Source organism: Pseudomonas sp. LPB0260, assembly GCF_013388395.1.
Window position 1 is genome coordinate 6267922 of record NZ_CP058247.1, and the last position, 54809, is coordinate 6322730.

The following is a 54809-nucleotide window of genomic DNA, read 5'->3' on the forward strand; positions in this document are numbered from 1 at the left end:
TGGAGATGTGCTGGGCTTCGTCGTAGAGGATCTTGTCGTAGATCTCGTCGGAGAACAGCACCAGGTTGTGCTGGCGCGCCAGCTCGACGATGTCTTCCAGTACTTCCTTGGAGTACACCGCGCCGGTGGGGTTGTTCGGGTTGATCAGCACCAGGGCCTTGGTGTTCGGGGTGATCTTGGCGCGCATGTCGGCCACGTCGGGGAACCAGCCGGCCTGCTCATCGCACAGGTAGTGCACCGGCTTGCCGCCGGACAGCGCCACCGCGGCGGTCCACAGCGGGTAGTCCGGGGCCGGAATCAGCACCTCGTCGCCATTGTTGAGCAGCGCCTGCATGGCCATGACGATGAGCTCGGAGACTCCGTTACCCAGGTAGATGTCTTCGATGCCGACGCCTTCCACCTGCTTCTGCTGGTAGTACTGCATCACCGCCTTGCGCGCACTGAACAGGCCCTTGGAGTCGCTGTAGCCCTGGGCTGTCGGCAGGTTGCGGATAACGTCCTGGAGGATTTCCTCGGGGGCTTCGAAACCGAACGGTGCCGGGTTGCCGATGTTCAGCTTGAGGATGCGGTGGCCTTCCTCTTCCAGGCGTTTGGCGTGCTTGAGCACCGGCCCGCGGATGTCGTAGCAGACGTTGGCGAGCTTGTTCGATTTGCTGACCTGCATGTGGATGATCCCGAATAGAAGGAACGCCGCGCAAAAACGCCGTAACAGACTCGAACGGGCGAGCCTTGGCAGCTTGTAACGCGGGTGACAGACTGGGGTCGAATCATACGTGGCGGCCCGATCTTGGCAAAGTGATTGGTCGGGCTTTTTGCAAGTTGAGGAGACCTGCCGTGGACAAGCTCGAAAAACCCCTGGAAGCCTGGCGCGAAGAGCTGTCGGAGGAGCAATACCATGTCTGCCGCTTGGGAGGCACCGAGCGCGCTTTTACCGGTCAGTACCATGACAGCAAGACCCCCGGCACCTATCACTGCGCCTGCTGCGGCACGGCGCTGTTCGACTCCGATGCCAAGTACGACTCCGGCAGCGGCTGGCCAAGCTACTTCCAGCCGGTGAGCCAGGAGGCGATCGCCAGCCGGGATGACTTCAGCCATGGCATGCACCGCATCGAGGTCAAATGCTCGAAGTGCGACGCCCACCTCGGTCATGTATTCCCCGATGGCCCCAAGCCGACCGGGTTGCGTTACTGCATTAATTCGGTGTCGCTCAAACTGGTGCCGCGCGAATAGGGGGGGCGGTGTTGCTCATGCGACGGCGCAAGCCGCCGTCGCGGCTGTGATCGGGTATCAGCGGCGCTTATTTTTGCTCATTTAGATTGTGTGCAATTTAATTGCTTGCTATTCATGGGTCATTCCATCCAAGCCAAGGACCGCCAACATGAGCAATGAGCTATTCGACATCCCCTGCACCACCATCAAGGGTGAGCAGAAGACCCTCGCCGACTTCGGTGGCAAGGCCGTACTGGTGGTCAACACCGCCAGCAAGTGTGGCTTCACCCCGCAGTACAAGGGGCTGGAGAGCCTGTGGCAGCAGTACAAGGACAAGGGGCTGGTGGTGCTGGGTTTTCCCTGCAACCAGTTCGGCAAGCAGGAACCGGGTAACGAGGGGGCGATTTCCGAATTCTGCGAGCTGAACTTCGGCGTGAGTTTCCCGCTGTTCAAGAAGGTCGAGGTCAACGGCGCCGGCGCCCACCCGCTGTATGTGCAGTTGAAGAAGCGCGCCCCGGGCCTGCTCGGCAGTCAGGGCATCAAGTGGAACTTCACCAAGTTCCTGCTCAGCGGCGACGGCCAACTGGTCAAGCGTTTCTCGCCCGCCACCAAGCCGGAAGACCTGAGCGCCGAGATCGAAGCGCTGCTCAAATGAGGCCAGGGGCAATGGCGCCCGACGACCCGCTGCAGCTGGACAACCAGCTGTGCTTCAAGCTGTACGCGGCGTCCCGGGCGGTGATTCGCGCCTATCGGCCGATGCTCGAGCAGCTGCACCTGACCTACCCGCAGTACCTGGCGATGCTGGTGCTGTGGGAGTGGCAGGCCAGTCCGCCGGCACAACCCACCGTCAAGGCGCTGGGCGAGCGCCTGCTGCTCGACTCCGGAACCCTGACGCCCCTGCTCAAGCGCCTGGAGCAGCTAGAGCTGCTGGTGCGTCGGCGCTCGCCCACAGACGAGCGCGAGGTGCACCTGGCGCTGACCGACGCCGGCAACGCCCTGCGCGAGCAGGCGCTGTCACTCAAGCAGCGGCTGCTCTGCGAGCGGGGGATGGACCTCGATGCGCTGGCCGATCTGCGTGAGCGGGTGGGACAGTTGCTCGAGCGGGTCAGCCCGCAGCGCTGACCGCCAGCCACTGGTCGAGCAGGGCGGCCAGTTCATCACGGCGGAACGGCTTGGCCAGGTAGTCATTCATGCCGGCCGCTTGGCAGCGTTCGCGTTCGTCGGGCAGGGCGTTGGCGGTCAGGGCGATGATCGGCAGCGACTGGGTGGCCTCGTCCTGGCGGATCCGGCGACTGGCCTCGTAGCCATCCATCACCGGCATGTTGCAGTCCATCAGCACCAGGTCGACGGCATGCTGTTGCAGCTGTTGCAGCTGTTGCAGCTGTTGCAGCGCCTCGGCGCCATGATTGGCCAGCAGCACCTCGCAGCCGAGCTTGATCAGCATGCCTTTGGCCACCAGCTGGTTGACCGGGTTGTCCTCGACCAGCAGGACCCGCGCCTGGCGCTCTATTTCGGGTGTGGGCGCCGAGGCTGTCGGCGCCTCTTGCGGTGCCTGATCGAGGCCGCGGCTGATGGCCTGGAGCAGGGCATGGCGCGACAAGGGACGAGCGATCTGCTCGATGGGCGCCAGGGCCTTGGCTTGGGCGTCGGCGAGGAAGCTGCCATAGGCCCTGACCAGCAGCAGCGGCGCGGTACATGTCGGGCGCAGGTCGGACAGGCACTCCAGGCGGTCGCTGATCAGCAGGTCGGCGGAGCGTGCAGCCGGACTGGCATTGCTCTCCAGGCATTGGTAGTCCAGCCCCCAGCTGGGCAGGAGCATGGCGAGCTGCTCGTTCAGGCCGGAGTCGGCCGCACACAGGGCTACCACCTGTCCGCTCAGGCTCGGCATGGTCGCGGCGGGGGCGTGGCACGGCAGTGGCAGGCTGGCGCAGAAGCGACTGCCGTTACCCTCGCTGGACTCCAGCTTGAGATGGCCGTGCATGGCTTCGCACAGGTGGCGGGCCAGCGCCAGGCCGAGGCCAGTGCCGCCGAACTGGCGGGTAATCCCCGCGCCGGCCTGGGCGAACGGCTGGAAGATGCGTGCCTGGGCTTCTTCGGAGATGCCGATGCCGGTATCGCGGACACTGATCCGGACGCCGTCCAGGTTGCCCTCGACGCGCACATCGACGCGGCCCGAGCGGGTGAACTTGAGGGCGTTGGACAGCAGGTTGCTAACGATCTGGCGCACGCGGGTTGGATCGCCCAGCACCTGGGCGGGCAGCCGCGGGTCGATCAGGCAGGTCAGCTCGACGTTCGGCAGCGCATTCTGCGAGAGCAGGCTGACGGTATTCTCCACCAGGCCTCCCAGGTCGAAGGGGATGAACTCCAGCTCCAGCTGGCCGGCCTCGAACTTCGACAGGTCGAGGATGTCGTTGAGCAACTCGACCAGCACCTTGCCGGAGTCGTGGGCAATCGACAGTTGCTGGCGCTGCTCCTGGCTCAGCGGGCCGTCGAGGGAGAGGCCGAGCATGCCCAGCAGGCCGTTCAGCGGGGTGCGAATCTCGTGGCTCATGTTGGCCAGAAACGTCGAGCGCGCCTGGGCCATTTCCAGCGCGCTATGCCGCGCCTGCTCCAGCTCCTGGTTGGACTGCAGCAGTCGGGCGTTGGCCGCCTTCAGCTCGGCGGTGCGCGCCGAAACGATGTTCTCCAGTTCGCCCAGGTACTGGGTCAGGCGATCCTCGGCTTCACGGCGCTGCTCGATCTCCGAGGCGATGCTGGAAAACTGCTGGTTGGTGACCTTGATCAGGGTGCCGATCTCGTCGCGTTCATGGCCGGGCGGGCAGGGCAGTTTCTTGCGGTTCGGGGTGCCCGGGTCGCGCTCGCTGAGGGCGTGGATGGTCTCCACCAGCGGCTTGGTCAGGGTGAAGTAGAACAGCACCAGGAGTATCAGGGCGAGCAGTAGGCTGCGGGCGAAGCCGGTCAGCAGGGTGAGCACGGCGCGCCGCAGAAAGTGATTGCCGAAGGCGTAGGTGTCGACTTCCAGGCGCAGCACGCCGAGGGCTTCGCCCGGGGCATGGCTGACGAACAGGGGGGTCTCGAAGTGGCGTCGGGCGCCGAACAGGAAGTCGCTGAATACCCGGTAGCCGCTCTTGCTGGCGGGGCGGCTGACACTGGCGAGGACCAGGCTGCTGTTGTCGATGATCTGCGCACTGATCACCGCCGGCGAGCGCAGCAGACCGAACACCAGTTCCTGGGCCAGTTCGGCGTCGATGTTGTAGGCGATGCGCGCCGCCGGATTGTGGCTGATCTCCATGAGCGCGCGAATCTCGCGATTGATGGAGGCGTCTTCGCTGGCATAATCGACGCCCACCTGAACGACGCTGAGGACGGTGCCCAGGATGAACGCCACCAACACGGTCAGGCCGGCCTGTTTGAACGACAGGCGTTGGGTGAGCGGTATGTCCATGGGGGCCGGCAGTCTCGTATCCATTCGCCAGCCAAGCATAGCCCATCTGCTTCCTGAGTCGGCAGAGGGAGTTGGCAGGATTTACCTATCAAGGAGTGCGCCGTGGATTCCCGGTTGAACAGCTTTCTGCAGCGGGCCGAGGCCGTGCTCGCCCGTCTCGAGCCCTATCTGCCGGCCCAGCGGGCGGCCATCGACTGGCAGCAGAGCCTGGCTGCCCGCTGGCATCGCGAGGGGCGCGGTGGCTACCTGCAGCCGCTGCAAATCAGCCTCGATCTCGATCTGGGCGACCTGATCGGCGTGGATGCCCAGCGCGAGCAGTTGGCGCGCAATACCCGCCAGTTCGTCCAGGGGCTGCCGGCCAACCATGCATTGCTCTGGGGTGCCCGCGGCACCGGCAAGTCCTCCCTGGTGCGGGCGCTGTTGGCCGAGCATGCCGCGGGTGGTCTGCGACTGATCGAGATCGAACGCGATCACCTGGCGGACCTGCCGCGGTTGGTCGAGCAACTGGCCAACCTGCCCCAGCGTTTCGTGCTGTTCTGCGACGACCTGTCCTTCGAGGCGGGTGAGGGTGACTACCGGGTGCTGAAGAGCGTGCTGGATGGCTCGTTGGAGCGCGCGCCGGAGAACGTGCTGCTGTACGCCACCTCCAATCGTCGCCACCTGCTGCCGGAGAAGCACAGTGACAATCAGGCCTCGCAGATGGTCGACGGCGAGCTGCATCCCAGCGAGGCGGTGGAGGACAAGATCGCCCTGTCCGACCGCTTCGGCCTGTGGCTGTCCTTCTACCCTTTCACCCAGGAGCACTTTCTCGCGGTGGTGCGGCACTGGATCGAGGTCCAGGCCGCGGCGGTCGGGTTGGCCTGGCAGTGGAGCGAGGACCTGGAAAAGGCGGCGATCCGCTGGGCGCTGGGGCGTGGTAACCGCAACGGCCGCTGCGCCTACCAGTTCGCCCGGCACTGGGTAGGACTCAAGTTGTTGGAGGCGCAGGCATGACCGATCTGCAAGCGAGCGGCGCTGGACTCGAAGGTTATTCGCTGCTGCAGGCGCAGCTGGAAGCGCTGCTGGCCGATGAACGCGACTTCATCGCCAATGCCGCGCAATTCTCCGCCTTCCTGTTTCAGGAACTGGCCGACCTCAACTGGGCCGGTTTCTACCTGGCCCGTGGCGAGGAGCTGGTGCTGGGGCCGTTCCAGGGCAAGGTGGCCTGTGTGCGGATCCCCTTCGGTCGCGGCGTGTGCGGCGTGGCGGCGGCCAGTCGGCAGACGCAGCGGGTCGAGGACGTGCATGCCTTCGCCGGACACATCGCCTGTGACAGTGCGTCCAGCAGCGAGCTGGTGGTGCCGCTGGTGAAGGAGGGGCGACTGATCGGCGTGCTGGACCTGGACAGCCCCGTTCTGGCGCGTTTCAGTGCGCAGGACCAGGCTGGTATCGAGCGCCTGGCCGAGGTGTTCCTCCGCCTCAGCGACTGCTGAATCCGCACCCCCGGCCAGCCCGCACTGGCGGACGGGGCGGGGGCGCGCCGACTCAGGCCCTGGCGCTCATCTTGGCGAGCATTTTCTGCTCGCCGGGGAGAATCGATTGCACCGAGGGGCGCGCCTTGATTCGCGCGTAGTGCGCGGCCAGGTTGGGCCAGCGCCGTTCATCGAGCTGCTCGCCGCCATGTTCCATGTTGATCAGCTGGCTGCAGACCGCCAGGTCGGCCAGGGTCAGGCGCTCGCCGACCAGGTAGTCGGCACCCTCCAGGCGCTTTTCCAGGTAGTCGAAATGCGGCGGCAGTTTCTCCTCCAGCGCGGCCCGCACGGCAGCCTCATCGCATGGCTGGCCCATGCTCGGCTTGAGTGCTCGGTTGCGGAACACGGCGAAGGTGCACAGGGGCGCCAGCTCATAGTCGGCGTATTTCTCCAGCCAGCTCACCCGCGCCCGCTGCTCGGCACCCGTGCCGGTCAATTCGGCGCCTTCGGGGTACTTGTCGCTCAGGTAGTGGCAGATGACGCCGGAGTCGGCGAGGCTGAAGTCGCCGTCCTTGAGCGCGGGAATGCGGCCCAGCGGATTGAGGTCGTAGTACCAGGCCGGCTGGCCGAAAGGCAGGACGATCTCCAGTTGATAGTCCAGGCCGCTTTCCAGCAGATACAGGCGGACTTTGCGTACGAATGGCGAGAGTGGCGCGCCATAGACAGTCAGGCTCATCGGTTGTGCCTATCGGGTGGGGGAGGGAAGGCGTGGCGACTGCTTAGTCGTAGATGTTCTTCTTCTTCCAGTCATCGTCCAGCTCCTCGAGGCCCTGGGTCAGCTCGCTGGTTTCATCGCTGGCCGGCTTGACGGTTTCCAGCACCATGGCATTGGCGCGGGCGAGCTGGTTTTCCAGCTGCTTCAGCTGGGCCTGGTAGCGGCCGGGGTCCGTTTGTTTGCGCAGATACTGCACGCCGCGCTCGAAGGCCAGGCGTGCCTGACCGGGATGGTTCTGCTGCAGGGCCTGCTGGCCCAGATTGTTGAAGAATTCGATATGCAGCTGGGCGAGCATGTGGCGGACTTCGTTCAACCAGTGCTTGCCTTCGTTGCTATTGAGAACACCTTCCTTGGCGCAGCGGGTGATTTGCCCATGCAGGTTTTCCAGCTGAAAGCGGACTTCCTTGGCCTTGGCCTCGTTGAGCACCGGCTGCGGTGGGTTGCGCACCGTGATCGACTCGCCCAGGGCGACCAGCTGGCGCAGTTCGTCGACACGGGTCCTGCTGGCGGCGCTCTTGTCCAGTGCCAGCAGGTGCTCGCTGAAATGCAACTGCAGGCGGCTGAGCAGCAGCTTCAGTTGGGGGTCATCAACTGCCCCGGCATGGATTCCGACAGGTCGGCGCAGCGCCGCAAGCGGTCATTGAGGTCGGCCTTGAGGCGCGCCTTCTTGAGCTTGCTCTGCTCGACCATGTGATTGATGTAGGCAATGGCGATCAAAATGAAGATGCCGCCGACAATCAGCAAGGTAATCACCAGGGGGGACATAGTTTCTATCTCTCGGCGGCCTGAAATTCGCCCGAGTGTAGTGCCTTGGCCGTCAAGCTCATAGACGTTCATCAGCTTCTGGACTGAAGTCGTTGATTTTAAAAAAAAATTACAGAGTGGTTGACGATCCCCGAAAGGCTCCCTAGAATGCGCGCCACTTCCAGGGCAATGCCGATAGGCAGGGCCAGGAAGCCGGAAAGTCTGTTGTAGGTTCCGGTCTGGGTCCCCTTCGTCTAGTGGCCTAGGACACCGCCCTTTCACGGCGGTAACAGGGGTTCGAGTCCCCTAGGGGACGCCACTTTCCCAGTGGAAGTGCGTTGCAGTAATGCGGGAATAGCTCAGTTGGTAGAGCACGACCTTGCCAAGGTCGGGGTCGCGAGTTCGAGTCTCGTTTCCCGCTCCAAATTTCAACGAATATCGCTCGTAGGGCGCTGTTCGGGTCGGGCGACTGGCAACGCCGCGACAGGTAGAGTTCCAGGTCCCCTTCGTCTAGTGGCCTAGGACACCGCCCTTTCACGGCGGTAACAGGGGTTCGAGTCCCCTAGGGGACGCCAATTTGTTGTAGCAAATGCGGGAATAGCTCAGTTGGTAGAGCACGACCTTGCCAAGGTCGGGGTCGCGAGTTCGAGTCTCGTTTCCCGCTCCAAATACACGAAAACGCCGCTCATCGAGCGGCGTTTTCGTTTGCGCCGTGCTGGCGCTCATGAAAAAGCCCGCCGGTGATGCCGAGCGGGCTTTTTTCGTTTCTGGCGTCCCTTGGGTGACTCGCGCTCAGTGCTTGCTGCTCTGCGGCGGCAGGGCCAGTAGCTGCTTTTCCTGGTTCCAGTCGAAGGGTTCGTCGTTCTGCTCGGCTTCGAAGCGGCGCTCGTCGAGGCGCTGAAACAGTTCGATCTCCTCGTCCGGCATGAAGTGCAGGCAGTCGCCGCCGAAGAACCACAGCAGGTCGCGCGGCACCAGGTGGGCGATCTGCGGGTAGCGGTGGAAGATCTGACTGATCAGGTCCTGGCCGAGGTAGAGGCTGGCTTCCGGGTCTTGCGGCAGTTCCCTGAGCAGTTCATCGAAGCGTTCGAGGAACAGTGCATGGCTGTCGTCGAGAATCTGCTCGGCCTCGCCCAGGGCGACCAGGATGCCGCGCAGGTGTGCGAGCAGGGCGAGATGGTGATCGAGGTAGGCGCTGGCCATCAGGTGGGTCCTATCAGTGAAACGGGCGCGGGAGTATAGAGCTCCCGGCGCCCGCTGTCCCGTCAGCGCACCTTGCCGCGGCTGAGCTTCAGTTCGTCCGCGGCGAAGTCGTCGACATCGATCACCGCCCGCCGCGCGGCTTGCGCCTGTTCCAGTTGCCGCGCCTCCTCGTCGCTCAGCAGGTCGGCACTGCGCGCCGCATCGAACAGGTTCTGTCCGGGGGCCTCGCGCAGCTGTCCGGACTTGAGCGCCCGGTCCAGTTTTTCCTGGGCCGCTCGAGTGCTGTCGCGCAGGTCCATGGCGTGTTGCAGGGCGGCCACCGGGTCCTTCTCGCCCCGCGGCCGGTAGCAGCCTTCGAGCAGCTCCTCCAGGGCCGCATCACCGCTGTTGCGACCGATGATTGCCGCCACCTGCGCATCCAGCTCGTCGCTCGGTCCCTTGTGGCGGCGACCGAAGGGCAGCACCAGGGCGCGCAGGGCATAGCCGAGCAGGCGATTGGGGAAGTTGCCAAGCAGCTCCTCCAGCGCCTGCTCTGCCTGTGCCAGGCATTCCTCCTGGGCCCAGCTCAGCAGGGCGCGCGAGTGTTCCGGGCAGCCCAGGTCGTGGTAGCGCTTGAGCGCCGCCGAGGCCAGGTAGAGGTAGCTGAGCACATCGCCCAGGCGCGCCGAGAGGCGCTCGCGGCGTTTCAATTCGCCGCCCAGCAGCATCATGCTCAGGTCGGCGAGCAGGGCGAAGGCGGCGGCCAGGCGGTTCAAAGCGCGGAAGTACGGCTGGCTGAGGCTGTCGCCGGGCACCTGGCCGAACAGGCCTAGGCTCAGGCTCAGCAGCAGGCTGCTGGCGGCATTGCTGACGGCGAAGCCGATGTGCTGCAGCAGCAACCCATCGAACTCCTCGAGCGCCTCCTCGCTGTCTTCGCGGGTGGCCAGGGCCATTTCCTTGAGCACGTAAGGATGGCAGCGGATCGCCCCCTGGCCGAAGATCATCAGGTTGCGCGAGAGGATGTTGGCGCCTTCCACGGTGATGAAGATCGGCGCGCCTTGCCAGGAGCGCGCCAGGTAGTTGTTCGGCCCCATGATGATGCCCTTGCCGCCGTGGACGTCCATGGCGTGGCGGATGCACTCGCGGCCGCGCTCGGTCAGGTGGTACTTGAGCACCGCCGAGAGCACCGAGGGCTTCTCGCCCAGGTCCACCGCGTTGGCGGTGAGAATGCGGGCGCTGTCCATCAGCCAGGCGTTGCCGGCGATGCGCGCCAGGACCTCCTCGATGCCCTCGAATGCGGCCAGGGGCACGCCGAACTGCTCGCGCAGCTGGCTGTACTGGCCGCTGGTGAGGCTGGTGAACTTGGCCGCGCCGGTACCGACCGCTGGCAGGGAAATGGAGCGGCCCACCGACAGGCAGTTCATCAGCATCATCCAGCCCTTGCCGAGCATTTCCTGGCCGCCGATCAGGTAATCCAGCGGGATGAACACGTCCTTGCCGGAGTTCGGGCCGTTCATGAAGGCGGCGCCGAGGGGCAGGTGGCGGCGGCCGATCTCCACCCCGGGGGTGTCGGTGGGCACCAGGGCCAGGCTGATGCCCAGGTCCTCCTCCTCGCCGAGCAGGTGGTCGGGGTCATAGGCCTTGAAAGCCAGGCCGAGCAGGGTGGCCACCGGCCCCAGGGTGATATAGCGCTTCTCCCAGGTCAGGCGCAGGCCGAGCACCTCCTCGCCGTTCCACTGACCCTTGCAGACGATGCCGCTGTCCGGCATGGCGCCGGCGTCGGAGCCGGCCAGGGGGCCGGTGAGGGCGAAGCAGGGAATGTCCTCGCCGCGGGCCAGGCGCGGCAGGTAGTGCTGGCGCTGTTCGTCGGTGCCGTAGTGCAACAGCAGTTCGGCCGGGCCGAGGGAGTTGGGCACCATGACCGTGGAGGCTAGGTCGCCGCTGCGGGTCGCCAGCTTCATCGCCACCTGGGAGTGGGCATAGGCGGAGAAACCCTTGCCGCCATACTCCTTGGGAATGATCAGGGCGAAGAATCCGTGCTGTTTGATGTGCTCCCAGGCCTTGGGCGGCAGGTCCATCTGCTGGCCGATCTCCCAGTCGCTGACCATGGCGCACAGCTCCTCGGTGGGGCCGTCGAGGAAGGCCTGCTCTTCCTCGCTGAGCCTGGCCTTGGGGTAGTCGAGCAGCTTGTTCCAGTCCGGGCGGCCGCTGAACAGCTCGCCGTCCCACCAGACGCTGCCGGCCTCGATGGCCTCGCGCTCGGTGTCCGACATGGGCGGCAATACCCGCTGGAACCAGGCGAACAGCGGCGCGCTGAGCCACTGGCGGCGTTGCTCCGCGAACAGCAGCGGCAGCAGGATGGCCAGCCACAGCAGCCAGAACAGCGCCAGCAGCCAGCCTGGCGTGCGGCTGAAGGCGCCCATGGCGAGCAGGTAGCCGGCCGCAATGGCCAGCGCGGGGAGAGGCGCGGTGCGGCGGTGGGCCAGATAGGCCACGCCGAACACCAGTACGAGCAACCAGACGACGAGCATGCAGAATCCTCCATGACCAGGGGGCGGGATTGATAGGGTGAGCTTAGCCGGCATCGGCGCGGGCGGTGACTGGGCTGGCGCGCTCGAGGGAGTCACAGGCCTGGCGCCAGCCGCGCACTGGCTATCATCGATGAGAGACCGGCAGCGCGGCCACGAGTTCGCCCGGAGGCGGGCAATCCATAAAGCGGATTGATAGCTAACATCAGAAATCGTGTCTTTCTTATTGATTTCAGGGTGGTAGGGTGCAGGGCTCGCGGCTTGCGCGGACCCTGGTTCGTAGTCGAGCCCGTGCAGTTCATCGCCTGCGTGTGGGCGCTCGATCGACCTTTTCGGTGCCGCGATGGCCTGGGCAACCTCGGCCGGGTGGTTGCAAATGCCCGCGTTAACCCCTATCTAAGCAATCCTCTTCATTGTGTGCGTGCCCCTCATGACTACTGCTCTGTCCATCCGGCAGCTGACCAAGACCTACGGCAATGGCTTCCAGGCCCTGCATGGCATCGACCTGGATGTGGCCGAAGGCGACTTCTTCGCCTTGCTCGGCCCCAATGGCGCCGGCAAGTCCACCACCATTGGCATCCTCTCGACCCTGGTCAACAAGAGCGGCGGTACGGTGAACGTGTTCGGCCATGACCTGGACCAGCAGCCGGCGGCGCTCAAGCGCTGCCTCGGCGTGGTGCCCCAGGAGTTCAACTTCAACCAGTTCGAGAAGGTCTTCGACATCGTCGTCACCCAGGCGGGCTACTACGGCATCCCGGCGAAGATCGCCAAGGAACGCGCCGAGCAGTACCTCAAGCAGCTGGGCCTGTGGGACAAGCGCAACGTCGCCTCGCGCGAGCTGTCCGGCGGCATGAAGCGCCGCCTGATGATCGCCCGCGCCCTGGTCCATCAGCCGCGCCTGCTGATCCTCGACGAGCCGACCGCCGGGGTGGACATCGAGTTGCGCCGTTCGATGTGGAACTTCCTCACCGAACTCAACCGCCAGGGCATCACCATCATCCTCACCACCCACTACCTGGAGGAGGCCGAGCAGCTGTGCCGCAACATCGGCATCATCGATCACGGCCGCATCGTCGAGAACACCAGCATGAAGGACCTGCTGAAGAAGCTGCACGTGGAGACCTTCCTGCTCGACCTCAAGGAGTCCCAGCTGGTGCCGCCGCAGCTGGTGGGCTATCCGGCGCAGCTGGTCGACCATCACACCCTGGAGGTGCAGGTGGACAAGAGTCAGGGGGTAACCGAGCTGTTCCGCCAGCTGGCCCAGCAGCGTATCGAGGTGCTCAGCCTGCGCAACAAGACCAATCGCCTGGAGGAGCTGTTCGTCTCCCTGGTGGAGAAGAACCTGGCCAAGGAGCCGGCGCTATGAACACCGCTTACCTCAACAGCGAGCTGGCCGCCAACCTGGTGGCCCTGCGCACCATCGTCTACCGCGAGATCCGCCGCTTCACCCGCATCTGGCCGCAGACCCTGCTGCCGCCGGCGATCACCATGGTCCTGTACTTCGTCATCTTCGGTAACCTGATCGGCCGGCAGATCGGCGACATGGGCGGCTTCAGCTACATGGAGTACATCGTGCCGGGGCTGATCATGATGTCGGTGATCACCAACTCCTACGGCAACGTGGTGTCGAGCTTCTTCGGCAGCAAGTTCCAGCGCAACATCGAGGAATTGCTGGTGTCGCCGGTGTCGCCGCACATCATCCTCATCGGCTTCGTGGTCGGCGGCGTGCTGCGCGGCCTGCTGGTCGGCCTGATCGTCACCCTGCTGTCGCTGTTCTTCACCAAGCTTTCGGTGCATCACCTGGGGCTGACGGTGCTGGTGGTGCTGATGACCGCGACCATCTTTTCCATGGGCGGCTTCGTCAACGCCGTGTTCGCCCGCAGCTTCGACGACATCTCGATCATCCCGACCTTCGTGCTGACGCCGCTGACCTACCTGGGCGGGGTGTTCTACTCGATCGCCCTGTTGCCGCCGTTCTGGCAGACGGTGTCGCTGGCCAACCCGATCCTGCACATGGTCAACGCCTTCCGCTACGGCATTCTCGGTGTCTCGGACATCGGCATCGGCGTGGCCATCGGCTTCATGCTGCTGGCCACGGTGGTGCTCTATACGGTGTGCATCCGTCTGCTGGTTGGCGGTCGCGGCATGCGTCAGTAGGCGCTAGATTCACCTCGGCGCGGCGTAACGCTGGCGCGCCAGGCGGGCGGCTAGACTTAGCTCTTCAGGAGTCAGGGGGCCGCCATGCCAGCCCATGTGCGTCGCTACGCCGTTGCCATCGCCCTGTCGCTGGTCGGCGCGTTCAGTCAGGCCGACGAAGGCCAGGGCCCCCTGGTCGAGGTGGTGCGCCCCGAGCGCACCCTGGTGCGCGACGAACTGGTCACCTTCGGCAGCCTGCGCTCCGACGAGTCGGTGATGATCCGCCCGGAGATCGAAGGGCGTCTGGCCCGCCTGCATTTTGCCGAGGGCCAGGCGGTGGCGGCCGGCGACCTGCTGGTCAGCCTGGACGATGCCATCGCCCGCGCCGAACTGGCCCTGGCCCGGGCCAATCTGGACCTGGCGGAGAAGAGCTTTCGGCGCCTCCAGCAGCTGTTCCAGCGCGGTGCCAGCAATGCCCAGGCCCGCGACGAGGCGCAGGCACGCCAGCAGGCGGCGCGGGCCGGCCTGGCCCTGGCCCAGGCGCGCCTGCACAAGACCCGGCTTCGCGCGCCCTACGATGGCGTTCTCGGCCTGCGCCAGGTCAGCCCCGGTGACTACCTCGAAGCCGGCCAGGACATCGTCAACCTGGAGGTGCTCGACCCGCTCAAACTGGATTTTCGCGTGCCGCAGAAGGCGGTCGGCAAGATCCATCCCGGCCAGGCGGTGGAGATCCGCCTCGATGCCTTCGCCGACGAGCTGTTCCACGGCACGATCAGCGCCATCAATCCGCAGCTGGACGAGGCCGGGCGCAGCCAGGCGATCCGCGCGCGCCTGAGCAACCCCGGGCTGCGCCTCAAGCCCGGGCAGTTCGTGCGGGTCACGGTGATCCTCGCCGAACGCCCGCAGGCCCTGGTGATTCCGGAGGAGGCGGTGATGCCCCTGGGCGAGCGGCTGCTGGTCAACCTGGTGGTGGACGGCAAGGTCGAGCAGCGCGAAATCAGGCTCGGGCGGCGCCTGGGCGGGCGCGTCGAGGTGCGCGAGGGGCTGAATGGCGATGAAACCCTGATCAGCGCCGGCTGGCACAAGGTCAGGCCGGGCATGGCGGTGCGCACCCGCGTCGCCGGGGAGGGCGCGTGAGCCTCCCGGAGCTGTGCATCCGCCGTCCGGTGCTGGCCTGCGTGCTGTCCCTGGTGCTGGTGCTGCTCGGGCTGATGGGCTATCAGCGCCTGACGGTGCGCGAGTACCCGAACATCGACGTGCCGATCGTCACCGTCAGCGTCGGCTATCCGGGGGCCAGCCCGCAGATCATGGAGTCCCAGGTGGCGCAGCCGATCGAGGATGTGCTGTCGGGCATCGAGGGGCTGGACTTCGTCAGCTCGGTCAGCCGCACGGAAAACACCCAGATCACCGCGCGGTTCCGCCTCGGTAGCGACGCCGACGTGGCGGCCAATGACGTGCGCGACCGCCTCGGCCGGGTGCGCGGGCTGCTGCCGGACGAGATCGACGAACCGGTGGTGCAGAAGGTCGAGGCCGATGCGCAGCCGGTGATGTTCCTGGCCTTCTACAGCGAGCGCCATTCGCCGATGGCCATCACCGACCTGCTCGAACGCCTGGTCAAGGATCGCCTGCAGGTCATTCCCGGGGTCTCCGAGGTGCAGATCCGCGGCGCACGCAGCCCGGCCATGCGCATCTGGCTGGACCCGGAGCGCCTGGCCGCCCATGGCCTGACGGTGCAGGACGTGGAGGATGCCCTGCGCCGGCAGAACGTGGAGATTCCCGCCGGGCGCATCGAGTCGCGCCAGCGCGAGTTCAACCTGCTGTCGGAGACCGACCTGCGCAGCGCCGAGGCGTTCGAGCAGCTGATCCTCGACGATTCGCGCGGCTACCTGCTGCGCCTGGCCGACGTCGGTCGCGCCGAGATCGGTCCGGCCAGTACCCGCAGCGTGGTGCGCTTCAACGGCCAGCCGGCGGTGGTGATCGGCATGGTCAAGCAGGCCACGGCCAATCCGCTGGACATCTCCGACGGGGTCCAGGCGGCGCTGGCGGACGTGCGCGCGCTGCTGCCCGAGGGCATGCAGATGGCGGTGGCCCACGACAGCTCGCTGTTCATCCGCGAGTCGATCGACAACGTCTACACCACCATCTGGGAAGCGGTGGCGCTGGTCATCCTGATCATCTTCCTGTTCCTCCGCTCGCTGCGCGCCACCCTGATCCCGCTGGTGACCATCCCGGTGTCGCTGATCGGCGCCTTCGCCCTGATGGCGCTGATGGGCTTTTCCATCAACACCTTGACCCTGTTGGCCATGGTCCTGGCCATCGGCCTGGTGGTGGACGACGCCATCGTCATGCTGGAGAACATCCATCGCCACCTGGAACGAGGGCTGTCGCCGCTGCAGGCAGCCTTCAAGGGCAGCCGCGAGATCGCCTTCGCGGTCATCGCCATGACCCTGACCCTGGCCGCGGTCTATGCGCCGATCGGCTTCATGCCCGGCACCACCGGCAAGCTGTTCACCGAGTTCGCCTGGACCCTGGCCGGCGCGGTGATCGTCTCCGGCTTCGTCGCCCTCAGCCTGTCGCCGATGATGTGCGCGCGCCTGCTGCCGCCGCATCGGCCGAACGCACGGCATAACCGTGCCTACAACCTGATCGAGGACGGGCTGCATGGGCTGAGCCTGGGTTACCAGCGCCTGCTGGCGCACGCGCTGGAGCGCTGGTGGCTGGTCCTGGCGCTGCTCGCGGCGGTGCTGCTGACCTGTTTCTGGCTGTTCGCCGGGCTCAGGTCGGAGCTGGCGCCGACCGAGGACACCGGCACCATCATCGGGGTATTCAGCGCCCCGGAAGGCGCCACCATCGACTACACCAGCCGCTATGCGCGGCAGATCGAGGCGGTGTACGACGGCATCGCCGAGACCAATCGCTACGTGGTGATCACCGGCTTTCCCACCGTGACCCAGGGCATCTCCTTCATGAAACTGGAGGACTGGGACCAGCGCCAGCGCAGCCAGTTCGCCATTCGCCAGGAGTTGCTGCCCAGGCTGCAGGAGATTCCCGGCATCCGCGCCTTTCCGGTCAATCGTCCGCCGCTGGGGCAGAGCGTGCGCAGCCAGCCGGTCAATCTGGTGATCCGCTCGTCCCTGGAGTTCGCCGAGCTGGAGGGCTACGTCGAGGCGCTGCTGGAGCGGCTGCGCGACTACCCGGGGCTGGAGAGCCTGGATAGCGACCTCAAGCTCAACACGCCGCAGCTCAAGGTGTCGGTCAACCGCGAGCAGGCGGTGGCGGTGGGCAGCGATGTGGCGACCATCGGCCGCAGCCTGGAGAGCCTGTTCGGCAGCCGCCAGGTGACCCGCTTCAAGCGCCTCGGCGAGCAGTACGAGGTGCTGGTGCAACTGGCCGATGTCGACCGCAGCAATCCCGCCGACCTCGACCGCGTCTACGTGCGTGGGCGCGACGGCGGCATGGTGCAGCTGTCCAACCTGATCGAGGTGCGCGAGAGCGTGGCGCCGCGCGAACTCAACCACTTCAACCAGCTGCGCGCGGCGACCCTGAGCGCCAACGTCGGTGCCGGGAATACCCTCGGCGAGGCCCTCGAACACCTGGAGGGCGAGGCCCGCGAGCTGTTCCCGGACGGCACCCTGTTCGACTACGCCGGCACCTCGCGCGAATTCAAGGAGGCCAGCGCCGGCATCGGGTTGATCTTCGCCCTGGCCCTGGCGTTCATCTACCTGGTGCTGGCGGCGCAGTTCGAGAGCTTCATCGACCCGCTGATCATCCTGTTCAGCGTGCCGCTGTCGATGGCCGGCGCCCTGCTGGCCCTGTACCTGTTCGGCGGCACCCTGAACATCTACTCCCAGGTCGGCCTGGTGACCCTGGTCGGCCTGATCACCAAGCACGGCATCCTCATCGTCGAGTTCGCCAACCAGTTGCTGCGCCGCGGCGAGGTGCTGCGCGAGGCGGTGCTGCACGCCGCACAGCAACGCCTGCGGCCGATCCTGATGACCACCGGGGCGATGGTCCTCGGCTCGCTGCCCCTGGCCCTGGCCGGCGGCGCCGGCGCCGAGAGCCGCCAGCAGATCGGCCTGGTGATAGTCGGCGGGCTGCTGCTCGGCACCTTCTTCACCCTGCTGGTGATTCCTACCCTGTATCTGCTGCTGCGGCGCTGGCGGCCGCTCATGCAGGACGCGGCGGAGTCGGCCTGAGCGGCCGCTGTCTGCATCCATCGCCTGGATAGGGCGGCAACCGCTGTCTTGATAGTGCTGCCGCCGGGTGCGTCTCTCTGACTAGACTCGAGCCTGACTTTTCCGTCTCGTGAGGACACACAGATGAGCTTGAGCTTTTCCGGCCAGGTTGCCCTGGTCACCGGCGCCGCCGCCGGCATAGGTCGCGCCACCGCCCTGGCATTCGCCAGCGAGGGCCTCAAGGTGGTGGTTTCCGACGTCGATGTGGCGGGCGGCGAGGGCACCGTCGAGCTGATCCGCGCGTCCGGCGGCGACGCCAGCTTCAGCCGCTGCGACGTGACCCGCGACGCCGAGGTGCAGGCGCTGATGGCCTTCACCCTGGAGACCTACGGGCGCCTGGACTACGCCTTCAACAACGCCGGCATCGAGATCGAGAAGGGCAAGCTGGCCGATGGCAGCGAAGCCGAGTTCGACGCCATCATGGGGGTCAACGTCAAGGGCGTGTGGCTGTGCATGAAACACCAGATCCCGCTGCTGCTGGCTCAGGGCGGCGGGGCCATCGTCAACACCGCCTCGGTCGCCGGCCTCGGCGCGGCGCCGAAGATGAGCATCTACTCGGCGTCCAAGCATGCGGTGATCGGCCTGAGCAAGTCGGCGGCGATCGAGTACGCGCGCAAGAACATCCGGGTCAACGCGGTGTGTCCGGCGGTGATCGACACCGACATGTTCCGCCGCGCCTACGAGGCCGATCCGAAGAAGGGCGAGTTCGCCGCCGCCATGCATCCGGTCGGGCGTATCGGCCGGGTCGAGGAGGTGGCCTGTGCGGTGCTCTACCTGTGCAGCGATCATGCGGCCTTCACCACCGGCCAGGCGCTGGCGGTGGATGGTGGTGCCACGGCGATCTGAGTCCTGCCTGGCTGGCTCGCTAAAAGGCGCCGGAGCCGGCGCCTTTTCCCTCGTTGCGATAGCTGGCCGCTGCTTTGGCCGGTAAAGTCACTGCGCAACACGGCGCTGTCTGGCCAGAATCGCCCATCGAGTTTCCACTCCAGGAAGAGTACCCATGACTGCAGACCCCTTATTGACGCTGTTCCTGCCTGTTGCCCTGGGCATCATCATGCTCGGCCTGGGCCTGTCGCTGAGCGTCGCCGATTTCGCCCGGGTGGTGAAATTTCCCAAGCCGGTGCTGATCGGCCTGGGCTGCCAGCTGCTGGTGCTGCCGCTGCTGTGCTTCGGCCTGACCAAGCTCTTCGGCCTGGCGCCGGCGCTGGCGGTGGGCCTGATGCTGCTGGCCGCCTCGCCCGGTGGCACCACGGCCAACCTCTACAGCCATCTGGCCCACGGCGATGTGGCGCTGAACATCACCCTGACCGCGGTCAACTCGGTGATCGCCATCCTGACCATGCCGCTGATCGTCAATCTGGCGCTGCTGCACTTCATGGCCGCCGACCAGGCCATTCCCTTGCAGTTCGGCAAGGTGTTGCAGGTGTTCGTCATCGTCCTCGGCCCGGTGGCCATCGGCATGTGGCTGCGCAGCCGCTTCGCCGGTTTCGCCGAGCGCATGCAGAAGCCGGTGAAGATCGCCTCGGCGCTGTTCCTGTTGCTGATCATCCTCCTGGCCCTGGTCAAGGACTGGCAGACCTTCGTCGACTACGCGCCACTGGTGGGCGGTGCGGCGCTGGCCTTCAACCTGCTTAGCCTGGCGGTCGGCTACTGGGTGCCGCGCCTGTTCAAGCTGAGCCTGCCCCAGGCCATCGCCATCGGCATGGAGATCGGCATCCACAACGGCACCCTGGCCATCGCCCTGGCCCTGAGCCCGGTGCTGCTGAACAACTCGACCATGGCCATGCCGGCGGCGATCTACAGCATCATCATGTTCTTCACTGCGGCGCTGTTCGGTTGGTGGGTCAGCCGGGTCCATGGCCGGGAACTGACTGCCGAAGCCGCCTGAGCGGACACGCAGGAAAAAGGCGCCGGGAGGCGCCTTCTTTTTTGTCGCTCAGGCCTTGCGCCAGTTGAGGATGAACAGGCATAGCAGGCCGGCGACTATGCCCCAGAAGGCCGAGCCGATGGACAGTAGGGTCATGCCCGAGGCGGTGACCAGGAAGGTGATCAGCGCCGCTTCGCGCTCCTTGGGTTCGCTCATGGCCTGGGTCAGGCCGCCGATGATCGAGGCGAACAGTGCCAGGGCGGCGACCGACAGGATCAGCGCCTTGGGCAGGGCGCTGAACAGCGCCGCCAGGGTGGCGCCGAAGATTCCGGCGATGACGTAGAACACCCCGCACCAGACCGCCGCGGTGTAGCGCTTGGCCGGATCCTCGTGGGCCTCCGGGCCGGCGCAGATGGCCGCGCTGAGCGCCGCCAGGTGGATGCCGTGGGAGCCGAACGGCGCCAGCAGGATCGAGGTCAGGCCGGTGACGTTCAGCAGCGAGGAGGCCGGCACCTGGTGGTAGCCGTTGGCCCGCAGCACGGCCATGCCGGGCAGGTTCTGCGAGGCCATGGCGACGATGAACAGCGGGATGCCGATGCTGATGGCCGCCTCCCAGGAAAAGGCGGGGCTGGTCCATTCGGGCGTGGCCACCTGCAGTTCGAAGTCGGAAAAATCCAGCAGGCCGGACCAGCCGGCTAGCGCGCAGCCGACCAGCAGCGCGGCCAGCACCGCGTAGCGCGGCAGCAGGCGCTTGCCCATCAGGTAGGCCAGCAGCATGGCGATTACCAGGATGGGCTGCTGCTCGGCGGCGCCGCCGATTTCCAGGCCGATCTTGAACAACACTCCGGCCAGCAGGGCGGCGGCGATGGAGGCGGGAATGCGGCGCATGATGCGATCGAAACTGCCGGTCAGGCCAATCAGCACGATGAGCGCCGAGGCGAGGATATAGGCGCCGATCGCCTCGCCGTAGGCTACTCCCGGCAGGCTGCTGATCAGCAGCGCCGCGCCGGGGGTCGACCAGGCGATCATCACCGGCGCACGGTAGCGCAGCGACAGGCCGATGCAGCACAGGCCCATACCCACCGACAGGGCCCAGATCCACGAGGAAATCTGCCCGTCGGACAGCCCGGCGGCCTGGCCGGCCTGGAACATCAGCACCAGGGAACTGGTGTAGCCGGTGAGCATGGCGATGAAGCCGGCGACCACCGCCGAGGTTGAGCTGTCGGCCAGGGGGCGCAGGCGCGCCTGGGTTGCCTCGCTCATCACAGGGCTCCCTTGGCGTCGAGCAGGATAGGGTAGAGCGAGGCGACCAGCAGCAGGGCCATGCCGATATTGAAGCGGCGGAGCACGCGCGGGTCGTTCAGCCAGTTGCGCAGCAGGCTACCGGTCACCGTCCACAGGCCGACGCTGGGGCAGTTGACCAGGGCGAACAGGGCGGCGATCAGCACCACGTTGACCAGGAAGTCCTCCTGCGGGGTGTAGGTGGTGATGGCGCCGATGGCCATCACCCAGGCCTTGGGGTTGACCCACTGGAAGGCCGCTGCCTGGAGGAAGCTGAACGGCTTGGCGCTGCGAGCTCCCTCGCTGTCCGGCGCGCCGGCCTGGGCGATTTTCCAGGCCAGATACAGCAGGTAGGCCGCACCGGCATAGCGCAGGATGCCGTACAGCGCCGGCACCTGCTCGAACAGCTGGCCCAGGCCCAGGCCGACCGCCAGCACCAGGACCATGAAGCCCAGGCTGATGCCGAGCATGTGCGGCACGCTGCGGCGCAGGCCGAAGTTCACCCCGGAGGCCAGCAACATCATGTTGTTCGGCCCGGGGGTAATCGAGGTGACGAAGGCGAAGAGAACGAAGGCGAGCAGCAGTTCGGCGGTCATGGCGGGTACTCGTGGGCAATGACTGCAAGCCTATGCCTCGCCACCCAGGGCGTCGCGGTACAGCAAGCGCTGCGTTGACCGATACAGCTATGGGCTTTCTTGCTCTGGATCGGAACTGACCTGCCGATTGCCGCTCAAGGCCAGGTTGACCCCCAGCCAGCCCCTGACCGCCTCTTCGCCGGCCTCGGCGAAGGCGCGCTGCAGCAGCTTGGCCTGCTCGCGGCGCAGGGCCTGCTCCAGCTTGGCCCCCTCGGCGGTGATGCCGAGCAGGCGCTTGCGCTTGTCGTCCACGGCGGTGACGCTGCTGACCAGGTGCATCTCCTGCAACTGGCGCAGCGGCGTGCTCAGGGCCTGCTTGCTCACGCCCAGATAGCTGAGCAGTTGCTTGACGCTCAGACCCGGGTATTTGGCGATGAAGAACAGGATGCGCTGGTGCACCCTGGAGAGCCCGCGGCGCGCCAGCATCTCGTCGGCCTTGGCGGTGAACGCCTGGTAGCCGAAGAAGAAGGCCTCCATGGCGGCCTGCTGAGTGGTTGGGTTTTTAAGGTCAAGCATATTGACGTATATGTGCGGGGCGTCGTAGTTTCGGTCAAGCAGTTTGACCCAAATTCCTCGACTTAGCACCCCGGTGACACCCATGGCCTTCTCCGAACGCGTTGCCCGCCTGAAAAGCTCCCTGATCCGTGAAATCCTCGCCGCGGCGCAGCGTCCCGAAGTCATGTCGTTCGCCGGCGGCCTGCCCGCCGAGCCCATGCTGCCAAAGGTCGAGTGGGCGGACATGCCGGCGAGCATGGGCCAGTACGGCATGAGCGAGGGCGAGCCGGCCCTGCGCGAGATCATCGCTGCCGAGGCCCGCGCCCTAGGGGTGCCCTGCGAGGCCAGCCAGGTGCTGATCGTCAGCGGCTCGCAGCAGACCCTGGACCTGGCCAGCAAGCTGTTTATCGACCCGGGTACCGAGGTGCTGCTCGAGGCGCCCACCTACCTGGCGGCGCTACAGGCCTTCCAGCTGTTCGGCGCCGACTGCATCGGCGTGCCCCAGGAGGCCGACGGCCCGGAGTTAAGCGCCTTGCGCCAGCGTCTGGAACAGCACAAGCCGGCCTTCGCCTACCTGATCCCGACCTTCCAGAATCCGTCCGGCACGCGCTACAGCGAGGCCAAGCGCGAAGCGGTGGCGGCGCTGCTGGACGAGTTCGGCGTGACCCTGATCGAGGACGAGCCGTATCGCGAGCTGGTGTTCGACGAGGGCCAGGCCAGCCCGATCGTCAGCCGCCTGCAGAAGGCCAGCTGGATCTATACCGGCACCGTATCCAAGACCCTGTTGCCGGGCCTGCGGGTCGGTTACCTGATCGCCACCCCCGACCTGTTCCCCTATCTGCTGCGCCTGAAGCAGTCGGCCGACCTGCACACCAACCGCATCGGCCAGTGGCAGGCCCTGCAGTGGCTGGGCAGCGAGCAGTATCGCGGCCACCTGGCCGAGCTGCGCGATTTCTACCGGATTCGCCGCGACGCCATGCAGGCCTCCTTGCTCGAGCATTTCGCCGATCTGGCCGACTGGGAGATCCCCCAGGGCGGCCTGTTCTTCTGGCTGACCCTCAAGCAGCCGCTGGATACCCGCAGCTTGCTGGGGCCGGCGCTGGAGCAGAATGTCGCCTTCATGCCGGGCGAGCCGTTCTTCATCGAGCCGGACCAGCATCCGGGGCACCTGCGCTTGAACTTCAGTCACGTGGCGCCCGAGCGCCTGGGCGAAGGGCTCAAGCGCCTGGCGGGGGTGATCCGCCAGGCCCTGGCTGACCGGAAAGCCTGATCGCGAGCGGCCGCCCACCTGGCCATCCGGGCCTGGCTGCAGCGAGTTGGCAGTCATCCGTGGCCCGTCACCATGCTTGTCTGGGCTGCGGTTCGTTCAGCCGAGTCTGCCTATGCCCGGGGCGGTCGAGCCTAGAACCAAGTGGCCGCGGTTGAGGTCAACCCTATTAGGCGTCATGCCTTCCGGGCGAGGGGCTGTCAATCGACTGTGCTGTGGCCAGGCACTCTTGTTACCCAGCCCGCCGCCTCATGGCCTTCAGCCATGTACAGGGCCGCCCGTCTGGATGCGCGAAACCTGCGTAACAAACAGCAGGGTCGCTTATCCAATGACTGGGGATCGGGGGAAGAAGAGGATGGCATCATGAAAACCACAATCAGTACCCTGGCGGTAGGCGGTACGATGCTGGTACTCGCCGCTGCTATATCCGGGCAAGCAGTCAGCGCCCCTATGCCGCAGGTCGAAGCGCAGGCTGCCATGTTGTTAGCAGAGAACGGTAGTGCGCGTCTGCTGCAATACCACAGTCAGCGACTCGACGGATTGCAGGGCATGGAAGACGAAAGCGAGCGCTTCGTGCAGATGCTCGAGCGTAAACCTACCGCTGCAGGCCCTGAGTTCGAGAGCGAAGATCGTCAATCCATTACGCAACCCAAGAAGCAATATCGCTCACCCATTCAGCGAGATAGGGATGAGTACGGGTGGCACTAAGTGAAAGCGTTTGCCGTTCCGGGTGCATCAGGGCAATCCTGAGCCCCCGGGAACGGGCATAAAGCTGTCGTTTCGTTCCCGCGAGAAAGCCGTCCCCGTAGCGATCGGGGGCGCGCACTTGTGCGTTTAATAACCAAACAATCTTGATGGAGACTCTGCCGAGACGTTAGTCTGGATTGGCGGGTGGTTTCACCGTGCCTGGGGTGGGTGGTGCGTGAGCGCTGCCAGTCGCCAATGCCGCTTGAGCAGGATTAGCCGCTCGAGCCTTATCCAGTACCTCAACGGAATGATCTACTCGACTGAACCCGGCTTCTGCTGGGTTCGCGGAGATCTAACGTGTTGCTCAGACAGTTTCTGAAATCCAAGTGCGCCAGCGCCGTATGCCGAGGGATGGCGATCACCACCTTCAGCGCGGGCATGGTGTTCGGTGCGTCCGAGGCCAAGGCCAGCTGGAGCTTCGATCAGATCATGCGCAAGGCGGAAAAACGTTACGGCCGCCAGGGGCCGGCGAAAGACCGTCTGCTGTCCTGGAACCAACTGATCGAGGACAGCCGCTATCTTCCCGAGCGACAGAAGCTTGCCGCGGTGAATCAGTATTTCAACCGTGAGCTGCGCTTTATCGACGATGTGGTGTTGTGGAAGCAGAGCGACTACTGGGCCACGCCGATCGAGACCCTGGTGCAGGGGGCGGGCGACTGCGAGGACTTTTCCCTGGCTAAGTATTTCACCCTGCGCAAGCTCGGAGTACCGGAGTCGCGGTTGCGCATCACCTACACCCGCGAACTGACGCGCGGCCAGGCGCACATGGTGCTCAGTTACTACGCGGAACCGGGCGGCGAGCCCCTGATTCTGGATAACCTGACCAACAGCATGCTCCCGGCATCGCAACGACCGGACCTGCTGCTGATGTATGCCTTCGATTCCAATGGCCTCTATCGGGTCGAGAAGGACGGCCTGCGGCGTACCGGCAACACCGAGCGTCTCCCGGGCTGGCAGGCGTTGATGACCAGGATGCGCCAGGAAGGCTTTTCCCTCGAACAGGGCTAGGCGCACGCCGTTTCTCGTTCAGCTACGCAGTTTCCCGCCTTTCAGCTGTGTGCAAAGCACGGCGGCCCGGGTCAGGCCCAGGCCGGCACGGCGATTTGCGGATGTTCGATTGCCGAGACTCGGTCGTTGCCTGGTCAGATATCGGCGAAGCGCTGATTCAGGTAGGCGACGATCGCCTTCGATTCATACAGCCAGGTGCTCTGGCCGTTTTCCTCGATGCGCAGGCAGGGAACCTTGATCTTGCCACCCTGTTCCAGCAGCGCCTGGCGATGCTGCGGGTCATTCTTGGCGTCGCGCAGGCTGACCGGCACGTTCAGCCTGCGCAGGGTGCGTCGGGTCTTCACGCAGAAGGGGCAGGCGTGGAACTGGTACAGCGCCAGGCTGGCGGCGGCCTGCTCGACCGCGGCTTGGGCGGCCGGCGTGCGTTGCTGCTTGCGCGGGCGGCTGATGAAGTCGAGAAAGATGATCAGTTGGCCGAGGCCGATTCTGAGTGCCTTGATAAGCATCGTGCAAAGAACCCTGGGTTGAGAATAGCGGGCGCGCAGCTTACCCGAGTTTGCCGTTTCTGGCCCGGGTGCGCGCCGAATGGCGGCAGGCTGCGCGGGCTTTGGGCATAATTCACGCTCAACCGAATGCCGGCCGGCAATGAATGCTGTGCCTGTCCTGAGTGAGTGCCGAATGAAGCCGCAAGACCTGCGCCTGCTGGTGACCCGTGAAATGCCCTTCGGCAAGTACAAGGGGCGGCTGATCGCCGACCTGCCGGGGCATTACCTCAATTGGTTCGCTCGCGAGGGCTTTCCCGCCGGGGAGATCGGTCGCCTGTTGGCATTGATGCAGGAAATCGACCACAACGGTCTTTCACCCCTGCTGGAACCCCTGCGCCAAAAACCGCGCCGCTAATTCGCGCGCTAAAAAAACCGGCACAGGGCCGGTTCTTTTGTCGCTGCCTTCAATCAGTCCTTGATCAGGCTGAGGAACTCGCTGCGGGTGGCCGCATTCTCGCGGAATTCACCGAGCATCACCGAGGTGATCATCGAGGAGTTCTGCTTCTCCACGCCACGCATCATCATGCACATGTGCTGGGCCTCGATCACCACGGCCACGCCGAGGGCCCCGGTAACTTCCTGGATCGCCTCGGCGATCTGCCGGCTGAGGTTCTCCTGGATCTGCAGGCGACGCGCGAACATGTCGACGATCCGCGCCACCTTGGACAGGCCGAGCACCTTGCCATCGGGGATATAGGCCACATGGGCCTTGCCGATGAACGGCAGCAGGTGGTGTTCGCACAGGGAGTACAGCTCGACGTTCTTCACCAACACCATTTCGCTGTTGTCGGAGCTGAACAGCGCACCGTTGGTGACCTCTTCCAGGGTTTGCTGATAGCCGCGGCAAAGGTACTGCATCGCTTTGGCGGCGCGCTTGGGCGTGTCGAGCAGGCCTTCGCGGGAGGCGTCCTCGCCAAGTTGGCCGAGAATCGCGGTGTAATGCTGTTCCAGGGACATGGATCTACCTGTGGACCTTCAGATGGGGAGCAGGGGCGCAGGGTAGGGCGCGGCAGGCTCGCTGGCAAGGGTGGCACGGCCGCTATTCGTCGCGGCCATCCATCATGGTGCGCTTGAGCATCACATAGACGGCGCCGGTGCCGCCGTGCTTGGCCAGGCAGGAGGTGAAGCCGAGTACCTGCGGGTGCTGGCGCAGCCAGGTGTTTACGTGGCTCTTGATCATCGGCTTGCGGCCATCCATGCGCACCGCCTTGCCGTGGGTGACGCGCACGCAGCGAATTTCCAGCTTGGCGGCTTCGGCGAGAAATTCCCACAGGGTGTCGCGCGCCTTCTCGACGTTCATGCCGTGCAGGTCGAGGCTGCCGTCGAAGCCTATCTGGCCGAGCTTGAGCTTGCGCATCTGGCCTTCCTGGACGCCGTTGGCGGCCCAGTACAGGGGATCTTCGGCCCCCACGTCGATGACGAACTGGTCGGAAAGGCCGTCGACCTTGATCCCGTCGACGCGTTCCGTGGCGGCCTGGCGCAGGGCGTTCAGGCGGGCGCGGTCGGGCTTGGCCTTGCCGGTGTCGGCACGGTCGTGCTTGAGCGGCTTGACGCCGCGCAGCTGGGCTTGGAACAGGGAAAAATCGTCGTCTTGCATCTGGGCCTCCGCGAAGGCCGCTAGTTTAACCAAGCTAGGGCCCGCTGTGCTGCGCCGATCAGCCGCGCTTCTTCATCAGGTGCGGCGCCAGGCTCAGGTCGCTGGGGCGGCGCAGGCGCCGCCGGCACATGCGCCAGACTGCGACGCCGACCCAGAGCAGCAGCAGGCCCAAGCCCAGCAGCAGCGAGGCGGCGGCGGGCGAGTCGTTCAGCGCGCCCAGCGCCGGCGGGCGGCCCAGCAGCGTGGCCGCACCGGCCATCGCCAGCAGTACACCGAAGGCGGCGAACAGCGCGGCCAGCATGGCGGCCAGGCGCAGGCGCCAGTTGCGGTGGCTGCGCGGTCGCAGGTGGCGGGCGTTGAAACCATCGGATAACTTCATCCCGACTTCCTCTGTGGCTATCGGCGGTAGGACCGGCAGGTTACCCCCGGGTTCCGCCGATTGCCGTGCGCGGGTCGGCGGATGGCGCTGTTCGACGCCGCCGCGGGGCCGTGGGGCGCACAGGCCGGGGGGCGGCGCCTCAGATCAGCGCGCTGGCCTGGGGCACCAGGGCGGCGAAGTTGTCGGCCAGGGCGATCATCTCGATGCGATGCACCTCGGCGGCGGCGATCACCTGGCCGTCCGGGGTCGGCAGGTCGCGGGTGGCGCAGGCGGCGTCGACCAGGGTGCAGCGGTAGCCGTAGTCCTTGGCCGCGCGCACGGTGGTACTGATGCTCGAGTGAGTCATGAAACCGCAGATGATCAGGTCGAGGTGACCCAGCGCCTGCAGGCGCTCATGCAGATCGGTGCCGGCGAAGGCGTTCGGCAGGCGTTTTTCCACCACGGCTTCGCCGGGCAGTGGCACGACCTCCGGCAGATGCTGGCCGCGGGGGCTACGCGGATCGAGCAGGCCGCCGGGAATCCCCAGGTGTTTGACGTGGACGATCGAGGTACCGGCGTCACGTGCCGCCGACAGCAGTTTGGCGATTTCCGCGAGTGCTTCGTCCAGGCCGGGCAGCTGCAGCACGCCGCTGCGGTACTCCTCCTGGGCATCGATGATCACCAGGGTCGAATTGCTCAGATTGGCCGGCGCGTGGGCGCGGCCGGTGAGTTGGAACAGGGTTTGCGGATGAGACATGGCGGAGCTTCCTCGCTGGCGCGGACCACAGGCTTCATTGTCCTCTTCTACGGCGTCGCTGTGAACCTCTGCGCGGGGGCGCAACGAGTCGCCTGGTGGGTGGCGGCGCCCACCCCGGTGGCAATGCCACTAGGGCGGGCGCTTGCGGCCTGCGGCGTCAGTAGAGGCCGAATACCTGGAACTGCAGGTACCAGATGCCCAGCGAACCGAAGAAGTTGACCAGAATGGCCGGCAGGAACTTCAGGTGCACGCCGAAGCTGTAGCTCTTGTCGAGTGACATGGCCATCACCCCGGCGGCCGAACCGACCACGGTCAGCGAGCCGCCGATCCCCACCATCAGCGCGTTGAGCGCCCACTGATCGAGACCCAGCTGCGGATTGGACATCAGCGCCGCCGCTTCCACCGGTACGTTGTCCATCACCCCGGAGGCGACGCCGAGGATCATGTTGACCGCGGTCGGGCTCAGCAGCTCGAACAGCTGCGAGATGTAGGTCAGCCAGCCGACGTGATTCAGGGCCGAGACCGAGGTGATGATGCCGATGAAGAACAGCAGGGCGTTCCATTCCACCTTCTGCAGCTGGTCCTGCCAGGGCAGCTCGATGCCGCGGTGCATCAGCAGCCAGGCATACAGGGCGACCATGCCCAGGGCGATGCCGATGGCGAACTCGATGCTGACCTTGAGCAGGATGTTGCACAGCACCGCGCCGACGATGGACACCAGACCGACCACGGCCAGGCCAGCGCCGCCGGGCTTGAGCGCGGTCTCCGACTGGTCCGCCCGGTGGATCAGGGTTTCACCGTCGAGCTTGCGCAGGTAGAACAGGTGCAGGGTGGCGGCGAACAGCAGCCAGCCGATCAGCGCCGAGGGAATCAGCAGCAGCAGGCCGGCGATGCTGATCTTGCCGGCCAGTACCACCATCAGGCTGGTGGACGTGCCGAGAAACCACACACCGCTGTTGGAGGCGACCACGATATTGCACAGCGCCACATGGGTGTAGCGCTGGTGGACGGAGATGCTCTTGACCGTCTTGCCGAAGATCATCGCCGTGGTGATGTTGTTGAGGAAGGGCGAGAGCAGCGCCGACAGCGCGCCGGTGGCCCAGAACATGCCCCTGGCGCCCAGGCCCTTGCGCATCAGGTAGCCGTTCAGCGCGGTAAACACGTTCCGCTCGTTGAGCAGTTCCACCACCATCCACATGAAGGCCATGAAGGCGATCAGGCCGAACAGCTCCTCCTTGGTCTCGCTCTGGGCGTGGAGGAAATACTGGAAGCCGTTGGGGTCGGTGAGGGCGTAGTGAGCGCCAATTACGATCAAGCCGGACATCATGAACATGGCCGGCTTGAATTTATCCATCTCTAGTTGTGCTTCAAAAATGATAAGCGTCATTCCAATCAGGAATATCGCCAGCACGAGCAAGCCCGTGAGCGAGAAGGGTTCTATGACCATTTAGGGGGAGTCTCGAGGGAAGGGATAGGAAGGGCTAAAAAATCGTTTCAAATTATATCGGTGCGCCCTGGGCTTTGGCAGCGGTACTTGAGGGGCAGTGCGGCGTTTTCGTTCGGCAATGCGTCGCGGCTGAGCCGTTCGGCTAAACTGCACGCTCTTTTTTCCGGAGACAGCCTGTGACCGCCCCTTCGCCCGCCAGCAAAACCCGCCTGCGCACCCTGCGTGATTACATCCGTTGGGCGGTCAGCCGCTTCCATGGCGAAGGGCTGTTTCATGGGCATGGCACTGACAATGCCTGGGACGAGGCGCGCCAGCTGGTGCTGGGGGCCCTGCATCTGCCCTGGGAAATCGCCGACAGCTACCTCGATTGCCGCCTGGAAGACGACGAGCATGCGCTGCTGCATGATCTGCTCGAGCGGCGTATCGGCGAACGCGTGCCGACCGCCTACCTGCTGGGTGAGGCCTGGTTCTGCGGCCTGCCGTTTCTGGTCGACGAGCGCGTGCTGATCCCCCGGTCACCCATTGCCGAGTCGATCGAGCAGCATTTTCAGCCCTGGTTGCCGGCTGAGCCGGCGCGCATCCTCGACTTGTGCACCGGCTCCGGTTGCATCGGCATCGCCTGCGCCTACGAGTTTCCCGAGGCCGAGGTGGTGTTGGCCGACCTGTCCTTCGAGGCGCTCGAGGTGGCCAACCAGAATATCGAGCGGCATGGTCTCGAGGAGCGCGTCTACACGGTGCAGGGCGACGGCTTCGCCGGTCTGCCGGGGCAGCGTTTCGACCTGATCGTTTCCAATCCGCCCTATGTGGACGCCGAGGACTTCGCCGACATGCCGGCCGAATACCAGCACGAGCCGGCGCTGGGCCTGGCCTGCGGCGACGATGGCCTGGACCTGGTGCGGCGCATGCTGGCCGAGGCCGCCGACCACCTGACCGAGCAGGGCCTGTTGATCGTCGAGGTCGGCAACAGCCAGGTGCATGTCGAGGCGCTGTACCCGGAGGTGGACTTCACCTGGCTGGAGTTCGAGCGCGGCGGGCACGGCGTGTTCCTGCTGGCGGCCCGGCAGTGCCGGGAGCATCAGGCACTGTTCCAATCGCGCCTTTAGCACCCGCCGGCTTGCGGCGTTACTACAGACGGCTCCAGAAGGTCAGCTGGGTGGAGTCCTCGGCCAATAGCGCCAGGTAGTCTTCTGCGTGAGGGTTCTGCGCCCACTGTGCACAAATCTCTTCGGCCCTGGCTTGGCTGGTGGCGAACGTGAGGTCGGCATACAGGCCGTCGGCCCCCTTGATCAGTTCGTGATGGACCAGGTCCGGCAGTCCGGCGAAGAAGTCCCGTTCGATCAGCGCGGCGACGCGCAGCAGGGCCTGCTCGCTGGCGCCAGGCTTGAGTTTGAAGTAGGCGATTTCCATACCGCCGAATTGCTGCAGGGGTGAGGCGTGCATGGCAGTGCTCCTGTGGTGGGGGAGGCGCCATCTTAGGGAGCCGCCACTGACAACGTGCTGTCAGTGGTGATTTGCGCGTGCCAATCCTTGCTGCGGCTGCGCAGGTAGTCGGCCAGGTTCACGGCATCGGGCCGCGACGGGGCGCTCGATACGGCGGCTAGCTGCTCGATGCGGTCGAGGCGGAAGTCCCGGTAGGCCGACCGCAAGCAGCACCAGGCGCCGAGGGTCCACTTGCCGCCCCAGTAGAACAGCCCCAGTGGATGCAGGATGCGCCGGGAGCGCTGGCCGGGAAGGGACAGGTAGTCGAGCTCGATCGCCTGGTCCTGCTCGATGGCCTGCCAGAGCCGGTCCCAATGCTGGGTGGGCCGCCCGTGCTGCTGCAATTGGATGACGTGGGCCTTGGCAGCTATGGCATGGCTGCCGCAGGGCAGGGCTGCCTCTATTTTGCTTTGCAGTGAGCGAGCTGCCTGGGCGAACTGCTTGCCGGTCGATGCGTCGACCATGGCAACGGCCAGCAGCAGGGCCTCGAGCTCCGCGCTGCTGAGGTTCAGGGGTGGTAGTTCAAAGTGTTCCTGCAGGCGGTAGCCCAGGCCCGGCTCTCCATAGATGGGAATGCCGCTGAGCGACAGATCGTCGATATAGCGGTAGATGCTGCGCACGGAGACCGACAGCCGGCTGGCCAGGGCCGCAGCGGTGATCGGCTGGTGTACGCGAATGAAGTTGACCAGCTGGAACAGGCGCTCGGCCTTGCGCATCAATACGTCCTTGTTGCTTGGAAGCGTGCCTGGCGACAGGTCTGCGGGAAATCTAGCGTGTGGCAATCCAGACCAGCAAGCCGGCCTGGAACAGGCTGAACGCTACCAGGCAGCCAATGGTGAAGCGCAGGGTGCTGTCCTCGCGCCTGAGGCGGTCGATGCGCTCTTCCAGCTTGCGGATCTTCACCGCCTGCTCGTGCAGCGTCTGGTCGGCCTGCTGCAGCATGGCGGCGGTTTCGAGGGTGTCGACTATCTGCACCTTGTCGACATTCCAGTCCTCATGCAGCGTGGCGACCCGCGGTGCGCCATAGAACGCCATCAGTTGCAGCGGGTCGAGGTAGTCGAGGGTGAACCCCTGGGCCAGCAGACAGCGATCACGGCGCGCCTTGGCGTCTTCGCTGCCCACCGTCTTGGCCGGCAGCAGGCCCCCCTGGATCTGATAGTGACCACAATGCTGCTTGGCCCAGGCGATGCCCTGGGCCAGCAGGAGGCGGCCGAGGCCGCGGTTGCCCGGTTCCACCTGCAGGCCGCCTTCAGGGCCGAAGCGCACTTCCTTGTTGCGGTGGTCGATCCACACCTCCAGCAGGTTCTGTTCGGGGCGCAGGCGCTGTCCGTGCAATTGCACCTGCAGGCGCAGCAGGCTTTGCGCCTTGCTATGGCGCACCACCCGGCCCAGTTGGGCGAAGCGTAGCGGCCGCAACCCGGTATTGCGGTCGGCCGGCAGTGGCGCCAGGCGCAGCAGGCGGAACTGCTCGGGGTCGAGATTCGCCCAGGGGTGGGGCATCGCCTCTGTCGCCGGCGTATCGGCCGGGCGCTCGGGGGTGGGCTCCTGGGGTTGGGGGTCGATCATGGCTGGCAATCCTGTGCGCGCGGTGGAACGGGTAACCGTCTTATCGGCCGACCTTGTCCGGGCTGGAGGTCGGGACGGCGCCGGTCGGCGGAGTACAGCCAGCGCTTCCGTCGGGCGGTCGGGCCAGCGGCACTATCGGCTGGCGCCGCGGGCGTGGCAAGGCTGGGCCGCCGTCGACGGCCCCAGCTTCGAGGGTGAACTGAACCGGCGCCGCGGGTATACTCGCCGGCTTTACTGAGTGGGGCCTGGCGCGCTGTGGCGGCCGGTCCGGAGTCGATTTCCGCGGAGCCTTTTGCACATGTCCGGCAATACCTACGGCAAGCTGTTCACCGTCACCACCGCCGGCGAAAGCCATGGTCCGGCCCTGGTCGCCATCGTCGACGGCTGCCCGCCGGGGCTGGAGCTGAGCCTTGAGGACATGCAGCGCGACCTCGACCGGCGCAAGCCCGGCACCAGCCGCCACACCACCCAGCGTCAGGAAGACGACGTGGTGGAGATCCTCTCCGGGGTGTTCGAGGGCAAGACTACCGGTTGCGCCATCGGTCTGCTGATCCGCAACACCGACCAGAAGTCCAAGGACTACTCGGCAATCAAGGACCTGTTCCGCCCGGCCCATGCCGACTACAGCTACCACCACAAGTACGGCATCCGCGACTACCGTGGCGGCGGCCGCAGTTCGGCGCGCGAAACCGCCATGCGCGTGGCGGCCGGCGCCATCGCCAAGAAATACCTGGCCACCCAGGGCATCGTCATTCGCGGCTACATGAGCCAGCTCGGCCCCATCGAGATTCCGTTCAAGAGCTGGGACAGCGTCGAGCAGAATGCCTTCTTCAGCCCAGATCCGGACAAGGTGGCGGAGCTTGAGGCCTACATGGACCAGCTGCGTCGCGACCAGGATTCGGTCGGGGCCAAGATCACCGTGGTTGCTGAGGGCGTCATGCCCGGCCTCGGCGAGCCGATCTTCGACCGCCTGGACGCCGAGCTGGCCCATGCCCTGATGAGCATCAACGCGGTCAAGGGCGTGGAGATCGGCGCCGGTTTCGCCAGCGTGGCCCAGCGCGGTACCGAGCACCGCGACGAGCTGACGCCGGAGGGCTTCCTGTCCAACAACGCCGGCGGCATCCTCGGTGGTATCTCCAGCGGCCAGCCGATCGTCGCTCACCTGGCGCTCAAGCCGACCTCCAGCATCACCACTCCGGGGCGTTCGATCGATATCGACGGCAACCCGGTGGAGATGATCACCAAGGGCCGCCACGACCCCTGCGTGGGCATCCGCGCTACGCCGATCGCCGAGGCGATGATGGCCATCGTGCTGATGGACCACCTGCTGCGGCACCGCGGCCAGAACGCCGGCGTCAGCGTCGCCACGCCGGTGCTGCCGCAACTGTGATGAGCGCTTGCGGCCGGGCCGTGTGCCGCACGGCCCGGTACCGGCTCCCCCGGCTGACGCCGTGTTCTGCCCCGGTGGGCGCCTGGCCATGAGTGCGCCCATGCCGTACTGGCGCCTGTCCGGCTTCTACTTCTGCTATTTCTCCCTGCTCGGCGCCGTGGCGCCGTTCCTGGCGCTGTACTTCGATCATCTGGGGTTTTCCGCCGCGCGTATCGGCGAGCTGGTGGCCATCCCCATGCTGATGCGCTGCATCGCCCCCAACCTGTGGGGCTGGCTGGGCGACTACAGCGGGCGGCGCCTGGCCATCGTGCGCTTCGGCGCGATCTGCACCCTGCTGTGCTTCGCCGGCATCTTCGTCAGCCAGAGCTATGCCTGGCTGGCGCTGATCATGGCCAGCCATGCGTTCTTCTGGCACGCGGTACTGCCGCAGTTCGAGGTGATCACCCTGGCCCATCTGCGCGAGCGGGCGACCCGCTACAGCGAGATCCGCCTGTGGGGCAGTATCGGTTTCATCGTCGCGGTGGTGGGCCTGGGCAAGCTGTTCGAGTTCGTCAGCCTGGACGCCTTTCCCTGGGCCCTGGTGCTGATCATGGCCGGCATCGTCATCAGCAGCTTCTGGGTGCCCAGCGCCGAGCCGCAGATGCGCCCGAGCGACCCGGCCCTGGGCGGTTTCCTCAAGCAGCTGCGGCGCCCCGGCATTCTGGCGTTCTACCTCAGTGTCGGCCTGATGCAGCTGAGCAACGGTCCTTACTACACCTTCCTCACCCTGCACCTGGAGGCCCTGGGTTATGCGCGTGGCCTGATCGGCCAGCTCTGGGCCCTGGGCGTGGTCGCCGAGATCGTGCTGTTCCTGTTCATGGCCCGCCTGCTGGCGCGTTTTTCGCTGCGCAGCGTGCTGCTCGCCAGCTTCCTGATCACCGCGCTGCGCTGGCTGCTGCTCGGCAACCTGGCCGACCACCTGGCGGTGCTGCTGTTCGCCCAGCTGATGCACGCGGCGACCTTCGGCAGCTTTCATGCCGCCGCCATCCACTTCGTCCAGCGCAGCTTCGCCGACCGCCAGCAGGGCCAGGGCCAAGCCCTGTATGCCACCCTCGCCGGGATAGGCGGCGCGCTCGGCGCGCTGTACTCCGGTTACAGTTGGAACAGCCTGGGCCCGGCCTGGACCTTTGCCATCGCCAGCCTGGTCGCCCTGGCCGCTGCCGTCATCACCGCCACCCGCTTGCAAGAGGAGAGGCCATGAGCCCGACCCGCGAACAACTCGCCCAACAGATCATCGACGCCGGCCGCTTCCTGTACGGTCGCGGCTGGTCGCCGGCCACCAGCAGCAACTATTCGGCGCGGCTGTCGGCCAGCGAGGCGTTGCTGACCGTGTCCGGCAAGCACAAGGGCGAGCTGGGGCCGGACGACGTGTTGGCCACCGATATGCAGGGGCGCAGCCTGGAGGCGGGCAAGAAGCCCTCGGCCGAGACCCTGCTGCATACCCAGCTGTACAACTGGAAGGCGGAGATCGGCGCGGTGCTGCACACCCACTCGGTCAACGCCACGGTGCTGTCGCGCCTGTGCCTGAGCGAGTCGCTGGTGTTCGCCGACTACGAGTTGCAGAAGGCCTTTTCCGGCGTCACCAGCCACGAATCCCAGGTCGAGGTGCCGATCTTCGACAACGATCAGGACATCGCCCGCCTGGCGGCCAAGGTGCAGCCCTGGCTGGACGCCCATCCGGACTGCGTCGGCTACCTGATCCGCGGCCACGGCCTGTACACCTGGGGCGCGCGGATGAGCGACGCGCTGCGCCAGATCGAAGCCTTCGAGTTCCTCTTCGAATGCGAGTTGAAGGTGCGTGCCCTGCACAAAGCCTGACCCTGACCATCCCCCTCACAGCGAGAGCCCGAGCATGAGCAGCCTGAGCGTCTACCACGAATCCTCCCCCGAACAGCCGAACAAGGTGCTGACCCACCTCGAGGACATCGCCAGCACCCTGGCCGCGGTCGGCGTGCGCTTCGAGCGCTGGCAGGCCGTGGCGCCGATCGCCCCCGGCGCCAGCCAGGACGAGGTGATCGCCGCCTATCGCCCGCAGATCGAACAGCTGATGAGCGAGCGCGGCTACGTCACGGTCGACGTGGTCAGCCTCAGCGACGATCACCCGCAGAAGGCCGAGCTGCGCGCCAAGTTCCTCGACGAACACCGCCATGCCGAGGACGAGGTGCGCTTCTTCGTCGCCGGCCGCGGCCTGTTCACCCTGCACATCGACGACTACGTGTACGCCGTGCTGTGCGAGAAGAACGACCTGATATCGGTGCCGGCCGGCACCCGCCACTGGTTCGACATGGGCGAGCACCCGCATTTCGTGGCGATCCGCCTGTTCAACAACCCGGAAGGCTGGGTCGCCCAGTTCACCGGCGAAGACATCGCCAGCCGCTTCCCGCGCCTGGACGACTGAACCGCTGCTGGCGGCGACGCGCGTCGCCGCCATTGCCGAGTCACGGGGGCTGGCGCCCTCCACCCCATGTTTGGAGTTTGCATGCCGATCAAAGCCATCCTTACCGATATCGAAGGCACCACCAGCGCGGTGAGCTTCGTCTTCGACGTGCTGTTTCCCTATGCCGCCAAGCACCTGCCGGACTTCGTCCGGGCGCATGCCGATGAGCCACAGGTGGCCGAGCAGTTGGCCGCGGTGCGCGCCGAAGCCGGCGAGGCCGATGCCGATGTCGAGCGCGTGATCGAGATTCTCCTCGGCTGGATCGCCGCCGATCGCAAGGCCACGCCACTCAAGGCCCTGCAAGGCATGGTCTGGGCCGAGGGCTACCGCGCCGGTCAGCTCAAGGGGCATGTCTACCCCGATGCGGTGGAGGCGCTCAAGCGCTGGAAGCAGCGGGGCTACGACCTGTACGTCTACTCCTCCGGGTCGATCCAGGCGCAGCAGCTGATCTTCGGCTGTTCCGAGGCCGGTGACCTGACGCCGCTGTTCAGCGGCTATTTCGACACCACCAGCGGGCCCAAGCGTGACGCCCAGTCCTACCGCAGCATCACCCAGGCCATCGGTTGTCCGGCCAAGGAGATCGTCTTCCTTTCGGATATCGTCGAGGAACTGGACGCCGCCCGGGCGGCCGGCATGCAGACCGTCGGCCTGGCCCGCGAGGGCGGCGAGCTGGCCGGCCACGAGACCGTCGCCAGCTTCGCGCTGATCGACCTCGAGCGCCTGTGAGGCGTCGCGCGGTCGCCCTCGCGGGCGGTCTGCGCGAATTGCCGGCTATCCTTCGGGGGCAACCCTCAACACAGGAGTGTCCCCATGGGTTCCACCTTGAATGGCCTGCTTGGCCTGATCATCCTGGCCCTGGATATCTGGGCCATCATCAACGTGGTCAAGAGCGGCGCCGACACCGGCAAGAAGGTGCTCTGGGTGCTGTTGATCATCTTCCTGCCGGTGATCGGCCTGATCATCTGGGCGTTGGCGGGGCCGCGGGGCAACGTCAGCCTCTGAACCCGTGGCACGTGCGTTAGCGTTCCTGCTGCTTGCCTGGCAGCTGCTGCCGGGCTGGGCCCAGGCCGACCAGGCTGCGGCCTGGGATGCCCTGCGCGCGGGCCGTGCCGTGCTTGTGCTGCGGCATGCCAGTGCGCCGGGCATGGGCGACCCGGCGGATTTTCGTCTGGGCGACTGCGCGACCCAGCGCAATCTGGACCAGCGTGGCCGGGATGAGGCGCGGCGCTGGGGGCAACTGCTGCGCAGCCAGGGCATCGAGCGGCCGCGCCTGTTCAGCAGCCGCTGGTGCCGGGCCCGCGACACCGCCGTGGAAATGAACCTGGGGCCCGTCGAGCCATTGCCGGCGCTTGACTCCTTCTTTGGCGATCGTTCGCGGGCGGCGGGGCAGACGGCTGAGCTGGTCGAGGCGGTCAACGGCTATATGTCCGGCACGGTAATGGTGCTGGTTTCCCATCAGGTCAATATCACCGCGCTGACCGGCGTCTATCCGGCCTCGGGCGAAGGGCTGATTCTGGCCCGCCCGCTGACGGTGCCGGCGCGGGTGCTGGGGCGCATCCTGCCGCCTTTTCCCTGCCTTGGTACTGCGTGTGACGGTCTCGGCGCTGTTCGACGCAACAGCCATTGGTGCAACGGCTGCTGTATCACCCGGGGCAGGCTTCGATATCCGGCAGGCTGGCGTCGAAATGAAAATGCCCGTATCGCAGATACGGGCATCCTCGGCATTGCCAGTCAACTGGTCAGGCGCTTGCGCACCGTACCTGCTTCAGAACAGCCATTTGTAGCTGGCGGCGACCCAGTAGTCTGGGTCGCTGCCTTCGCTGGTACCGTTGACCATTAGCGAGCCGATGCCCTGGCCCAGCTGGCTTTCGGCGCCGACGGCGGCGCGCAGCCAGTTCTGCTCAACTTCCTGGCCGTTCAGATCGAAGCTGCTCAGGCCATGGATCTCGCCCTGAGCACTGGCGCTGCGATCCTCGAAGCGGTGCACGCCTTCCAGTCGCGCCAGCAACCTGACCTGAGGCGTGAGGCTGTAGACCGTGTCCAGGCCGACGCGGCCGGTGGTCGAACGCTCGGTGCGGCTGTTCCAGGTGGCCGGGAAGCTGCCGCTGGTTTCGCTGTAGGCGTCGAGCTTGCTTTGCAGGTAGCTGATGCTGGTGTAGGGGGTGAAGGCGGCCTGGCCCAGGGTGTAGGCGTCGAGCCAGTCCAGGCGCAGGCGCGCGCCCAAGGTCTGCACATCCGTGCTGCCGTGCGACTGTACTTCCCTGCCGGCGTTCAGGTAGCCGCGGTCGATGTCCGCCTTGCCATCGCCATAGAGCGCGCTGAAGCTGGTGTACAGCGTGGTGTTGGGCAGTTGCACGATCAACTGCGGCAGAACGTAGGTGCTGCGCAGCTGGCTGGCGCCGCCGAAGTCGCCGGCGGCTGAGTTGTCGCTGCGGCCCAACGCCAGGTTCAGTTGTACGCCTTGGCCAAAGTTCTTGGCCACACCGATCTCTCCCGAGCCAAGCCGGGCGTCGCGCCCGGCGCTGTCCTGGCGGCCGTAGTCGCCGCCGACCCAGACGCTGGTGCGGCCTTCGCCGACCAGGCTGCGCATCGGGCTGCCATGGGCACCGTGCAGCACCATATCGCTGGCGGACGCCGCCAGGGCCGGGGTCATGGCCGAGGCCTGGGCCAGACTCTGCTGGTAGTCGACGATGCTGATCAGGCCGTTGAGCCGGGCCAGGAAAGCCTGACCGTTATCCAGCCGGCCCACCACCACGTTGCCGTCTGCGCTGACGCCGGTGGCCAATGAGGTTTTGGCTGCGTTGGCGTCGACCGCAACACCGTTGCTGGTCAGCCAGTCTTCAATACTCTGCATTGCGCTGGCGGCGCTCCAGCGAAAGGCGCGTCTTTTATGATTCGCGTCATCAGTTATGCCCACCACCACGCCGCCGTCGGCGCTGATGGCGTAGGCTTCAGATGAGTCGCCGCCGAGGGTGCCAAGGTCTTGCATGCCGAGGGTCTCGGTCCAGCGGAACGCATGGGACTCGCTGCTGCTTGTAGTGGATACGCCCACCACCACGCTGCCGTCGGCGCTGAGGGCGTTGGCATATGAATCGGGGCCGCCGAGGGTGCCGAGGCCTTGTATGCCGCTGGTCTCGGTCCAGCGGAAGGCAAGGTTCGACCAGTCAAAACTGGTGCCTGCCACCACGCTGCCGTTGGCGCTGATGGCACTGGCGAAGGAATAGCGGTGGCCTTCTAAGGTGCCGAGGTCTTGCATGCCGCTGGTCTCGGTCCAGTGGAAGGCGTGGTAGCCATAATTCGCGTCATCAATAGTGCTGTGGCCAATCACCGCGCTACCGTTGGCGCTGATGGCGTGCGCGCTTGAGAAACTGCCGCCGAGGGTGCCAAGGTTCTGCATGCCGTGGGTCTCGGTCCAGCGGAACGCAAAGCGCTCGTCGTCGTTTGCATTAGACTCGCCTACCACCGCGCTGCCGTCGGCGCTGATGGCGTGCGCGCTTGAGAAACTGCCGCCGAGGGAACCGAGGAACTGCGTGCCTCCGCCCTGGGTCCAGCGGAAAGCGTGATACTTATGAGCATTGGTGTCTTGGCTGTAACCCACCGCCGCGCTGCCGTCGGCGTTGATGGCATTGACATAGAGTCGATTGCCGCTGGGTGCTGTGAAGTCCTGGAGGCCGCCAGCCTGGGTCCAGCGGAAGGCGAACTCTTTCTCGGTATCGTTGTTGTAGGCCGTCCCGCTCACGGTGCTGCCGTCGGCGCTGAGCAGCGGATCGTTGCTCCAGCCGACCAGGTTTGGGAATTGCTGGATGCCGTCAGCCAGCGCGGGCGTTGCGAGCGACAGGGCGATGGCCAGGGCCAGCGGGTTCAGCCCCAGCGCGGCGGCGGCCGGTAGGCGAGTGCGTTTAATAGGGAGCATCGGATCATCATCCTTGGCTGGCCGGGAGGCCGTTCAATGCGCCGCAAATCCGGCGGCTCGGTGTTATTAGGGACACTCTGAAAAAGACTTCCTGAATCTGGTGAAATAGGTCGAACCCGCCACCCGAGTTATTCCATGAAGCAGATGACCTTCGCCGACGCCGAGTACGCCGGCAAGCGCAAGCAAACTCGCAAGGAACTGTTCCTGATCGAGATGGATCAGGTGGTGCCGTGGAAGGGACTGATTGCCCTGATTGAGCCGCGCTATCCGAAGGGTGAAGGCGGCCGGCCCGCCTACCCGCTGCTGGCCATGCTGCGTATTCATCTGATGCAGAACTGGTTCGGCTACAGCGATCCGGCCATGGAAGAGGCGCTGTACGAGACCACCATCCTGCGCCAGTTTGCCGGGCTGAGCCTAGAGCGCATTCCGGACGAAACCACCATCCTCAACTTCCGCCGGCTGCTGGAAAAACACGAGCTGGCGGCCGGGATACTGGCGGTGATCAACGGCTATCTCGGTGATCGCGGTCTGTCGCTGCGCCAGGGCACCATCGTCGACGCCACGTTGATCCATGCGCCCAGTTCGACCAAGAACAAGGACGGCAAGCGCGACCCGGAGATGCACCAGACCAAGAAAGGCAACCAGTACTACTTCGGCATGAAGGCCCACATCGGCGTGGATGACGAGTCAGGGCTGGTGCACAGCGTGGTCGGCACGGCGGCAAACGTGGCGGATGTCACCCTGGTCGACAGGCTGCTGCACGGTGACGAGAACGTCGTCTGCGCCGATGCGGGCTACACCGGCGTCGAAAAGCGCGCCGAGCATGCTGGCCGCGCAGTCATCTGGCAGGTCGCGGCTCGTCGTAGCACCTACAAGAAACTCGATAAACGCAGTGCCCTGTACAAAGCCAAGCGCAAGATCGAAAAGGCCAAGGCGCAGGTGCGCGCCAAGGTCGAGCACCCATTTCGGGTGATCAAGCGTCAGTTCGGATACGTGAAGGTGCGGTTCCGTGGCCTGGCCAAGAATACCGCGCAGCTAATGACGCTGTTCGCACTGTCGAATCTGTGGATGGCGCGTCGACATTTGCTGACCACCGCAGGAGAGGTGCGTCTGTAAAGTGGGAAATGGCTGCCGCGAGGTGCTCACGGCGGCGAAAAAGCGGAGAAATGAGTGGGCTATCTAGTCAATTTTGATCGACTGCCCGCTTTTAAAATCAGCGGAGGATGAAGTCGGCGGCAGAGACCGGGCTACTTCAGACCTTCCTTAGGGAAACTTTGGGAAGTCCGTTTTTACGAAGTAACAGGCCTGTAAGCTGCAGGGTTGCAGGGCCGCGTTCTTCGAGGAAGGGCTTTTCAGGCCGTTCTTAGGCGGGCACGGGGCTGGGGCAAGTCGGATAAAACAGATGATTGATACTTGGCAGATTTCCCCAGTTATGGGTGACTGCTTCGAAGGACTCGTGGGGGCGGATAGTAGCGATAAGCCATGCTGCTGAGAAGTGGGGAGTAATAATATTTGTAGCCGGTAATTTCTGCGGGCGAAGAGCTGGTTGCCGCTTTCTAGGTCAAGCACCGACGATCGATAAGTTCGAATCCGGCTTTTTGGTCTGCGTAACGCTATGCTCGACGTTTGATGGTCGGGTTGAAGGCTCTAGATCGCGGCATACAGTGATTACAGAGGGCGCTGTAGTCGGGGCTTTTTTGAGTAGTGCCCATGCAGGTGTCGTGTATTGGGTTGGTTGTCGGGGGGGGCATGCAAGCGCTTCAATGGGGTGCGTTCCAGGTTATTATTTTGGCGCCATTTTAATAGCGCTCTTGCGATAGTTGCTCGGCGTGCAAATGTTCTGTTTTAACGATGCCCTGAAAACTTTGCGGATGGTACTTCGTCTTGGTATCAGTTCCTTCTATAGCGTGAGTTGATACTTCGCTCGGTACCGTTTGTGTGGCGGTTACTTCCAGCCAAAAGAAACAGCTCTTTTTTCAGGTATACGCGTTGTCGGCATTCGTCAGGAGGTGGCGGGTGTCGGCGAGCTGTATGGGGCGTCGCTCCTTTCGGCGATGTGCCGCCGGTGTTCCAGCCCCTCGCCCGGAGCCACGTGTGACTCCTGGGCGCTGAGCAGTTCGACGTGGGCCCCGCGCATGTGTGTCAGTTGCCGGTAGACGTGATCCTGCTCGGCCCTGAAGGGCGCCGCTCAGAGTGGCCCGAACAGGGCCGGGGCGCCGCGCCAGCGTTGCCACAGGCGGCTGCCAAGCAACAGCGCCAATGACAGCGGCAGCAGCCAGGCAAACAGGCCGATGAAGGCGCCCAGTCCGGGAATGCCCAGCAGCAGGAGCAGACTGGGCGCGCAACAGGCGCCGCCGGCCAGCAGGGCCGGCCACAGCCCGGCGCTCCAGGCGACATCCGCCCCCGTGGCGCAGGTGCGGCGCTGCCGTAACACCAGGGCGCCGTGCAGGTTGCCAGCCAGCAGCAGGCCCAGCAGTGCGGCCAGGAGCAGGTTGAGCGGGCTGAGCAGCAGCACCAGGTAACCCAGTTCGAGACTGGCCAGCGCCTCGAAATGCCAGGGCGAACGCTGCGTGAGCAGGCGTTGCCATTGCCAGGGCAGGCTGGACCACCCCCAGCCAGCGGGGCCCAGGTCGAGATCGCCGATGGCGTAGAGGTAGAACAGCGCGTAGCAGCAGGCCACGGCGCCGATCAGGGTCGCCGTGCTGCGCCTAACGCCCATCGAGCACCACCGTGTCGGGGTAGAAGGCGTACCAGGCGAACCACATGGCCTCGAACGCGTTGAGCGGCTCCAGCGCGTCTAGTCCGGGTGCCTGCGGTCCGTCGGCCTCGAAGCGGATCTCGCGTCGGTCGATCTGCACCGGTTGCTCGGCGCGAAACACCCAGCCGGTGTCCAGGCCGGGATCGTCGATGATGACGAAGTGTTCGTCACCCAACGAATGTTGAATGAGCCCCTGTTCGCGCAGATGGCGCTTGTCCACGGCGACGGCGGTATGGGCGGTGCGGAAGCCGAGGATGCTGTGCTTGGCGGGGTAGCGGGGGTGCTGGTGCATCACCGGAAACATCAGCTGCGGGTCGGCATAGTAGCCCCGCAGCGGGTTGTAGCTGCCGTAGGGATCGCGCCGGTAGTTGCGTAGCGCGCCGGTGTCGCGGGTCAGTACCTGGGTCTCGGGGTGGCGGGCCTGCCAGTTGGCCCAGGTGCTCCAGAACACGCGAATTTCCTGCAGCCGCCGGCCGCTGGCGGGGCCGCTGATGGCCGCGCCGGCGATCTGCGACCACTGGCTGTCGCTGCCGCGGTCATACATCACCACATTGCTGTTGAGCAGGCGCCCGGATACGCCGAACTGGCTGTCGCCCCGCATGAAGCCGAGCACCGTGGCGGTCAGCGGGCAGTAGGTGATGCTCAGCGGCTCGCCGGCGATGTTGTCGTTGACGATCTCGTGCCACACCAGGATGCGCTGCGGGTAGGCGCGGGCCTGGCCGCGGTGATGGACGCCGAAGACGATGTCGTCGGGGCGCAAGTACTGCGTGGCCCCCGCGGCGTCGCTGAAGCGCGGCTGATCGATGGCGGGAATGCCATCCTTGCCGGGCCCGCCGGACAGGGTCATGTCGGCGTAGGCCTGGGCTGAAGCCGAGAGCAGGCGCTCCGGGCCCGGTGGCGGCAATGCGACCTGGCCGGCGCAAGCCAGTGCGGTCCATAGGCTCAACAGGCCGAGTAAGGTGCCGGCTCGCCGGCATGGCGGTCGGCGCGGGCGTTGCGTGGACATCGGCGGTCACCTCCCACTTCTGCAGGGCGCGGCCATGTCAGAAGGATGAGTGTCTTCCGAACTTAGATGGCCGCTAGCCGGCGCTGTTACAGCCTGCGACCGCACAGCCTGCCGGGGCGTGACGCGCTATCGCTCAAAGCGCCAGTTGCTGCTGTGGTGCCAGCGCCCCTTCGAGCTGCAGGAGCAGGGCCTTGCGCGCCAGGCCGCCTGCGTAGCCGGTGAGGCTGCCGTCGCGGCCGATCACCCGATGGCAGGGCACGACGATGGCGAGCGGGTTGGCGCCGTTGGCCGCGCCCACCGCGCGCACCGCCCTGGGCCGGGCGATCTGCGTGGCGAGCTGGCTATAGCAGCGGGTCTGGCCGAAGGGAATCTGCTGCAGGACCTGCCACACGGCCAGCTGGAAGGCCGTGCCCTGTGGCGTCAGACGCAGATCGAAACGCCGGCGGCGGCCGGCGAAGTACTCGTCGAGCTGGTGGCAGGGCGCATCCAGCTCGGCCCCTGCCAGGCGCCAGTGCTCGGCGATCTGCCAGGGTTTGCCGTCGATCTCCAGCAGCAGCTGGCACAGACCGTCGCCATCGCCGACCAGCAGCAGGCGACCGATGGGGCTGTGGTGGTAGCGATAGAACATCGTTCAACCTCCGGCGTAGTCGTGCCACAGGTGCGCCGCGGCATAGGCGCGCCATGGGCGCCAGGCTTCGGCGCGGGCCTCGAGCTGTTTGGCGCCGATGCCGCCTGCGCCCCACAACGGGGCCTTGAGCAGGCCCAGGTCGCTGGCGGGGAAGGCATCGGCCTCGCCGAAGGCGCGCAGGGCGATGTATTCGGCGGTCCAGGGGCCGATGCCGGGCAGGGCGCAGAGGCGCTCGATCAGCGCGGCACTGCCGTCGCGCAGGTCCAGGTGCAGCGCGCCGCTGGCGACCTGGGCGGCGAAGTGCTGCAGCGTCTGTACCCGCTTGCCGGGCATGCCGATGCCGTCCAGGTTGGCCTCGGCCAGTGCCTCGGCGCTGGGGAACAGGCGCTCGAGGCCGCCGTCGGTCGCTTCCTTCAGGGGTTCGCCGAGCCGCGAGACCAGGCGTGCGGCAATGGTCACCGCGGCCTTCACCGTGACCTGCTGGCCGACGATGGCGCGCACCGCCTGCTCGAACGGGTCGAAGGCGCAGGGCACGCGCAGGCCGGGATTGCGCGCCACCAGGGGCGCCAGCAGCGGGTCTTCGGCCAGGTGCGCGGCGATACGCTGTGGCTCGGCATCCAGGTCGAACATGCGCCGCACTCGGGCGGTCAGGGCCGGCAGGCAGGCCTCGGCCGAGGCGCTGTGATGCAGTTGCAGGGCAGGCTGGCCGGGCGCCGGGCGTACGGCGAACCAGCCGCAGACCCCGTCCAGGCGAAAGCTGCGGCGATAGCCGTCGGCGTCCAGTCGCTCGACCCCAGGCAAGGCGCGCAGGGCGTAGTGGGCGTGGAACTGTTGCCAGTGCCAGGGCGGCTGGTAGGGCAGGAGCACGGGGTGCGGAGCGGCGGCGGTCATGGGGGCACGATAACCGCCTGGTGCACGCCTGTCAGTGCGCAAGTGACTTTCAAACACCCGAGGTTCGACCTGTCATCTGTGGCGACGTAGAATGCCCGCCTTTCTTCTGGTGGCGGGCGTCAGTGGCGGCTGTCCGTTGCATTCATCGATTTTGACGAGGGATACCCCAATGAGCGATTACCAAGAGACGCTCTACGACGGCTACGGTCAGCGTTTTCGCGTGGACAAGCTGCTGCACGAGGTGCGCACCGAGCACCAGCACCTGGTGATCTTCGAGAATGCCCGCATGGGCCGGGTCATGGCCCTGGACGGGGTGATCCAGACCACCGAGGCGGATGAGTTCATCTACCACGAGATGCTCACCCACGTGCCGATCCTCGCCCATGGCCTGGCCAAGCGCGTGCTGATCATCGGCGGCGGCGACGGTGGCATCCTGCGCGAGGTGTGCAGGCACGCCAGCGTCGAGCACATCACCATGGTCGAGATCGACGGCACCGTGGTCGACATGTGCCGGGAGTTTCTGCCCAACCATTCCAGCGGTGCCTTCGACGACCCGCGGCTGAACCTGGTGATCGATGACGGCATGCGCTTCGTCGCCACCTGCACAGACAAGTTCGACGTGATCATCTCCGACTCCACCGACCCGATCGGCCCGGGCGAGGTGCTGTTCTCCGAGAACTTCTACCAGGCCTGCCGCCGCTGCCTGAACGACGGCGGCATCCTGGTGACCCAGAACGGCACGCCCTTCATGCAGCTGTCCGAGGTGCAGACCACCGCCGGGCGCATGCGCGGCCTGTTCGCCGACTGGCACTTCTACATGGCGGCGGTGCCGACCTATATCGGCGGCAGCATGACCTTCGCCTGGGGCAGCACCGACAGCGGCCAGCGCAAGCTGTCGGCCGAAACCCTGCGCCAGCGCTTCGTCGGCAGCGGTATCGTCACCCGTTACTACAACCCGGACATTCACCTCGGCGCCTTCGCCCTGCCGCAGTACGTGCTGCAGGCGATCAACAAGCCCAGCAACGACTGAGCCGCCAGCTGATTCGAGAAAAGGACCTGCGGGTCCTTTTTCTTTGCCGGCAGCTCGCCGGCGAACCGCGCCCTCTCGACATACCTGCGCTGAACAACACGGCCAGGCGCGCGAAGGCGCCTGAGCGTGTTGGCCCCAGTGGTGTTCCGCGCGTCGGGCGCCGAGGCCGAGGCGCCCCCGCGGCTGGCCGCGTGGCGGCCCAGTGCCTATAACTAACCCATGGCCGATCCGCTGCCCGCGGCGCCACAGAGGGCGCGTCGGGCGCGACGCAATGGCCGTTCCGCGGAGGGACACGCCCATGCCCAGCAGCCCCATACTCGAGATGATCGGCAACACGCCGATCCTGCCGCTTACCCGCCTGGACACCGGCCCCTGCGAGCTGTTCGTCAAGCTGGAAAACCAGAACCCCGGCGGTTCGATCAAGGACCGCATCGCCCTGACCATGATCGAGGCGGCCGAACGCAGCGGCGAGCTCAAGCCTGGCGGCACCATCATCGAGGCCACTGCCGGCAACACCGGCCTGGGCCTGGCCCTGGTGGCCGCGCAGAAGGGCTACCGCATGCTGCTGGTGGTGCCTGACAAGATGAGCCGCGAGAAGATCTTTCACCTCAAGGCCCTGGGCGCCGAGGTGCGCCTGACCCGTTCGGATGTCGGCAAGGGCCATCCCGAGTACTACCAGGACCTGGCGCGCAGCCTCGCCGGGACCATGCCCGGCGCCTTCTACATCGACCAGTTCAACAACCCGGCCAATGCCTGGGCCCACGAGAGCGGCACCGGCCCGGAGATCTGGCGCCAGCTCGAGCAGCGGGTCGACGCGGTGGTGGTCGGCGTCGGCTCGGGCGGTACCCTGGGCGGTCTGACCCGCTTCTTCCAGCGGGTGGCGCCGCAGGTCGAGATGGTCCTGGCCGATCCCGAAGGCTCGGTGCTGGCCGACTACGTGGAAACGGGCCAGTTCGGCGAGGCCGGCAGCTGGCTGGTGGAGGGCATCGGCGAGGACTTCGTGCCGGCGATTGCCGACTTTGCCCTGGTCAGGCGCGCCTACCGCATCAGCGACGCCGAGAGCCTGCACACCGCACGCCAGTTGCTGCAGGAGGAGGGCGTGCTGGCCGGCTCCTCGTCCGGCACCCTGCTGGCTGCGGCCCTGCGCTACTGCCGCGAGCAGACCACGCCGAAACGGGTGCTGACCTTCGTCTGCGACAGCGGCAACAAGTACCTGTCGAAGATGTTCAACGACTACTGGATGATCGACCAGGGGCTGATCGAAAGGCCCAGGGAGGGCAACCTGCGCGACCTGATCGCCCGGCGCTACGACGAGGGCGCTACCGTCACCTGCAAGCCGGGCGAGAGCCTGGCGGCGGTCTATGGGCGCATGCGTTTTCACGATATCGACCAGGTGCCGGTGATGGAGGGCGACCGGGTGGTCGGTTTGATCGACGAATGGGACCTGCTGCGCGCCGTGAAGGACGCCCCCGAGCACTTCCAGCTGCCGGTGCGCGAGGCCATGGTGACCAACCTCGATACTCTCGACCCCGATGTGCCACTCGAGCGTCTGTTGCAGACCTTCGATGAGGGCCATGTGGCGCTGATCGTCGAGCACGGCCGCTTTCTCGGTTTGATCACCAAGAGCGACGTACTGAGCCTCTGGCGCCGCACCCTGCGTTGAAAGGCGGCCGACCGTCCACAGGAGTCCCCATGAACGAGTTCGAAACCCTGACCGTGCATGCCGGCTACGAGCCGGACTGGACCGGCGCGGTGATGCCGCCGATCTACGCCACCTCGACGTTTCGCCAGCAGTCCCCCGGGGTACACACCGGCTACGAGTACGGGCGCAGCCAGAACCCCACGCGCCAGGCCCTGGAGCGGGCCATCGCCGAACTGGAGGGCGGTGCCCAGGGCTTCGCCTTCGCCTCAGGCCTGGCCGCCTGTGCCACGGTGCTGGAGCTGCTGCCGGCGAACAGTCATATGGTTGCGGTGGACGACCTCTATGGCGGCACCTACCGCCTGTTCGAGCGGGTGCGCAAGCCCGGCGCCGGCCTGCAGATCAGCTATGTGCCGGCGGACGCCGACGCCGCCACCCTGGCCGCCGCGCTCAAACCCGAGACCCGGATGATCTGGGTCGAGACACCGACCAACCCGACCCTCAAGCTCTGCGACCTGGCCCAGGTCGGCCGGCTGGGGCGCGAGCGCGGCATCCTCACGGTGGCCGACAACACCTTCGCCTCGCCTTACCTGCAGCGGCCGCTGGAGCACGGCTTCGACATCGTCGTGCACTCGGCGACCAAGTACCTCAATGGGCACTCGGACGTGATCGCCGGCCTGGTGGCGGTGGCCGACCGAGCGGAACTGGCCGAGCAGCTGGCGTTTCTGCAGAACTCGGTGGGCGGCATTCTCGATCCCTTCTCCAGCTTCCTCTGCCTGCGTGGCATGCGCACCCTGGCCCTGCGCCTGCAGCGGCACGTCGACAACGCCGCCGAGCTGGCGGCCTGGCTGGAGCGCCAGCCCGAGGTGGCATCGGTGCTCTATCCCGGACTCGCCAGCCACCCGCAGCACGCGCTGGCCAGGCAGCAGATGCGCGGTTTCGGTGGGTTGATCAGCCTGTACCTGGCCGCCGACGGCGAGGGTACCCGGCGTTTCCTTGAGGCCACGACGCTCTTCACCCTGGCCGAGAGCCTCGGCGGGGTGGAGAGCCTGATCAGCCAGCCGGCGAAGATGACCCACGCCTCCATCCCCGCCGAACGTCGCGCGCAGATCGGCATCGGCGACAACCTGGTGCGCCTGTCGGTGGGCATTGAGCACGTCGAGGATTTGCGTCGTGATCTACAGCAGGGCTTGGCGGCAGTGGCCGGTTGATCCGCCGGCAGGCAACCCCCCTGGGTTGCCGTCGGCGAGGGCGGACGTGGCCGTCTGCAGCTGCTTTGTTCGATTGGCCAGCAGGTGCCGTTCCTCGGGTAAAGCGAGATATCGCTTGAATACCTCGGACCATGGTCCACACTTTTTCAGACTATGGTCTGATCCAGGCTTGAGGTCGGTCGCCGATTCGGCCCTAAGAACCGCAAATGACCCAGTAGCGGGAGAGACTCATGTCAGTGGCAAGAATTCTTTTTCTGATTATCTGTTCGTCGATGCTGGCGCTGGGCGCCCAGGCCAGGCCGGCGGTCGGAACGGTAGCCCTCTATTCCGACGGCACGGTGGAAAAACTCGTTGCCTATGACGGCAACCGAGCAGTCTGGGAGGACACCCGCAAGCGCCGCTATACCTACGGCAACAACCCCCTGTCGCTGGTTCTGGCCCGTGAAGATCTGCTACGCCCGACGCGCAGCTACACGGTTGACGTGAAGTCCGGCGACCCTGCGCGTCTGCTCGGGGCCTCCGCCGGAAGCGCTGAACGTTTCGTGCTGAGACGAATCTATCGTGATGGTCGAAGGAAACTGCGCGAGTGGCAGTGCCAGTCCTTGGGCAAGGGGTCTTTTTCACTCGCGGGGCAAACGCTGGGCACCGAGCGTTACAGCTGTCTGCGCAGTTATCGCAACAGCAGCGGCTCCTCGCGCAAGGACGAGCGCCTGATCACCTATGCCCCCAGCCTGAACCTGATCGTCGCGTTGGAGCGGACCAGGACCAAGGTCTATCGAAAACGCGCAGACAAGACCACCACCACGAACCGCACCCTGAAGCATCTGTTAGCCCCCCAGGAAGCCAACGCCAAAAGGATCAGGCAAATCCACCGCCAATTGGCGAAGTGAGCAGGCCATGATCGATTCATCAGCGTCACTTCAGCAGCGTTTGCAGAAGGCCAAGCAGAGTTACGTAACCCGCCACCTCGAGCTTGCCGCCTGTCACGCGCTGCTACCCTTTCAGCCGGTAGCCTTGGGCGATCTTTTGCTCGCCCGTGTCACCAAGATCCGCCAGCATCCGCGTATCGAACTGCCTTGCGGGCGGCGTGCCAATCTGTTCGTCGACGACGAAGTGATTCTGGCGGCCGGCAACCGATACGCCACCGACCAGTTCGCCGCGACGCTGCCGATCGGCAGCAGCGCTTATCTGGTCGCCGGCGGCGGTATCGCCGCCGAGGTCATCAGTCGTCATGCGTCGGTCAAGCCGGCGACCGAGATCGAGATCCTCGGTCTGCTGGCAGACGAGCAGCAACAGGTCCTCAATCTCAGTCGCTTCGTCACCCTGGCGAATGCTCCGGAGCCGTTGGCAACGGGTGGCATGCGCATCTTGCTGGTGGTCGGCACGGGCATGAACAGTGGCAAGACCACCTTGGCCACCGCCCTGGTTTCCACCCTCTGCCGTCAGGCTTGCCGAGTGGTGGCGGCCAAGTTGACCGGCACCGGGTCGGGACCCGACGTCTGGCGCTTTCGCGATGCCGGGGCAATGGCCGCCTTCGACTTTACCGACGCGGGTCTGCCGGGTACCTGGAAACAGCCGACCGAACGCCTCTTCACCATCGCCAGGCAGATCATCAACGCATCCTGCACCCATGAGGCGCAATACCTGGTGATCGAGTTGGCCGATGGCATCCTGCAGGAGGAAACCAAGGCGCTGATCGAGCACCGGGACTTCATGTCGCTTTGCGATGGCTGCTTCTGCGCCGCCGATTGCGCGCCAGGTGCGCTGATGCTGGTCCAGCAGCTGGCGCCGAGCAGGGTCCCGGTGCTGGCGATCAGCGGAACCCTGACCAGGGCGCCTCTGCTCATTGAGGAGGTCCGCCATCATACGGGCTTGCCCGTTCTCACCCTGGATCAGGTCTACGATCCGCGCACGGTGGATATCGTCCTTGGAGAACTGAGTCCGGTGCGATGAGCAGGTTGGCCGAGGTCACTGGTAATCGGCGCTGGCTCGGCCTGGTCGGGCTGAGCCTGATCGGCATGCTGCAGTCCCTCTCGCTGCTGTTCTTCATCATGCAGATTCGCAACCGGATAATGGCCCAGGAAGGCCCGTTCCTCGAGGGCCTGCTGCTGCTCGTGCCCCTGGTGTTCCTGCTGTCGGCCGGCCGCTTCATGGAGCGGACGGTGGCGGAGAAGTTGGCCCAGAGCTATGTCCACGAGGTCCGCACGCAGATCTTCGAGCATTTCCTCTGCCTGCCCACCGCGGACGCCTTGCGCGTCGGACGGGGTACCTTGCTGATGCGCCTGACCGGTGACCTGCTGGCGCTGCGCAACTGGCTGGTCGAGGGGGTGGCGCGTATGACGGTGCTGACCGTCTGGCTGTCGGTGGCGCTGGTCACCTTGCTGGTGCTCGATCCGCTGCTGGTCGCGGTGCTAGGCGGCCTGGCGGCCGCCGCCGTGCCGATCTACTGGCTGGGCGGGCGATACTTCTACGACGCCAGCAGCAACACCCGCAAGCATCGTTCGCGGTTGATGAACTACATGAGCCAGCGCATCGCCGCCGTGACGCTGATTCAATCGGTGAATCAGGCCGGTCGCGAGGCGCGGCGTTTTCGCCGGCTGAGCAACGACATGCACCGCTGGCAGCTCAAGCGCGCACAAGGCGGCGGCTGGCTGCGGGCCGGCACCGAGTTCATCAGCCTGACCCTGGTGGGGTTGCTGGCGTTGGTGGGGCACAGTCGTGTGCTCAGCGGCCACCTGTCGGCGGATGAGTTCGTCATGGTGATCATCGTGTCCCTCTACATGTTGCCGCAGATGCGCCGCCTCGGGCGAATCTACGAATACTGGACCCAGTACCAGTTGGCCCGCTTCAAGCTGCAGCGGTTTCTGCGTCGGAACCCCGTTGCCCCAGGTGGGCGCCGGCTCAAGTTGCCCGTTGGCGCACCGGTTTCCGTCACGCTGTCCATCGCTGCGGAGGGGGGCGTCGAGCGCCGGTTGTCTGCACCGGCCGGCGCACGGGTGCTGCTCTCGGGCGCCTCGGGGAGCGGCAAGAGCCGCCTGCTGCGTGCGATGGCCGGCATCGAGCCCATGCCTGGACTGAGCGGCAGTCTCGATGCCATTTCCCTGGATGAGCTGGCCGCGAGCGAGCGGCAGCGACGTATCGTCTTGATCGGTGAGCCCGCGACGTTCTGGCAGACCTCCATTCGGGAGAACCTGATCTACGGCATGCGCCGCGGTGACCAGCCGGACATCGAGCAGGTCATTGATCTGTGCGGTTTGCGCAGCCTGGCCGAGAGATTGCCCAACGGCCTGGATAGCCGCCTGGGCGCCAAGGGAATCCAGCTGTCGAGCGCGGAAGAGTTCCGTTTGATGCTTGCGCGCGGTTTGCTGAGGCGTCCCTCGTTGCTGCTCATCGATCATGCCTCGGCGTCGAGTGACTCGACGATCGATGAGCTGCTGGCCAAGGTCGGCAGCACCTTTCCCGGAACCATGATTGTCGCCCGTTCCGACGCGAGCAAGCCGCAATGGGCGACCAAGTACTGGACCCTGTCTGCGCCGCCGCTCGGTGTTGTGAAGCCGATTTCGACGACGGTGCGGACCGCCAGCGGGGAGACTCACCATGAAAACAGCTGAGCTTTACAGCACGCGTGAACTGTCGGCATGGCTCTATGAACCGGCCACGCTGAGGGACGCCAGCCGCTTGTTTGTCTGTGTCCACGGCATCTCGCGTAACGCCCGCGAGCAGCAGGAGGCCTTCAGGGCGACGGCCGATGAGCTGGGGGTGCGCCTGTTGGCCCCTGAGTTCAGCCACGACCGCTTTCCTGGCTACCAGCGCCTGGACACTGGGCTCGGGCTGACCCGCGCCGATCTCGCCTTCAACCGCATGCTGATGAGCCTGGGCAGTGACCTGCAGGTACCGGGGTGGGCGCTGGACATGTTTGGCTATTCGGGCGGCGCGCAGTTCTGCCACCGTTATGCGCTCTGTTATCCCGCGCGCACCCGCAGCCTGGTGCTCACGGGCGCCGGTTGGTACACCTTTCCCGACCGCGCCGTGAAGTACCCGCGCGGGTTGGCCAACTGGCCATCCGTACTGCCGGGACCGGCGGCGGCAGAGGCGATGACCAGGATTCCCACGCTGGTGCTAGTCGGCGATCGCGATACGCTGCGCGATGCCAGCCTGCGCAAGGGCGAGCGCATCGACAAGCAGCAGGGCCGCAATCGCCTGGTCAGAGCGCACAAGTGGGTCGAATGCTGGCGACAACTGGGCCACGCAGCCAGGCTTGAACTCGCCGAATTGCAGGGTGGCGAGCACGATTTCGCCCTGTGCGCCGAGCAGACCGACATGCTGCAAAGAGTTTCCCGCTTCCTGGCACGGCCAGAAGGACACTGAGGATATGAAGACACTATTGATGAGTTCCCTTGGCGCGCTCCTGCTCGCAGGCTGCACGACCCTGGCCGTTCCCAACAAGGACGCTCCGCAGTTGCTCGACGCCAGGCAAGTGACCGCCGCCTTTTCCGGCAACACCGTGCGCTCCTACAACCGCTCCCGCAAGATCAATACCTATACCTACTACGCTGCGGACGGCAGCGTGCTGCAGGAGCGCTTCTGGGAGGTGCGCAAGGGGCGTTGGCAGGTCATGCCCGATGGCCAGATGTGCCTGGTCTTCGCGAAGAAGTCCTGCCGTTTCATCGGCCGGGTCGGCGACAAGCTGTACAAGTATCGGCGCAGCTCCAACGGGCAGCTGAAGGCGATCATTCGCTACTCTGACTTTACAACCGGTAACTACGTCGGGTTGTAGGTGGTGGACTCCAGCGATGCTCAGTGCAGTCTTCTGACGTATTGTTGTAGTCAGCCCGTCTGGCGCGGTTCGTCCTGCGTCGGGCGTTGATCGTCCTGAGCCAGCGAGGGGCTGAGTGGATAATATCCTGATCACCGGCGCCGCTTCGGGCATTGGCGCCGCCACGGCCCGGTTGTTTCATTCCCGCGGCTGGACGGTCGGCCTGCTCGACATCAATCACCATGACCTGGCCGAACTGGCGAGCGAGCTGGGTGGCGTCTGGCACGCCGAGCTGGACGTGGCCGACCCGGATGCGGCGCAGCTGGCGCTGGCGGATTTCTGCGCCATGCATGGCGG

The 54809-nt window shown here is 65.7% G+C and carries 54 protein-coding genes, 4 tRNA genes and 2 pseudogenes (2 of these 60 only partly in view); 37 read left to right on the forward strand and 23 right to left on the reverse strand.

Translation table 11 applies throughout. The annotated features are described in order from the left end of the window. Positions 1-664, reverse strand: partial view of a pyridoxal phosphate-dependent aminotransferase gene (locus LPB260_RS28300; protein WP_208709395.1) — the 5' portion only. Its footprint begins 548 nt before the window's first position; only the first 664 of its 1212 coding nucleotides appear in the window; its start codon is at positions 662-664; the stop codon falls past the left edge of the window. 170 nt (positions 665-834) lie between these two features. On the opposite strand from LPB260_RS28300, the gene msrB reads away from it, so the two are divergent. From msrB to LPB260_RS28315, 3 genes are all read left to right on the forward strand, one after another. Beyond that, positions 835-1230: a peptide-methionine (R)-S-oxide reductase MsrB gene (msrB, locus tag LPB260_RS28305; protein WP_208709397.1), complete on the forward strand. Its 396-nt coding sequence runs from the start codon at positions 835-837 to the stop codon at positions 1228-1230. Positions 1231-1378: 148 nt separating this feature from the next. Beyond that, positions 1379-1864 carry a glutathione peroxidase gene (locus LPB260_RS28310; protein WP_208709399.1) on the forward strand — a complete coding sequence of 162 codons (486 nt, stop codon included), beginning with the start codon at positions 1379-1381 and terminating at the stop codon, positions 1862-1864. Positions 1865-1875: 11 nt separating this feature from the next. After that, positions 1876-2331 carry a MarR family winged helix-turn-helix transcriptional regulator gene (locus tag LPB260_RS28315; RefSeq protein WP_256625625.1) on the forward strand — a complete coding sequence of 152 codons (456 nt, stop codon included), beginning with the start codon at positions 1876-1878 and terminating at the stop codon, positions 2329-2331. Here the strand turns inward: LPB260_RS28315 and LPB260_RS28320 are convergent. After that, positions 2315-4654, reverse strand: a complete 2340-nt coding sequence (locus tag LPB260_RS28320; protein ID WP_208709403.1) for an ATP-binding protein — start codon at positions 4652-4654, stop codon at positions 2315-2317. The genes LPB260_RS28315 and LPB260_RS28320 overlap by 17 nt on opposite strands. A gap of 102 nt (positions 4655-4756) precedes the next feature. Between LPB260_RS28320 and LPB260_RS28325 the strand changes: the two genes are divergently transcribed. Together LPB260_RS28325 and LPB260_RS28330 are read left to right on the forward strand one after the other, a co-directional pair. After that, positions 4757-5647 (forward strand): ATP-binding protein, encoded by an 891-nt coding sequence (locus tag LPB260_RS28325; protein ID WP_208709404.1) that lies wholly within the window; start codon positions 4757-4759, stop codon positions 5645-5647. Then, positions 5644-6126, forward strand: coding sequence for a GAF domain-containing protein (locus LPB260_RS28330; RefSeq protein ID WP_208709406.1), 483 nt, complete (start codon positions 5644-5646; stop codon positions 6124-6126). Before LPB260_RS28325 ends, LPB260_RS28330 begins: the two co-directional genes overlap by 4 nt. Before the next feature lie 52 nt (positions 6127-6178). On the opposite strand, the gene LPB260_RS28335 is transcribed toward LPB260_RS28330, so the two are convergent. Continuing rightward, positions 6179-6841 (reverse strand): glutathione S-transferase family protein, encoded by a 663-nt coding sequence (locus LPB260_RS28335; protein ID WP_208709408.1) that lies wholly within the window; start codon positions 6839-6841, stop codon positions 6179-6181. Between the two features lie 43 nt (positions 6842-6884). Continuing rightward, positions 6885-7645 (reverse strand): annotated as a pseudogene (locus LPB260_RS28340) (hypothetical protein). 222 nt (positions 7646-7867) lie between these two features. On the opposite strand from LPB260_RS28340, the gene LPB260_RS28345 reads away from it, so the two are divergent. The 4 genes from LPB260_RS28345 to LPB260_RS28360 all read left to right on the forward strand — a co-directional run bounded on the left by LPB260_RS28345 (position 7868) and on the right by LPB260_RS28360 (position 8291). Next, positions 7868-7943, forward strand: a tRNA-Glu gene (locus LPB260_RS28345). Between the two features lie 29 nt (positions 7944-7972). Further along, positions 7973-8048, forward strand: a tRNA-Gly gene (locus LPB260_RS28350). A gap of 75 nt (positions 8049-8123) precedes the next feature. Further along, positions 8124-8199: transfer RNA gene (locus LPB260_RS28355), tRNA-Glu, on the forward strand. Between the two features lie 16 nt (positions 8200-8215). After that, positions 8216-8291: transfer RNA gene (locus tag LPB260_RS28360), tRNA-Gly, on the forward strand. A gap of 125 nt (positions 8292-8416) precedes the next feature. Here the strand turns inward: LPB260_RS28360 and LPB260_RS28365 are convergent. Next, on the reverse strand, positions 8417-8827 hold the full coding sequence (locus tag LPB260_RS28365; RefSeq protein WP_208709412.1) for a PA2817 family protein: 411 nt from the start codon (positions 8825-8827) through the stop codon (positions 8417-8419). A 62-nt stretch (positions 8828-8889) separates the two neighbouring features. Then, entirely contained in the window at positions 8890-11337 is a 2448-nt protein-coding gene (locus LPB260_RS28370) for an acyl-CoA dehydrogenase (protein ID WP_208709414.1), read from the reverse strand. Between the two features lie 427 nt (positions 11338-11764). Here LPB260_RS28370 and LPB260_RS28375 point away from each other — a divergent pair, with 427 nt between their 5' ends. The 6 genes from LPB260_RS28375 (at position 11765) to LPB260_RS28400 (ending at position 19593) form a co-directional block, all read left to right on the forward strand. Beyond that, positions 11765-12700, forward strand: coding sequence for an ABC transporter ATP-binding protein (locus tag LPB260_RS28375; RefSeq protein ID WP_208709416.1), 936 nt, complete (start codon positions 11765-11767; stop codon positions 12698-12700). Continuing rightward, complete coding sequence (locus tag LPB260_RS28380) at positions 12697-13491, forward strand: ABC transporter permease (RefSeq protein ID WP_208709418.1); 795 nt, start codon at positions 12697-12699, stop codon at positions 13489-13491. The genes LPB260_RS28375 and LPB260_RS28380 overlap by 4 nt, the downstream gene beginning before the upstream one ends. An 84-nt stretch (positions 13492-13575) precedes the next feature. After that, complete coding sequence (locus LPB260_RS28385) at positions 13576-14607, forward strand: efflux RND transporter periplasmic adaptor subunit (protein WP_208709420.1); 1032 nt, start codon at positions 13576-13578, stop codon at positions 14605-14607. Continuing rightward, positions 14604-17666 (forward strand): efflux RND transporter permease subunit, encoded by a 3063-nt coding sequence (locus tag LPB260_RS28390; protein ID WP_208709422.1) that lies wholly within the window; start codon positions 14604-14606, stop codon positions 17664-17666. Before LPB260_RS28385 ends, LPB260_RS28390 begins: the two co-directional genes overlap by 4 nt. Positions 17667-17789: 123 nt before the next feature. Continuing rightward, the gene (locus tag LPB260_RS28395) at positions 17790-18551 is read left to right on the forward strand and encodes an SDR family oxidoreductase (protein WP_208709424.1); all 762 of its coding nucleotides are present in this window, start codon (positions 17790-17792) and stop codon (positions 18549-18551) included. A gap of 154 nt (positions 18552-18705) precedes the next feature. Then, entirely contained in the window at positions 18706-19593 is an 888-nt protein-coding gene (locus LPB260_RS28400; protein ID WP_208709426.1) for a bile acid:sodium symporter family protein, read from the forward strand. Between the two features lie 48 nt (positions 19594-19641). On the opposite strand, the gene LPB260_RS28405 is transcribed toward LPB260_RS28400, so the two are convergent. The 3 genes from LPB260_RS28405 to LPB260_RS28415 form a co-directional block, all read right to left on the reverse strand. Then, a complete protein-coding gene (locus LPB260_RS28405) occupies positions 19642-20835 on the reverse strand; it encodes a benzoate/H(+) symporter BenE family transporter (RefSeq protein ID WP_208709428.1) in 1194 nt (397 codons plus the stop codon). Then, positions 20835-21449, reverse strand: coding sequence for a LysE family translocator (locus tag LPB260_RS28410; protein ID WP_208709431.1), 615 nt, complete (start codon positions 21447-21449; stop codon positions 20835-20837). Before LPB260_RS28410 ends, LPB260_RS28405 begins: the two co-directional genes overlap by 1 nt. An 87-nt stretch (positions 21450-21536) precedes the next feature. Further along, positions 21537-22004 carry a MarR family winged helix-turn-helix transcriptional regulator gene (locus LPB260_RS28415; protein ID WP_208709433.1) on the reverse strand — a complete coding sequence of 156 codons (468 nt, stop codon included), beginning with the start codon at positions 22002-22004 and terminating at the stop codon, positions 21537-21539. An 82-nt stretch (positions 22005-22086) separates the two neighbouring features. Between LPB260_RS28415 and LPB260_RS28420 the strand changes: the two genes are divergently transcribed. The 3 genes from LPB260_RS28420 to LPB260_RS28430 all read left to right on the forward strand — a co-directional run bounded on the left by LPB260_RS28420 (position 22087) and on the right by LPB260_RS28430 (position 25005). Beyond that, positions 22087-23253, forward strand: coding sequence for a PLP-dependent aminotransferase family protein (locus tag LPB260_RS28420; protein ID WP_208709435.1), 1167 nt, complete (start codon positions 22087-22089; stop codon positions 23251-23253). A gap of 360 nt (positions 23254-23613) precedes the next feature. Next, positions 23614-23958 carry a hypothetical protein gene (locus tag LPB260_RS28425; RefSeq protein WP_208709437.1) on the forward strand — a complete coding sequence of 115 codons (345 nt, stop codon included), beginning with the start codon at positions 23614-23616 and terminating at the stop codon, positions 23956-23958. Positions 23959-24294: 336 nt separating this feature from the next. Next, positions 24295-25005: a transglutaminase-like cysteine peptidase gene (locus LPB260_RS28430; RefSeq protein WP_256625626.1), complete on the forward strand. Its 711-nt coding sequence runs from the start codon at positions 24295-24297 to the stop codon at positions 25003-25005. A 134-nt stretch (positions 25006-25139) separates the two neighbouring features. Here the strand turns inward: LPB260_RS28430 and LPB260_RS28435 are convergent, their stop codons facing one another. Then, positions 25140-25511, reverse strand: coding sequence for a glutathione S-transferase N-terminal domain-containing protein (locus LPB260_RS28435; RefSeq protein WP_208709439.1), 372 nt, complete (start codon positions 25509-25511; stop codon positions 25140-25142). 172 nt (positions 25512-25683) lie between these two features. Between LPB260_RS28435 and LPB260_RS28440 the strand changes: the two genes are divergently transcribed. Continuing rightward, positions 25684-25905, forward strand: a complete 222-nt coding sequence (locus tag LPB260_RS28440; protein ID WP_208709441.1) for a DUF3820 family protein — start codon at positions 25684-25686, stop codon at positions 25903-25905. Positions 25906-25958: 53 nt separating this feature from the next. Here the strand turns inward: LPB260_RS28440 and folE are convergent, their stop codons facing one another. From folE to nhaD, 5 genes are all read right to left on the reverse strand, one after another. Next, the gene (gene folE, locus LPB260_RS28445; RefSeq protein WP_208709443.1) at positions 25959-26507 is read right to left on the reverse strand and encodes a GTP cyclohydrolase I FolE; all 549 of its coding nucleotides are present in this window, start codon (positions 26505-26507) and stop codon (positions 25959-25961) included. An 82-nt stretch (positions 26508-26589) separates the two neighbouring features. Next, on the reverse strand, positions 26590-27147 hold the full coding sequence (locus LPB260_RS28450) for a Smr/MutS family protein (protein WP_208709444.1): 558 nt from the start codon (positions 27145-27147) through the stop codon (positions 26590-26592). A 58-nt stretch (positions 27148-27205) separates the two neighbouring features. Further along, a complete protein-coding gene (locus tag LPB260_RS28455) occupies positions 27206-27526 on the reverse strand; it encodes a hypothetical protein (RefSeq protein ID WP_208709446.1) in 321 nt (106 codons plus the stop codon). Positions 27527-27665: 139 nt separating this feature from the next. Further along, positions 27666-28262: a cysteine hydrolase family protein gene (locus LPB260_RS28460; RefSeq protein ID WP_208709448.1), complete on the reverse strand. Its 597-nt coding sequence runs from the start codon at positions 28260-28262 to the stop codon at positions 27666-27668. A gap of 157 nt (positions 28263-28419) precedes the next feature. After that, the gene (gene nhaD / locus LPB260_RS28465) at positions 28420-29709 is read right to left on the reverse strand and encodes a sodium:proton antiporter NhaD (protein ID WP_371926145.1); all 1290 of its coding nucleotides are present in this window, start codon (positions 29707-29709) and stop codon (positions 28420-28422) included. A 176-nt stretch (positions 29710-29885) separates the two neighbouring features. Here nhaD and prmB point away from each other — a divergent pair, with 176 nt between their 5' ends. After that, positions 29886-30812 (forward strand): 50S ribosomal protein L3 N(5)-glutamine methyltransferase, encoded by a 927-nt coding sequence (prmB, locus tag LPB260_RS28470; RefSeq protein WP_208709452.1) that lies wholly within the window; start codon positions 29886-29888, stop codon positions 30810-30812. A gap of 22 nt (positions 30813-30834) precedes the next feature. Here prmB and LPB260_RS28475 read toward each other — a convergent pair whose 3' ends face one another. Genes LPB260_RS28475 through LPB260_RS28485 form a run of 3 tightly spaced genes read right to left on the reverse strand, consistent with a single transcriptional unit; the run spans position 30835 to position 32754 of the window. Continuing rightward, positions 30835-31149 carry a hypothetical protein gene (locus LPB260_RS28475; protein ID WP_208709454.1) on the reverse strand — a complete coding sequence of 105 codons (315 nt, stop codon included), beginning with the start codon at positions 31147-31149 and terminating at the stop codon, positions 30835-30837. A 32-nt stretch (positions 31150-31181) separates the two neighbouring features. Then, positions 31182-31904 carry a YafY family protein gene (locus tag LPB260_RS28480; protein ID WP_208709456.1) on the reverse strand — a complete coding sequence of 241 codons (723 nt, stop codon included), beginning with the start codon at positions 31902-31904 and terminating at the stop codon, positions 31182-31184. A gap of 52 nt (positions 31905-31956) precedes the next feature. After that, positions 31957-32754 carry a hypothetical protein gene (locus tag LPB260_RS28485; RefSeq protein ID WP_208709458.1) on the reverse strand — a complete coding sequence of 266 codons (798 nt, stop codon included), beginning with the start codon at positions 32752-32754 and terminating at the stop codon, positions 31957-31959. Between the two features lie 298 nt (positions 32755-33052). On the opposite strand from LPB260_RS28485, the gene aroC reads away from it, so the two are divergent. The 7 genes and pseudogenes from aroC to LPB260_RS28520 form a co-directional block, all read left to right on the forward strand. Next, entirely contained in the window at positions 33053-34144 is a 1092-nt protein-coding gene (gene aroC / locus LPB260_RS28490) for a chorismate synthase (protein WP_208709460.1), read from the forward strand. A gap of 88 nt (positions 34145-34232) precedes the next feature. Continuing rightward, entirely contained in the window at positions 34233-35384 is a 1152-nt protein-coding gene (locus LPB260_RS28495) for an MFS transporter (protein WP_208709462.1), read from the forward strand. Continuing rightward, the gene (locus LPB260_RS28500; protein ID WP_208709464.1) at positions 35381-36001 is read left to right on the forward strand and encodes a methylthioribulose 1-phosphate dehydratase; all 621 of its coding nucleotides are present in this window, start codon (positions 35381-35383) and stop codon (positions 35999-36001) included. The genes LPB260_RS28495 and LPB260_RS28500 overlap by 4 nt, the downstream gene beginning before the upstream one ends. A gap of 34 nt (positions 36002-36035) precedes the next feature. Beyond that, complete coding sequence (locus LPB260_RS28505; protein WP_208709466.1) at positions 36036-36581, forward strand: acireductone dioxygenase; 546 nt, start codon at positions 36036-36038, stop codon at positions 36579-36581. Between the two features lie 81 nt (positions 36582-36662). Continuing rightward, positions 36663-37346 (forward strand): acireductone synthase, encoded by a 684-nt coding sequence (gene mtnC, locus LPB260_RS28510; RefSeq protein ID WP_208709468.1) that lies wholly within the window; start codon positions 36663-36665, stop codon positions 37344-37346. Positions 37347-37430: 84 nt separating this feature from the next. Continuing rightward, positions 37431-37622 (forward strand): PLDc N-terminal domain-containing protein, encoded by a 192-nt coding sequence (locus tag LPB260_RS28515; RefSeq protein WP_208709470.1) that lies wholly within the window; start codon positions 37431-37433, stop codon positions 37620-37622. A gap of 91 nt (positions 37623-37713) precedes the next feature. Continuing rightward, positions 37714-38187 (forward strand): annotated as a pseudogene (locus LPB260_RS28520) (histidine phosphatase family protein); the annotation flags it as partial. Between the two features lie 198 nt (positions 38188-38385). Here LPB260_RS28520 and LPB260_RS28525 read toward each other — a convergent pair. Further along, a complete protein-coding gene (locus LPB260_RS28525) occupies positions 38386-40533 on the reverse strand; it encodes an autotransporter domain-containing protein (RefSeq protein WP_208709472.1) in 2148 nt (715 codons plus the stop codon). A 135-nt stretch (positions 40534-40668) separates the two neighbouring features. Here LPB260_RS28525 and LPB260_RS28530 point away from each other — a divergent pair, with 135 nt between their 5' ends. After that, on the forward strand, positions 40669-41649 hold the full coding sequence (locus LPB260_RS28530; RefSeq protein ID WP_208709474.1) for an IS5 family transposase: 981 nt from the start codon (positions 40669-40671) through the stop codon (positions 41647-41649). A gap of 1072 nt (positions 41650-42721) precedes the next feature. On the opposite strand, the gene LPB260_RS28535 is transcribed toward LPB260_RS28530, so the two are convergent. From LPB260_RS28535 to LPB260_RS28550, 4 genes are all read right to left on the reverse strand, one after another. Then, a complete protein-coding gene (locus LPB260_RS28535; RefSeq protein WP_208709476.1) occupies positions 42722-43252 on the reverse strand; it encodes a hypothetical protein in 531 nt (176 codons plus the stop codon). Further along, positions 43242-44297, reverse strand: coding sequence for a DUF3179 domain-containing protein (locus LPB260_RS28540; RefSeq protein WP_208709478.1), 1056 nt, complete (start codon positions 44295-44297; stop codon positions 43242-43244). Before LPB260_RS28540 ends, LPB260_RS28535 begins: the two co-directional genes overlap by 11 nt. 133 nt (positions 44298-44430) lie before the next feature. Then, on the reverse strand, positions 44431-44925 hold the full coding sequence (locus LPB260_RS28545) for a methylated-DNA--[protein]-cysteine S-methyltransferase (RefSeq protein WP_208709480.1): 495 nt from the start codon (positions 44923-44925) through the stop codon (positions 44431-44433). A 3-nt stretch (positions 44926-44928) separates the two neighbouring features. Then, complete coding sequence (locus LPB260_RS28550) at positions 44929-45816, reverse strand: DNA-3-methyladenine glycosylase (RefSeq protein WP_208709482.1); 888 nt, start codon at positions 45814-45816, stop codon at positions 44929-44931. Positions 45817-45985: 169 nt separating this feature from the next. On the opposite strand from LPB260_RS28550, the gene speE reads away from it, so the two are divergent. From speE to LPB260_RS28595, 9 genes are all read left to right on the forward strand, one after another. Beyond that, positions 45986-46846, forward strand: coding sequence for a polyamine aminopropyltransferase (gene speE, locus LPB260_RS28555; RefSeq protein WP_208709485.1), 861 nt, complete (start codon positions 45986-45988; stop codon positions 46844-46846). Between the two features lie 298 nt (positions 46847-47144). Next, complete coding sequence (locus LPB260_RS28560; RefSeq protein WP_218281520.1) at positions 47145-48509, forward strand: pyridoxal-phosphate dependent enzyme; 1365 nt, start codon at positions 47145-47147, stop codon at positions 48507-48509. Positions 48510-48538: 29 nt separating this feature from the next. Continuing rightward, positions 48539-49696, forward strand: coding sequence for a PLP-dependent aspartate aminotransferase family protein (locus LPB260_RS28565; protein WP_208709487.1), 1158 nt, complete (start codon positions 48539-48541; stop codon positions 49694-49696). Between the two features lie 230 nt (positions 49697-49926). After that, positions 49927-50586 (forward strand): hypothetical protein, encoded by a 660-nt coding sequence (locus LPB260_RS28570; protein WP_208709489.1) that lies wholly within the window; start codon positions 49927-49929, stop codon positions 50584-50586. 40 nt (positions 50587-50626) lie between these two features. Then, a complete protein-coding gene (locus tag LPB260_RS28575) occupies positions 50627-51649 on the forward strand; it encodes a DUF1611 domain-containing protein (RefSeq protein WP_208709491.1) in 1023 nt (340 codons plus the stop codon). Then, complete coding sequence (locus tag LPB260_RS28580) at positions 51646-53307, forward strand: ABC transporter ATP-binding protein (protein WP_208709493.1); 1662 nt, start codon at positions 51646-51648, stop codon at positions 53305-53307. The genes LPB260_RS28575 and LPB260_RS28580 overlap by 4 nt, the downstream gene beginning before the upstream one ends. Beyond that, positions 53294-54064, forward strand: a complete 771-nt coding sequence (locus LPB260_RS28585) for a hypothetical protein (protein ID WP_208709495.1) — start codon at positions 53294-53296, stop codon at positions 54062-54064. The genes LPB260_RS28580 and LPB260_RS28585 overlap by 14 nt, the downstream gene beginning before the upstream one ends. Positions 54065-54068: 4 nt before the next feature. Next, positions 54069-54473, forward strand: coding sequence for a hypothetical protein (locus LPB260_RS28590; RefSeq protein WP_208709497.1), 405 nt, complete (start codon positions 54069-54071; stop codon positions 54471-54473). Between the two features lie 115 nt (positions 54474-54588). Continuing rightward, positions 54589-54809, forward strand: partial view of an SDR family oxidoreductase gene (locus LPB260_RS28595; protein ID WP_208709499.1) — the 5' end (the start) only. 541 nt of this gene lie beyond the right edge of the window; only the first 221 of its 762 coding nucleotides appear in the window; it begins with the start codon at positions 54589-54591; its stop codon lies beyond the right edge, outside the window.

What these genes read in the sequence shown, in the direction of transcription:
- LPB260_RS28310 (WP_208709399.1), top strand. Translation starts at nt 1,379, where the DNA reads ATGAGCAATGAGCTATTCGACATCCCCTGCACCACCATCAAGGGTGAG.
- LPB260_RS28315 (WP_256625625.1), top strand. Translation starts at nt 1,876, where the DNA reads ATGGCGCCCGACGACCCGCTGCAGCTGGACAACCAGCTGTGCTTCAAG.
- LPB260_RS28320 (WP_208709403.1), bottom strand. Translation starts at nt 4,654, where the DNA reads ATGGACATACCGCTCACCCAACGCCTGTCGTTCAAACAGGCCGGCCTG.
- LPB260_RS28330 (WP_208709406.1), top strand. Translation starts at nt 5,644, where the DNA reads ATGACCGATCTGCAAGCGAGCGGCGCTGGACTCGAAGGTTATTCGCTG.
- LPB260_RS28335 (WP_208709408.1), bottom strand. Translation starts at nt 6,841, where the DNA reads ATGAGCCTGACTGTCTATGGCGCGCCACTCTCGCCATTCGTACGCAAA.
- LPB260_RS28365 (WP_208709412.1), bottom strand. Translation starts at nt 8,827, where the DNA reads ATGGCCAGCGCCTACCTCGATCACCATCTCGCCCTGCTCGCACACCTG.
- LPB260_RS28370 (WP_208709414.1), bottom strand. Translation starts at nt 11,337, where the DNA reads ATGCTCGTCGTCTGGTTGCTCGTACTGGTGTTCGGCGTGGCCTATCTG.
- LPB260_RS28375 (WP_208709416.1), top strand. Translation starts at nt 11,765, where the DNA reads ATGACTACTGCTCTGTCCATCCGGCAGCTGACCAAGACCTACGGCAAT.
- LPB260_RS28380 (WP_208709418.1), top strand. Translation starts at nt 12,697, where the DNA reads ATGAACACCGCTTACCTCAACAGCGAGCTGGCCGCCAACCTGGTGGCC.
- LPB260_RS28385 (WP_208709420.1), top strand. Translation starts at nt 13,576, where the DNA reads ATGCCAGCCCATGTGCGTCGCTACGCCGTTGCCATCGCCCTGTCGCTG.
- LPB260_RS28395 (WP_208709424.1), top strand. Translation starts at nt 17,790, where the DNA reads ATGAGCTTGAGCTTTTCCGGCCAGGTTGCCCTGGTCACCGGCGCCGCC.
- LPB260_RS28400 (WP_208709426.1), top strand. Translation starts at nt 18,706, where the DNA reads ATGACTGCAGACCCCTTATTGACGCTGTTCCTGCCTGTTGCCCTGGGC.
- LPB260_RS28405 (WP_208709428.1), bottom strand. Translation starts at nt 20,835, where the DNA reads ATGAGCGAGGCAACCCAGGCGCGCCTGCGCCCCCTGGCCGACAGCTCA.
- LPB260_RS28410 (WP_208709431.1), bottom strand. Translation starts at nt 21,449, where the DNA reads ATGACCGCCGAACTGCTGCTCGCCTTCGTTCTCTTCGCCTTCGTCACC.
- LPB260_RS28415 (WP_208709433.1), bottom strand. Translation starts at nt 22,004, where the DNA reads ATGCTTGACCTTAAAAACCCAACCACTCAGCAGGCCGCCATGGAGGCC.
- LPB260_RS28420 (WP_208709435.1), top strand. Translation starts at nt 22,087, where the DNA reads ATGGCCTTCTCCGAACGCGTTGCCCGCCTGAAAAGCTCCCTGATCCGT.
- LPB260_RS28425 (WP_208709437.1), top strand. Translation starts at nt 23,614, where the DNA reads ATGAAAACCACAATCAGTACCCTGGCGGTAGGCGGTACGATGCTGGTA.
- LPB260_RS28435 (WP_208709439.1), bottom strand. Translation starts at nt 25,511, where the DNA reads ATGCTTATCAAGGCACTCAGAATCGGCCTCGGCCAACTGATCATCTTT.
- LPB260_RS28440 (WP_208709441.1), top strand. Translation starts at nt 25,684, where the DNA reads ATGAAGCCGCAAGACCTGCGCCTGCTGGTGACCCGTGAAATGCCCTTC.
- folE (WP_208709443.1), bottom strand. Translation starts at nt 26,507, where the DNA reads ATGTCCCTGGAACAGCATTACACCGCGATTCTCGGCCAACTTGGCGAG.
- LPB260_RS28450 (WP_208709444.1), bottom strand. Translation starts at nt 27,147, where the DNA reads ATGCAAGACGACGATTTTTCCCTGTTCCAAGCCCAGCTGCGCGGCGTC.
- LPB260_RS28455 (WP_208709446.1), bottom strand. Translation starts at nt 27,526, where the DNA reads ATGAAGTTATCCGATGGTTTCAACGCCCGCCACCTGCGACCGCGCAGC.
- LPB260_RS28460 (WP_208709448.1), bottom strand. Translation starts at nt 28,262, where the DNA reads ATGTCTCATCCGCAAACCCTGTTCCAACTCACCGGCCGCGCCCACGCG.
- nhaD (WP_371926145.1), bottom strand. Translation starts at nt 29,709, where the DNA reads ATGGTCATAGAACCCTTCTCGCTCACGGGCTTGCTCGTGCTGGCGATA.
- LPB260_RS28475 (WP_208709454.1), bottom strand. Translation starts at nt 31,149, where the DNA reads ATGCACGCCTCACCCCTGCAGCAATTCGGCGGTATGGAAATCGCCTAC.
- LPB260_RS28480 (WP_208709456.1), bottom strand. Translation starts at nt 31,904, where the DNA reads ATGCGCAAGGCCGAGCGCCTGTTCCAGCTGGTCAACTTCATTCGCGTA.
- LPB260_RS28485 (WP_208709458.1), bottom strand. Translation starts at nt 32,754, where the DNA reads ATGATCGACCCCCAACCCCAGGAGCCCACCCCCGAGCGCCCGGCCGAT.
- aroC (WP_208709460.1), top strand. Translation starts at nt 33,053, where the DNA reads ATGTCCGGCAATACCTACGGCAAGCTGTTCACCGTCACCACCGCCGGC.
- LPB260_RS28495 (WP_208709462.1), top strand. Translation starts at nt 34,233, where the DNA reads ATGAGTGCGCCCATGCCGTACTGGCGCCTGTCCGGCTTCTACTTCTGC.
- LPB260_RS28500 (WP_208709464.1), top strand. Translation starts at nt 35,381, where the DNA reads ATGAGCCCGACCCGCGAACAACTCGCCCAACAGATCATCGACGCCGGC.
- LPB260_RS28505 (WP_208709466.1), top strand. Translation starts at nt 36,036, where the DNA reads ATGAGCAGCCTGAGCGTCTACCACGAATCCTCCCCCGAACAGCCGAAC.
- mtnC (WP_208709468.1), top strand. Translation starts at nt 36,663, where the DNA reads ATGCCGATCAAAGCCATCCTTACCGATATCGAAGGCACCACCAGCGCG.
- LPB260_RS28515 (WP_208709470.1), top strand. Translation starts at nt 37,431, where the DNA reads ATGGGTTCCACCTTGAATGGCCTGCTTGGCCTGATCATCCTGGCCCTG.
- LPB260_RS28525 (WP_208709472.1), bottom strand. Translation starts at nt 40,533, where the DNA reads ATGCTCCCTATTAAACGCACTCGCCTACCGGCCGCCGCCGCGCTGGGG.
- LPB260_RS28530 (WP_208709474.1), top strand. Translation starts at nt 40,669, where the DNA reads ATGAAGCAGATGACCTTCGCCGACGCCGAGTACGCCGGCAAGCGCAAG.
- LPB260_RS28535 (WP_208709476.1), bottom strand. Translation starts at nt 43,252, where the DNA reads ATGGGCGTTAGGCGCAGCACGGCGACCCTGATCGGCGCCGTGGCCTGC.
- LPB260_RS28540 (WP_208709478.1), bottom strand. Translation starts at nt 44,297, where the DNA reads ATGTCCACGCAACGCCCGCGCCGACCGCCATGCCGGCGAGCCGGCACC.
- LPB260_RS28545 (WP_208709480.1), bottom strand. Translation starts at nt 44,925, where the DNA reads ATGTTCTATCGCTACCACCACAGCCCCATCGGTCGCCTGCTGCTGGTC.
- LPB260_RS28550 (WP_208709482.1), bottom strand. Translation starts at nt 45,816, where the DNA reads ATGACCGCCGCCGCTCCGCACCCCGTGCTCCTGCCCTACCAGCCGCCC.
- speE (WP_208709485.1), top strand. Translation starts at nt 45,986, where the DNA reads ATGAGCGATTACCAAGAGACGCTCTACGACGGCTACGGTCAGCGTTTT.
- LPB260_RS28560 (WP_218281520.1), top strand. Translation starts at nt 47,145, where the DNA reads ATGCCCAGCAGCCCCATACTCGAGATGATCGGCAACACGCCGATCCTG.
- LPB260_RS28565 (WP_208709487.1), top strand. Translation starts at nt 48,539, where the DNA reads ATGAACGAGTTCGAAACCCTGACCGTGCATGCCGGCTACGAGCCGGAC.
- LPB260_RS28570 (WP_208709489.1), top strand. Translation starts at nt 49,927, where the DNA reads ATGTCAGTGGCAAGAATTCTTTTTCTGATTATCTGTTCGTCGATGCTG.
- LPB260_RS28580 (WP_208709493.1), top strand. Translation starts at nt 51,646, where the DNA reads ATGAGCAGGTTGGCCGAGGTCACTGGTAATCGGCGCTGGCTCGGCCTG.
- LPB260_RS28585 (WP_208709495.1), top strand. Translation starts at nt 53,294, where the DNA reads ATGAAAACAGCTGAGCTTTACAGCACGCGTGAACTGTCGGCATGGCTC.
- LPB260_RS28590 (WP_208709497.1), top strand. Translation starts at nt 54,069, where the DNA reads ATGAAGACACTATTGATGAGTTCCCTTGGCGCGCTCCTGCTCGCAGGC.